Annotated in this window: 54 protein-coding genes (2 of these 54 only partly in view); 36 read left to right on the top strand and 18 right to left on the bottom strand. The window is 64.7% G+C overall.

Annotated features, from left to right (window positions below; genetic code table 11):
• The 10 genes in view from L0D16_RS00830 to L0D16_RS00785 are tightly spaced (at most 18 nt apart) and all read left to right on the top strand, a layout consistent with a single transcriptional unit that may run on beyond the window.
• Window positions 1-88, top strand: partial view of a 3-oxoacyl-ACP synthase gene (locus L0D16_RS00830; RefSeq protein ID WP_243029446.1) — the end only. It extends 920 nt beyond the left edge of the window; the window shows 88 of its 1008 coding nt (coding positions 921-1008); its start codon lies beyond the left edge, outside the window; the stop codon is at window positions 86-88.
• Entirely contained in the window at window positions 81-1559 is a 1479-nt protein-coding gene (locus L0D16_RS00825; RefSeq protein WP_243029445.1) for a class I adenylate-forming enzyme family protein, read from the top strand. The genes L0D16_RS00830 and L0D16_RS00825 overlap by 8 nt, the downstream gene beginning before the upstream one ends.
• The gene (locus L0D16_RS00820; protein ID WP_243029444.1) at window positions 1546-2319 is read left to right on the top strand and encodes an alpha/beta fold hydrolase; all 774 of its coding nucleotides are present in this window, start codon (window positions 1546-1548) and stop codon (window positions 2317-2319) included. Before L0D16_RS00825 ends, L0D16_RS00820 begins: the two co-directional genes overlap by 14 nt.
• Entirely contained in the window at window positions 2312-3061 is a 750-nt protein-coding gene (locus L0D16_RS00815) for an alpha/beta fold hydrolase (protein ID WP_243029443.1), read from the top strand. Before L0D16_RS00820 ends, L0D16_RS00815 begins: the two co-directional genes overlap by 8 nt.
• Window positions 3039-3464 carry a MaoC family dehydratase gene (locus tag L0D16_RS00810; protein WP_243029442.1) on the top strand — a complete coding sequence of 142 codons (426 nt, stop codon included), beginning with the start codon at window positions 3039-3041 and terminating at the stop codon, window positions 3462-3464. The genes L0D16_RS00815 and L0D16_RS00810 overlap by 23 nt, the downstream gene beginning before the upstream one ends.
• Before the next feature lie 15 nt (window positions 3465-3479).
• Window positions 3480-4655 (top strand): ABC transporter substrate-binding protein, encoded by a 1176-nt coding sequence (locus L0D16_RS00805; protein ID WP_243029441.1) that lies wholly within the window; start codon window positions 3480-3482, stop codon window positions 4653-4655.
• Window positions 4656-4673: 18 nt separating this feature from the next.
• Window positions 4674-5531 carry a branched-chain amino acid ABC transporter permease gene (locus tag L0D16_RS00800; RefSeq protein WP_243029440.1) on the top strand — a complete coding sequence of 286 codons (858 nt, stop codon included), beginning with the start codon at window positions 4674-4676 and terminating at the stop codon, window positions 5529-5531.
• Window positions 5528-6445: a branched-chain amino acid ABC transporter permease gene (locus tag L0D16_RS00795; protein ID WP_243029439.1), complete on the top strand. Its 918-nt coding sequence runs from the start codon at window positions 5528-5530 to the stop codon at window positions 6443-6445. Before L0D16_RS00800 ends, L0D16_RS00795 begins: the two co-directional genes overlap by 4 nt.
• Window positions 6438-7163, top strand: coding sequence for an ABC transporter ATP-binding protein (locus L0D16_RS00790; protein ID WP_243029438.1), 726 nt, complete (start codon window positions 6438-6440; stop codon window positions 7161-7163). The genes L0D16_RS00795 and L0D16_RS00790 overlap by 8 nt, the downstream gene beginning before the upstream one ends.
• A complete protein-coding gene (locus L0D16_RS00785; RefSeq protein ID WP_243029437.1) occupies window positions 7160-7864 on the top strand; it encodes an ABC transporter ATP-binding protein in 705 nt (234 codons plus the stop codon). The genes L0D16_RS00790 and L0D16_RS00785 overlap by 4 nt, the downstream gene beginning before the upstream one ends.
• Before the next feature lie 23 nt (window positions 7865-7887).
• Here L0D16_RS00785 and L0D16_RS00780 read toward each other — a convergent pair whose 3' ends face one another.
• Complete coding sequence (locus L0D16_RS00780; RefSeq protein ID WP_243029436.1) at window positions 7888-8832, bottom strand: PucR family transcriptional regulator; 945 nt, start codon at window positions 8830-8832, stop codon at window positions 7888-7890.
• Between the two features lie 202 nt (window positions 8833-9034).
• Here L0D16_RS00780 and L0D16_RS00775 point away from each other — a divergent pair, with 202 nt between their 5' ends.
• Genes L0D16_RS00775 through L0D16_RS00745 form a run of 7 tightly spaced genes read left to right on the top strand, consistent with a single transcriptional unit; the run spans window position 9035 to window position 17020 of the window.
• On the top strand, window positions 9035-10459 hold the full coding sequence (locus tag L0D16_RS00775; protein ID WP_243029435.1) for a CoA-acylating methylmalonate-semialdehyde dehydrogenase: 1425 nt from the start codon (window positions 9035-9037) through the stop codon (window positions 10457-10459).
• On the top strand, window positions 10459-11559 hold the full coding sequence (locus tag L0D16_RS00770) for a zinc-binding dehydrogenase (protein ID WP_243029434.1): 1101 nt from the start codon (window positions 10459-10461) through the stop codon (window positions 11557-11559). The genes L0D16_RS00775 and L0D16_RS00770 overlap by 1 nt, the downstream gene beginning before the upstream one ends.
• Window positions 11556-12698, top strand: a complete 1143-nt coding sequence (locus tag L0D16_RS00765; protein WP_243029433.1) for a TRAP transporter substrate-binding protein — start codon at window positions 11556-11558, stop codon at window positions 12696-12698. The genes L0D16_RS00770 and L0D16_RS00765 overlap by 4 nt, the downstream gene beginning before the upstream one ends.
• A 29-nt stretch (window positions 12699-12727) precedes the next feature.
• Window positions 12728-13234 (top strand): TRAP transporter small permease subunit, encoded by a 507-nt coding sequence (locus L0D16_RS00760; RefSeq protein ID WP_243029432.1) that lies wholly within the window; start codon window positions 12728-12730, stop codon window positions 13232-13234.
• Complete coding sequence (locus tag L0D16_RS00755; protein WP_243029431.1) at window positions 13231-14658, top strand: TRAP transporter large permease; 1428 nt, start codon at window positions 13231-13233, stop codon at window positions 14656-14658. Before L0D16_RS00760 ends, L0D16_RS00755 begins: the two co-directional genes overlap by 4 nt.
• Before the next feature lie 18 nt (window positions 14659-14676).
• On the top strand, window positions 14677-16284 hold the full coding sequence (locus tag L0D16_RS00750; RefSeq protein ID WP_243029430.1) for an AMP-binding protein: 1608 nt from the start codon (window positions 14677-14679) through the stop codon (window positions 16282-16284).
• Window positions 16265-17020: a 3-hydroxybutyrate dehydrogenase gene (locus L0D16_RS00745; RefSeq protein ID WP_243029429.1), complete on the top strand. Its 756-nt coding sequence runs from the start codon at window positions 16265-16267 to the stop codon at window positions 17018-17020. The genes L0D16_RS00750 and L0D16_RS00745 overlap by 20 nt, the downstream gene beginning before the upstream one ends.
• On the opposite strand, the gene L0D16_RS00740 is transcribed toward L0D16_RS00745, so the two are convergent.
• From L0D16_RS00740 to L0D16_RS00720, 5 genes are read right to left on the bottom strand one after another with little or no spacing between them, the layout of a single operon-like run.
• Window positions 17017-17850, bottom strand: a complete 834-nt coding sequence (locus L0D16_RS00740; protein ID WP_243029428.1) for a CoA transferase — start codon at window positions 17848-17850, stop codon at window positions 17017-17019. The two genes, L0D16_RS00745 and L0D16_RS00740, sit on opposite strands and share 4 nt — an antisense overlap.
• Entirely contained in the window at window positions 17822-18553 is a 732-nt protein-coding gene (locus L0D16_RS00735; RefSeq protein WP_243029427.1) for a 3-hydroxyacyl-CoA dehydrogenase, read from the bottom strand. The genes L0D16_RS00740 and L0D16_RS00735 overlap by 29 nt, the downstream gene beginning before the upstream one ends.
• Before the next feature lie 9 nt (window positions 18554-18562).
• Window positions 18563-19717: a thiolase family protein gene (locus tag L0D16_RS00730; protein ID WP_243029426.1), complete on the bottom strand. Its 1155-nt coding sequence runs from the start codon at window positions 19715-19717 to the stop codon at window positions 18563-18565.
• Entirely contained in the window at window positions 19702-20820 is a 1119-nt protein-coding gene (locus L0D16_RS00725; protein ID WP_243029425.1) for an acyl-CoA dehydrogenase family protein, read from the bottom strand. Before L0D16_RS00725 ends, L0D16_RS00730 begins: the two co-directional genes overlap by 16 nt.
• Before the next feature lie 39 nt (window positions 20821-20859).
• Window positions 20860-21741 carry a GGDEF domain-containing protein gene (locus tag L0D16_RS00720; protein WP_243029424.1) on the bottom strand — a complete coding sequence of 294 codons (882 nt, stop codon included), beginning with the start codon at window positions 21739-21741 and terminating at the stop codon, window positions 20860-20862.
• A 69-nt stretch (window positions 21742-21810) separates the two neighbouring features.
• Here L0D16_RS00720 and lepA point away from each other — a divergent pair, with 69 nt between their 5' ends.
• Window positions 21811-23637 (top strand): translation elongation factor 4, encoded by a 1827-nt coding sequence (gene lepA, locus L0D16_RS00715; protein WP_243029423.1) that lies wholly within the window; start codon window positions 21811-21813, stop codon window positions 23635-23637.
• Window positions 23627-24610, top strand: a complete 984-nt coding sequence (locus tag L0D16_RS00710; RefSeq protein WP_243029422.1) for a sensor histidine kinase — start codon at window positions 23627-23629, stop codon at window positions 24608-24610. Before lepA ends, L0D16_RS00710 begins: the two co-directional genes overlap by 11 nt.
• Here L0D16_RS00710 and sdaAB read toward each other — a convergent pair.
• Window positions 24607-25269 carry an L-serine ammonia-lyase, iron-sulfur-dependent subunit beta gene (gene sdaAB / locus L0D16_RS00705; RefSeq protein WP_243029421.1) on the bottom strand — a complete coding sequence of 221 codons (663 nt, stop codon included), beginning with the start codon at window positions 25267-25269 and terminating at the stop codon, window positions 24607-24609. The genes L0D16_RS00710 and sdaAB overlap by 4 nt on opposite strands.
• Window positions 25270-25286: 17 nt before the next feature.
• On the opposite strand from sdaAB, the gene L0D16_RS00700 reads away from it, so the two are divergent.
• The 3 genes from L0D16_RS00700 to L0D16_RS00690 are packed head-to-tail and all read left to right on the top strand — an operon-like array spanning window position 25287 to window position 28725.
• Window positions 25287-27218 (top strand): hypothetical protein, encoded by a 1932-nt coding sequence (locus L0D16_RS00700; RefSeq protein ID WP_243029420.1) that lies wholly within the window; start codon window positions 25287-25289, stop codon window positions 27216-27218.
• Window positions 27215-28066 (top strand): dihydrodipicolinate synthase family protein, encoded by an 852-nt coding sequence (locus tag L0D16_RS00695; RefSeq protein WP_243029419.1) that lies wholly within the window; start codon window positions 27215-27217, stop codon window positions 28064-28066. Before L0D16_RS00700 ends, L0D16_RS00695 begins: the two co-directional genes overlap by 4 nt.
• Window positions 28063-28725 (top strand): LEA/WHy family protein, encoded by a 663-nt coding sequence (locus tag L0D16_RS00690; RefSeq protein ID WP_243029418.1) that lies wholly within the window; start codon window positions 28063-28065, stop codon window positions 28723-28725. Before L0D16_RS00695 ends, L0D16_RS00690 begins: the two co-directional genes overlap by 4 nt.
• On the opposite strand, the gene cdd is transcribed toward L0D16_RS00690, so the two are convergent.
• Both cdd and L0D16_RS00680 read right to left on the bottom strand, forming a co-directional pair.
• On the bottom strand, window positions 28722-29090 hold the full coding sequence (cdd, locus tag L0D16_RS00685) for a cytidine deaminase (RefSeq protein ID WP_243029417.1): 369 nt from the start codon (window positions 29088-29090) through the stop codon (window positions 28722-28724). The genes L0D16_RS00690 and cdd overlap by 4 nt on opposite strands.
• Window positions 29077-30402, bottom strand: a complete 1326-nt coding sequence (locus L0D16_RS00680; protein ID WP_243029416.1) for a hemolysin family protein — start codon at window positions 30400-30402, stop codon at window positions 29077-29079. Before L0D16_RS00680 ends, cdd begins: the two co-directional genes overlap by 14 nt.
• Window positions 30403-30483: 81 nt before the next feature.
• Here L0D16_RS00680 and L0D16_RS00675 point away from each other — a divergent pair, with 81 nt between their 5' ends.
• From L0D16_RS00675 to acnA, 7 genes are all read left to right on the top strand, one after another.
• Entirely contained in the window at window positions 30484-30918 is a 435-nt protein-coding gene (locus L0D16_RS00675) for a MarR family winged helix-turn-helix transcriptional regulator (protein ID WP_243029415.1), read from the top strand.
• The gene (locus L0D16_RS00670; RefSeq protein WP_243029414.1) at window positions 30911-32176 is read left to right on the top strand and encodes a TolC family protein; all 1266 of its coding nucleotides are present in this window, start codon (window positions 30911-30913) and stop codon (window positions 32174-32176) included. The genes L0D16_RS00675 and L0D16_RS00670 overlap by 8 nt, the downstream gene beginning before the upstream one ends.
• A complete protein-coding gene (locus L0D16_RS00665; protein WP_243029413.1) occupies window positions 32173-33141 on the top strand; it encodes a TolC family protein in 969 nt (322 codons plus the stop codon). The genes L0D16_RS00670 and L0D16_RS00665 overlap by 4 nt, the downstream gene beginning before the upstream one ends.
• A 10-nt stretch (window positions 33142-33151) precedes the next feature.
• Window positions 33152-34348: an efflux RND transporter periplasmic adaptor subunit gene (locus L0D16_RS00660; protein ID WP_243029412.1), complete on the top strand. Its 1197-nt coding sequence runs from the start codon at window positions 33152-33154 to the stop codon at window positions 34346-34348.
• Window positions 34345-37644 carry an efflux RND transporter permease subunit gene (locus tag L0D16_RS00655; protein WP_243029411.1) on the top strand — a complete coding sequence of 1100 codons (3300 nt, stop codon included), beginning with the start codon at window positions 34345-34347 and terminating at the stop codon, window positions 37642-37644. Before L0D16_RS00660 ends, L0D16_RS00655 begins: the two co-directional genes overlap by 4 nt.
• Before the next feature lie 2 nt (window positions 37645-37646).
• A complete protein-coding gene (locus L0D16_RS00650) occupies window positions 37647-38402 on the top strand; it encodes an alpha/beta hydrolase (protein WP_243029410.1) in 756 nt (251 codons plus the stop codon).
• 132 nt (window positions 38403-38534) lie between these two features.
• Complete coding sequence (gene acnA / locus L0D16_RS00645; protein ID WP_243029409.1) at window positions 38535-41240, top strand: aconitate hydratase AcnA; 2706 nt, start codon at window positions 38535-38537, stop codon at window positions 41238-41240.
• Window positions 41241-41294: 54 nt separating this feature from the next.
• On the opposite strand, the gene atpD is transcribed toward acnA, so the two are convergent.
• Genes atpD through L0D16_RS00600 form a run of 9 tightly spaced genes read right to left on the bottom strand, consistent with a single transcriptional unit; the run spans window position 41295 to window position 49668 of the window.
• Window positions 41295-41966, bottom strand: coding sequence for a V-type ATP synthase subunit D (gene atpD, locus L0D16_RS00640; protein WP_243029408.1), 672 nt, complete (start codon window positions 41964-41966; stop codon window positions 41295-41297).
• 9 nt (window positions 41967-41975) lie between these two features.
• Window positions 41976-43412: a V-type ATP synthase subunit B gene (locus L0D16_RS00635; RefSeq protein WP_015716781.1), complete on the bottom strand. Its 1437-nt coding sequence runs from the start codon at window positions 43410-43412 to the stop codon at window positions 41976-41978.
• Window positions 43413-43423: 11 nt separating this feature from the next.
• On the bottom strand, window positions 43424-45160 hold the full coding sequence (locus L0D16_RS00630) for a V-type ATP synthase subunit A (protein ID WP_243029407.1): 1737 nt from the start codon (window positions 45158-45160) through the stop codon (window positions 43424-43426).
• A 12-nt stretch (window positions 45161-45172) separates the two neighbouring features.
• Window positions 45173-45487 (bottom strand): V-type ATP synthase subunit F, encoded by a 315-nt coding sequence (gene atpF, locus L0D16_RS00625; protein ID WP_243029503.1) that lies wholly within the window; start codon window positions 45485-45487, stop codon window positions 45173-45175.
• A gap of 2 nt (window positions 45488-45489) precedes the next feature.
• On the bottom strand, window positions 45490-46461 hold the full coding sequence (locus L0D16_RS00620) for a V-type ATPase subunit (RefSeq protein ID WP_243029406.1): 972 nt from the start codon (window positions 46459-46461) through the stop codon (window positions 45490-45492).
• Window positions 46462-46464: 3 nt separating this feature from the next.
• A complete protein-coding gene (locus tag L0D16_RS00615; RefSeq protein WP_243029405.1) occupies window positions 46465-47031 on the bottom strand; it encodes a V-type ATP synthase subunit E in 567 nt (188 codons plus the stop codon).
• Between the two features lie 55 nt (window positions 47032-47086).
• Entirely contained in the window at window positions 47087-47386 is a 300-nt protein-coding gene (locus L0D16_RS00610) for an ATP synthase subunit K (protein ID WP_038056386.1), read from the bottom strand.
• A gap of 12 nt (window positions 47387-47398) precedes the next feature.
• The gene (locus tag L0D16_RS00605) at window positions 47399-49357 is read right to left on the bottom strand and encodes a V-type ATP synthase subunit I (protein WP_243029404.1); all 1959 of its coding nucleotides are present in this window, start codon (window positions 49355-49357) and stop codon (window positions 47399-47401) included.
• Window positions 49354-49668, bottom strand: coding sequence for a V-type ATPase subunit subunit G family protein (locus L0D16_RS00600; RefSeq protein ID WP_243029403.1), 315 nt, complete (start codon window positions 49666-49668; stop codon window positions 49354-49356). The genes L0D16_RS00605 and L0D16_RS00600 overlap by 4 nt, the downstream gene beginning before the upstream one ends.
• A gap of 101 nt (window positions 49669-49769) precedes the next feature.
• Between L0D16_RS00600 and L0D16_RS00595 the strand changes: the two genes are divergently transcribed.
• The 7 genes from L0D16_RS00595 to L0D16_RS00565 form a co-directional block, all read left to right on the top strand.
• Window positions 49770-50915, top strand: coding sequence for a 23S rRNA (cytosine(1962)-C(5))-methyltransferase (locus tag L0D16_RS00595; protein WP_243029402.1), 1146 nt, complete (start codon window positions 49770-49772; stop codon window positions 50913-50915).
• A 298-nt stretch (window positions 50916-51213) separates the two neighbouring features.
• Window positions 51214-51423, top strand: a complete 210-nt coding sequence (locus L0D16_RS00590; RefSeq protein ID WP_015716772.1) for a DUF3248 domain-containing protein — start codon at window positions 51214-51216, stop codon at window positions 51421-51423.
• Window positions 51420-51791, top strand: coding sequence for a DUF3809 family protein (locus L0D16_RS00585; protein WP_243029401.1), 372 nt, complete (start codon window positions 51420-51422; stop codon window positions 51789-51791). The genes L0D16_RS00590 and L0D16_RS00585 overlap by 4 nt, the downstream gene beginning before the upstream one ends.
• A 21-nt stretch (window positions 51792-51812) precedes the next feature.
• Window positions 51813-52487: a metal-dependent hydrolase gene (locus tag L0D16_RS00580; protein WP_243029400.1), complete on the top strand. Its 675-nt coding sequence runs from the start codon at window positions 51813-51815 to the stop codon at window positions 52485-52487.
• The gene (locus L0D16_RS00575; RefSeq protein WP_243029399.1) at window positions 52480-53310 is read left to right on the top strand and encodes a serine/threonine-protein kinase; all 831 of its coding nucleotides are present in this window, start codon (window positions 52480-52482) and stop codon (window positions 53308-53310) included. Before L0D16_RS00580 ends, L0D16_RS00575 begins: the two co-directional genes overlap by 8 nt.
• Window positions 53311-55209, top strand: a complete 1899-nt coding sequence (locus L0D16_RS00570; protein ID WP_243029398.1) for an AMP-binding protein — start codon at window positions 53311-53313, stop codon at window positions 55207-55209.
• A gap of 3 nt (window positions 55210-55212) precedes the next feature.
• A protein-coding gene (locus L0D16_RS00565; protein WP_243029397.1) for a tetratricopeptide repeat protein crosses the window boundary here: on the top strand, window positions 55213-55792 show its 5' portion. It continues 1784 nt past the right edge of the window; 580 of the gene's 2364 nt are visible here — the first part of the coding sequence; it begins with the start codon at window positions 55213-55215; the stop codon falls past the right edge of the window.

Genomic DNA, 55792 nt, shown 5'->3' with positions numbered 1-55792 from the left:
TGGAAGCCTGGTGGCCTTGGCGGCGGCAGGGGTGGGTTACTTCTACGGGGCAGCGGTGCTCCGTCTGGAAGGAGGGCTTTATGCTTGAGCCCAACTGGCTAGGAAGGCTTGCCGTATACCACCCCAAGCGCCAGGCCCTCTGGTTTCGCGGTGATTGGCTGACCTATGGGGAACTGTACCAAAGGGCCCGGAGGGCGGCAGGGACCCTGCAGAAGCTGGGGGTAGGCCCAGGGGACCGGGTAGGCCTACTGGCTTGGAACCATCCCGCTTACCTGGACCTCCTTTTCACCGCCCCCCTCCTAGGCCACATCCTCACTCCCTTCAACCACCGCCTGAGCTTGCCCGAGTTGCAAGCCCTTTACGCTTACACCGAACCTCAGGTGCTCTTCTACGGGGAAGGGTTCCAGGAAATGGCCCGGGCCCTTGATCCAAGGGCCCTTCCCCTCGAGGTCCTCCTCGAGGGAGCGGAAATAGAGGAGGCTACCAGGGTAGACCTGGAAGACCCTGCCCTCCTCCTCTTCACCGGGGGCACCACCGGCCTGCCCAAAGGCGCCCTGATCCCCTACCGTCAGCTTCTGATCAACGCCATCCAGACCGCCTTTTCCTGGGGGCTTACCCGGGAGGACCGCTACATCCTGGCCACCCCCATGTTCCACGCCGCCCTGAACGCCCTAGCCACCCCTCTCCTTTACCTGGGGGGGAGCGTGGTGATCCAAGAGCGCTTCCGCCCTGACGAGTACCTAGCCCTGGCCCAGGCCCACCGCCCCACCATCCTCTTCCTGGTACCTACCATGTTCCAGATGCTCCTGGAAACCCCTGGCTTCGCCGAAGCCGACCTTTCCTTTGTCCGCTTCGCCATCTCTGGGGGAGCCCCCTGCCCTAGCCCGGTGCGGGAAGCCTTCCGCAGGAAAGGGGTGCGCTTCAAGCAGGGCTACGGCCTCACGGAGTGCGGCGTGAACTGCTTCACCCTGGAGCTGGAAGAGGCCGAGGCCTACCCCGAGAGCGTGGGCCGGCCCATGCCCCACTTGAAGGCCCGCCTGGTGCGGGAGGATGGAAGAGAAGCCCAGGTGGGGGAAGCCGGGGAGCTTTGGCTTTCGGGAAGCGTGGTCATGAAGGGGTATTTCCGCCGCCCCGAGGAGAACGCCAAGGCCTTCGTCTATGACGGGGAAAGGCTCTGGCTTAGGACCGGGGACCTGGCCTTCCAAGATGAGGGAGGCCGCTTCTACATCGCAGGGCGCAGGAAGGACATGTTCATCTCGGGGGGGGAGAACGTCTACCCCGGGGAGGTGGAGCGAGCCCTTTACGACCACCCAGCGGTACGGGAGGCCGCCGTGGTGGGGGTAGCGGACCCCAAGTGGGGTGAGGTGGGGGTAGCCTTCGTGGTCCTAAGGGAACCGCTAGAGTCAGAGGCCCTTCGCGCCTTCCTGCGGGAGCGCCTGGCGGGGTACAAGGTCCCCAAGCACATCGTCTTCATGGAGGAACTCCCCAAGTCCGGCCCAGGAAAGGTGCATAAGGAAGCGTTGAAGAGAATGTGGGAGGCGGAGCATGGCCAGGCTTAGGTACCGCATAGAAGGTAGGGGTCCTAAGGTAGTGCTTCTCAACGGGATCTTTCAACGCCTGGAGAGCTGGGATCCCGTGCTGCCCCACCTCGAGGGCTACACCGTCCTCCGCTACGACATGCGGGGCCAAGGGGAAAGCGAAGCCCCAGAGGGTTTCTACACCCCAGAGGTCCACGCCCAGGACCTCCTCGGGCTCCTCGAGGAGCAGGGCTGGGAAGACGCCGCCTTAGTGGGCCTTTCCAATGGGGGGATCGTGGCCTTAAAGGCCGCCCTCCTGGCCCCTCATCGCTTCCGGGGGCTGGTTCTGGTCTGCACCACCCCCTACCTGGACCCCGCCTTAAGGGCCAAGGTGGAGAGCTGGCTTTACGCCCTTAGAGCTGGGGGCACCCCCTTGCGCCTTAGGGTAGCCCTACCCTGGGTATTTGGGGCCCACTTCCTCAACACCCACCCCGACCTTTTAGAGGAAGAAGGCCTTGCTTCCCTGATGGCCCAGTCTCCGAATGAGAAAGCTCAGGAAAGGCTTCTTTTAGGTTTTCTTGCCCTACAGGACCTCAGGCCTGAGCTTCCGCGCCTTGCCTTACCCGCCTTGGTCCTTTATGGGGAGGAAGATCTGCTTTTCCCCAAGCCCTATGCGCAAGCCTTGGCTGAGGCCCTTAGGGCAGAGCTTCAAGCCTTGCCTACGGGCCATGCGGCGTCCCTGGAGGACCCCCCTGCCTTCGCCCGTGCCGTGAGGCAGTTCCTGGAGGTAGTCCATGCTTAGCTACTTGGAAAGCGGTACCGGAACCCCGGTGGTTTTAGTCCACGGCAACTTTGCCTGCAAGGAATGGTGGCGGGAACTCTTGCAAGATCCCCCAGAAGGGGCCTGGCTCCTGGCCCCTGACCTGCCGGGCTTTGGTGAAAGCCCGGTTCCTGAGGATTTCTTCCCTTCCGTCCCCGCCTACGCAAAAGCCCTTACAGACTTTCTGCGGGAAAAGGAGGTAGAGGAAGCCATCCTGGTGGGTCACTCCCTAGGGGGTGCGGTGGTTATGGAAGCGGCGGACGAGAAGACACGGGGGCTGGTGCTCATCAACTCCGCCCCACCCTCGGGGTTGAAAACCCCAGAAGCCTATTACCCTATCCTGGAAAGCTACCAGTACAACCGGGAAGCCCTGGCCCAGGCCCTAGCTGCCATGGCCCCCACCCGTAGACCCCCCTGGTTCCCCGAGCTGGTGGAGAAAGCCCAAAGGATGCACCCCGCCCACTTCCAAGGCAATGCCCGGGCCCTGGCGGCGTGGCGGCTGGAAAGGGCGTACCCGGGGCCGGTTCTGGTGATCCACGGGGCCATGGACCCCCTCGTGACCCGGGCCCTGGCCGAGGAAACGGCGGCTTTCTTCCCCAGGGGTAGGCTTTTGCTTCTAGAAAACATAGGCCACTCAGTGAATCTGGAAAATCCCGGGTTGCTAAAAGGCATCTTAGAGGACTTCCTCAAGGAGGTGCACGGTGAAATTCAAGGTGGGAGATAAAGCCAGCTACACCCAAACCATCTCCGAGACCCACGTGGCCCTTTTTGTGGGAGCAGTAGGGGATACCAATCCCTTACATGTGGACGAAGCCTATGCCCAAGGAAGCCGCTTTGGCCGGCGCATCGCCCAGGGGATCCTGGTGGCAGGCCTCATCTCCACGGTGATCGGCACCAAGCTCCCGGGCACCGGGGCTGTATACCTCTCCCAGACCTTGCGCTTCCTAAAGCCTACCTACCTGGGGGATACCATCACCGCCACCGCAACGGTGAAGGGAGTGCGCGAAAGGGAAAAGGGGGGATTCGTCCTCACCCTTGACACCGTGTGCACAAACCAGCGCGGAGAAACGGTTATAGAAGGCGAGGCCGTGGTGCTTTACGAGGAGCCTACGGGCGCAAAGCCCTAGGGAAAGGAGGCGCGTATGGGAAAAGTAGTGGGATTTTTGGTTCTGTTGGCCGGGCTCGCATGGGCCCAGGTTCCCCTGAAGGTGGGGGTCATCCTCCCCCTCTCCGGGGCCTCTGCGGTTTCGGGTAAGGCAGCGCTGAACGGCATCCAGCTGGCCGCCGATGAGGCCAACGCCGCCGGTAAGGTGAGGCTGGAGCTGGTGGTGGTAGACGACGGCACCGACCCTGCCAAGGCGGTTCCTGCCTTCACCAAGCTTATGACCGTGGACAAGGTGGACATCGTGATCGGCGGCCTAGCCAGCGGTGTCACCTTCGCCCTCTCCGGCCCCGTGAAGCAGTACGGCCCCCTTTTCCTGGTTATCGGAGCCGCCAGCTCTGTAGTAGAGCAGGCTTTTGAGGGATATCCCCTATTTTTCCACTATCACCCCTGGGACTACCACAATGTGGCCGCCGCCCTGCAGTTCTTCCAGTATTTGAACCGGGAACACGGAGCTAAGAAGGTGGCCATCCTCTACGAAGACGGGCCCTTCGGCTCCGCAGGCATCGGGGTTTACAAACAGCAACTGGAAAAACTGGGCTACCAGGTACAGGCGGAACCCTTCAAGGCAGGGAGTGGGCAGTTTACCGCCATCCTGACCCGCTTCCGGGCCTTTGCTCCCGACATCCTTTACTGGATTGGATACGATGTCGACGCCTTGCCCATCGCCACCCAGGCCAGGCAGGTGGGGCTCAGGCCCAAGCTCATCTATGGCGCTCCCCCCTCCTGGCCCATCGGTTTTGAGAAAAACCCCCTTTCCAATGACATCGCTGGCATGACCGCCTGGTTACCCACGGTGGCCAACGCCGAGTCCCGGCGCTTCGTGGAAGCCTACCGCAAGAAGTACGGGGAAGTCACCGAGGAATACATGGCCCCCATGGGCTACACCATCCTCAAAAGCCTAGCCCTGGCGGCGGAAAAGACAGGCAGTGCCGACAAAAACCGCATTGCCGAGGCCTTGGCTGGCCTCAAAATGCCCACGCCCTTTGGCCTTCTGTCCTTCAAACCCTCGGACACGGGCCGCACCAAGTACCAAGGGTTTGGCTCGGAGATCTGGTTCCAGTTCCAGTACCTCCAGGGAAGCCGTCGCCCCGTTTTCCCCAAAGAAGTAGCCACAAGGCCCTTGCGCTACCCCGGGGAGTACTACCTAAGATAGGGAGCCTCTAGGAAGACCATGGAGCTCCTGTTGCAAACCCTCCTAAACGGCATTCTCATGAGCGGCATCTACGCCCTGGTGGCCACGGGTCTGGCCCTTTCCCTAGGGGTGGTGGGGATCGTCAACTTCGCCCACGGGGAGTTTTTGATGATGGGGGCCTTCCTCTCCTACCTGCTCTTCGCCTTCCGGGGGATGGACCCCCTCCTCTCCCTGGGCCTGGCCTTCCTCGCCGCCTTCGTGGTGGGTGCCCTTACCTACCAGGGCTTGATCCGACCAGTGTTGCGGGCCGCCGAGCTCAACCAGATGCTCCTCACCTTCGGCCTGTCCATCCTCCTGCAAAACCTCGCCCTTCTCCTGTTCGGGGCCGATACCCGGGTGGTGGCCCCGCCTTACCAGGCCACCACCCTCTCCTTAGGACCCTTCTTCCTAGGAGTTGTGCCCTTTGGGGCCTTCTTGCTTTCCCTTGCCATCCTCCTAATGCTCCAGGTCTTCCTTACCCGAAGCCGATTCGGCCTCGCCATGCGGGCCGTGTCCCAAAACCGTCTAGCTCCTGGCCTTTTGGGCATCGAAGCGGACAAGGTTTATCTCCTGGCCTTTGGCCTTGCCGCTGCCCTAGCCGGCGTAGCCGGGGTCATGTTATCGGTGATGCTTTACGCCAGCCCCACCGTGGGTTTCGTCTTCACCCTGAAGTCCTTTGCCATCGTGGCCCTGGCCGGGCTTGGCAACCTGAAGGGGGTGGTGCCCGCCGCCTTGGTGCTCGCCATGGCGGAGGCTCTGGTGAGTACCTATCTACCGGGAGGGGGCGGGCTTGTGGAGGCGGTCTTCTTTCTGGTTCTGTTTTTGGCCCTGGTAGGCCGGGCCTGGAGGAAGGCATGAAGGGTTTCGGCCACTTCCCCTTGATTCTCCTCTCCCTCGTCCTCTTTGCCCTGCTACCTTTTCTTCCCTTCGGGGTTTGGCAGGCCTTTCTCCTGGACGTGGGCTTTTTCGTCCTCCTCTTCACCGCTCTAGCCCTTTCTTGGGACTTGGTGGCCCGGACAGGGCAGCTCTCCCTAGCCCACGGAGCGTTCTTTGGCTTGGGGGCGTACAGCGCCGGGCTTCTGGCTCCGCAACTGGGTACCCTTCCCGCCCTCCTCTTGGGGGCCCTGACAGCGGGAGCCGGTGCCCTCGTCCTAGGGTCGGTGACCCTTCGCCTCCACGGCCTGTACTTCGCCATCGCCAGCCTGGCCTTCAGCGAGGTGTTGCGCACCCTGGCTTTGAAGCTACCCTTTACAGGGGGACCCATCGGTCTGCCTGTGCCCCCTCCTTTTGCCGGAGCCTGGCCTTTGGCAACGTACTACCTGAGCTTTGGCGTTCTCCTTCTGGCAACGGCTCTAAGCCTTTGGGCGGAAAGGAGCCCCTTCCGCCTCGCCCAGGCCGCCACCCGGCAATCGGAGGCCGTGGCCCGGGTCTTAGGCGTGCGGGTGGTTCAGGTGAAGCTTTGGTCCTTGCTCCTGGGGAGTTTGGTTGCCGGACTTGCCGGTGGCGTCTACGGGATGAAGACCTTGTTTCTCTCCCCTTACGATGCCTTCAGCTTGGGAAGGGCTGTGGAAGCCCTGGTCATCCCCATTTTTGGTGGCCTCTACACCACCTTGGGGCCCTTGGTGGGCGGAGTGGTGTTGGTAAGCCTCGAGCAGGCCCTCAGGCTTTGGATCAAAGAGGGTTACCTGGTGGTCTACGGAGCCATCCTCATCTTGGTCATTCTCTTCCTCCCCCGCGGACTGGTGGGGATACTGGGGAGGCGCCGTGGGTAAGGTCTTGGAAGCGGCAGGGGTAAGCAAGCGCTTCCTGGGGCTCCAGGCCCTAAAGGAGGTAACCCTCCATCTGGAGGAGGGGGAGATTTTAGCGGTGATCGGCCCCAATGGGGCTGGCAAAAGCACCCTCTTGAACCTTCTTTCAGGTCTAATAAAGCCCGACCAGGGCCGGATCCTCTTCCTGGGGCAAGACATCACCCACCTCCCTCCGGAAGCCCGCACCCACCTGGGCCTAGGGCGGGCCTTCCAGATCGTGCAGCCTTTTCCCGAGCTAACCGTGCGGGAGAACCTTCTGGTAGGGGCCCTCTTTGGCAAGCCAGGAACGTCCCGGAAGGAAGGGGAAGCCTGGGTGGAGGAGGTGTTGCGCCTCACGGGGTTGCAATCTCGGTCCGAAGCCTTAGCGGGGGATCTCACCCTTTTGGAGGACAAGCGCCTGGAGCTGGCCCGGGCCCTGGCCACCCGGCCCAAGGTTCTCCTCCTGGACGAGGTGATGGCCGGTCTCCGCCCCAAGGAGGCGGAGGAGGCGGTGGCCCTGGTTAAGCAGATCCGTGAAACCGGGGTTTCCATCCTTTTCATTGAGCACGTGATGCCGGTGGTGCGGACCTTGGCCGACCGGGTGGTGGTCTTGGATTACGGCGAGGTGATCGCCGAAGGCACCTACCAGGAGGTGGCGCAGGACCCAAGGGTGCGGGAGGCTTACCTGGGGAGGAGGGCATGAGGCTCGAGGTGCAGAATCTGGAAACGGGGTACGGCAAAGCCCAGGTGCTCTTCGGCCTAGACCTGGTGGTGGGCGAAGGGGAACTGGTGGCCCTTCTGGGAGCCAATGGGGCCGGCAAAACCACCTTGCTTCGGACCATCTCCGGGCTGATCCCGCCCTGGCGGGGAAAGGTCCTTTGGGATGGGGAGGACCTCCGGAGGTTTTCCCCGGCCCGACGGGCCCGGCTTGGTCTCGGCCATGTACCGGAAGGCCGGCAACTCTTTCCCCTGATGACCGTGGAGGAAAACCTCCGTCTAGGGGCTGCTTTTCTGGCCCCGGAAAGGGAGAGGGAGGGTTTTGAACGGGTCTTTGCCCTCTTCCCCCGTCTATACGAAAGGAAGAGGCAACTGGCAGGTACCCTCTCCGGGGGGGAACAGCAGATGCTGGCCATCGCCCGGGCCCTCATGGGCTTCCCCAAAATCCTCCTGGTGGATGAGCCTTCCCTAGGACTCGCCCCCCGCCTAGCCGAGGAGGTGCTCCTTTCCCTGAAGCGGGTGGTGGAAGAAGGGGTGGGGGTGTTGCTGGTGGAGCAGAACGTGGCCCTTTCCCTCGAGGTGGCGGCCAGGGCCTATGTGGTGGAACACGGCCGCATTGTGCTGCAGGGCCTGGCCCATGCGGTGCTGGAAGACCCTCGCGTTCGGGAGGCTTACCTGAGCCTGTAAAAGCCCAGAAAATCCTAGACTGGCTAAAGAGTGGCCCCCACCGCGCGATACAGGTACAGGGCCATACTCACCAGGCACAAATCCTCCACCCGGCTAAGGCAAAGACCCGCCAGGTTCTCGGCCCGATGGAGCCTGTAAAGAACCGTGTTGGGGTGGAGGTCCAATCGGCGGGCCGTTTGCTTTAGGGAGAGCCCGGACTGCAAGTACACCTCTAGAGTAGCCAATAGCTCAGGGTAGGCTTTGAGAGGAGCCAGTAGCCCGAGGAGCCGCTCCCTTCCCTTGGGGGAATCTAAGGCAATGGCCAGAGGCCACAAGAAGCGGGTGGGATACAGGCCCGGAGGTAGCTGCAGACGACCACCCAAGGCCAAGGCCTCTTCTAGACCCGCCCTTATTTTGAGGGCATCTGTCCCTTCCTCTCTCCAAAGCACAGCTCGACACTTGCGTGCCAGGCCCTTAAGCTCCTCTTCCACATCGCAAAGCGGTGCAGCCAAAAAAAGGAGTACACCAAAAGGACTCTGTTCGTAGAGCACTGCTTCAGGGGAGAGGCTTATATGGCGAGGGGCCAAGGCAACAACTCCCGCATCGGCAAGCCTAACCCCGATTCCCACAACCGGTCCCCGGGAGAGCTTCCCCTCAAAGGCCAGCTCGTAGCCCTGAGCCGAGGCCTCGCTAACCCGGTCCAAGAGCTCCAGCACACGAGGAGCGAGCTCCATCAAACAGCCTGGCGCAGAGGCCTTTAAAGCTTCCAGGGCATCTTTAGCCCATAGGCGGTAGGCTCGGAGCAGAGCCGGGAGGGATACGCCTTGGCTCCGCCGACGTTGGCCCACCGCAATAGCCAGGTTCTCCACCTCATCGCCCCCCTCGAGGGCTTTCAAACACTCATACGAAACCACCGCCACATCCCCCTCGAGGATGCGTGTATCCAGCCGAGCATAATCGGGGATCTCCCGGGCATAGTGCCAGGCCATGGTTTTAGCCCAAGACCAAAACGTCCGCTGAAGGGCACCCATGCTTCTCCCTCCTTGGCGTTCTCTCAGTATAGCAGCCGTTACCTTGAGATATAGCACAAAGTTTGTCGGCCTGGCTTAGGGGGGTACCACAGTGTACAACCACCCACCGTACACCTAAGCTTAAGGGCGAAAGGAGCTAGCCAAAGCCCAGGAGGAGGTGATGGTCAAGAACCTCATCGGAGCCCATTGGCAGGAGGTCTCCCGTCCCACCCTCCCCGTGTACAACCCCGCCACGGGGGAGGTCATCGAGGAAGTCCCCCTCTGCGGGAAGGAGGAGGTGGACCAGGCGGTGGCCGCGGCCAGCAGGGCTTTCCAGACCTGGAGCCGCACCCCTCTCATGGAGCGGGTCCGCCTCATGTTCCGCTTCAAGGAGCTCTTGGAGCAGCACTTCGAGGACCTGGCGCGCTTGGTCACCCTCCACCATGGCAAGACCCTGGAGGAGGCCCGGGGGGAGGTGCGCCGGGGTATTGAGGTGGTGGACTTCGCCTGCGGCGCCCCCACCCTGCTCCAGGGCCGGACCCTGCGGGAGGTCACCGGCGGGGTGGACCAGAACCTCTTCCACTACCCCCTGGGGGTGGTGGCCGGCATCCCCCCATTCAACTTCCCCGTGATGATCCCCCTGTGGATGTTCCCCATCGCGGTGGTGGCGGGGAACACCTTTGTCCTCAAGCCCTCCGAGCGGACCCCTTTGGGCGCGGTGCGCCTGGCCGAGCTCTTCCTAGAAGCCGGCTTCCCCGAAGGGGTCCTCAACCTGGTCCATGGAGCCCAGGAGGCGGTGGAGGCCCTGGTGGGCCACCCGGAGGTCAAGGCGGTCCAGTTCGTGGGCTCCGAGCCCGTAGCCCGCAAGGTCTACCAGCTGGCCGCCCAGCACGGCAAGCGGGTTTCGGCGGCGGGCGGGGCCAAGAACCACCTGGTGGTCATGCCGGACGCCGATCTGGACCAGGCCGTGCCCGCCATCCTCAACTCCGCCTTCGGCAACGCCGGGGAAAGGTGCCTGGCGGGAAGCGTGGCCGTGGGGGTGGGGAGCATCGGTCCCGAGCTTTTGCAGAGGATTGTGGAAAGCGCCCGCCGGTTAAAGGTGGGGCCGGGATGGGAGGAGGGGGTACAGGTGGGCCCCCTGATCCGGGAGGAGCATCGGCGAAAGGTGGTGGGGTACATCCACAAAGGCCTGGAGGAGGGGGCCAGACTGGCCCTGGATGGCAGGGGCATCGAGGGGAAGGGCTTCTTCCTGGGGCCCACGGTGCTGGACCGGGTCTCCCCGCGCATGGTGGTGGGGCGGGAGGAGATCTTTGGACCCGTGCTCTCCGTTTCCTACGCACCAAGCCTGGAGGAGGCCATTGCCCAGGCCAACGCCGTCCCCTACGGCAACATGGCCACCCTCTTCACCCAAAGCGGCCGGGCCGCCCGGGAGTTCAGGGAACGGGTCCAGGCAGGGATGGTGGGGATCAATGTAGGGGTGGCCCAGCCCTTCGCCTTCTACCCCTTCTCTGGCTGGCGGAACTCCTTCTTCGGCGACCTGCACCCCCATGGCCCAGATGCCTTCCTCTTCTACACCCAACGGAAGGTGGTGGTGGAACGGTGGTAATGCGGGCAGCGGTCTTGGAGCGGGTGGGAGAACCCTTGAGGGTAAAGGAAGTGCCCATCCCCGAGCCTAAGACCGGGGAGGTCCTGGTCCGAGTGGCCGCCTGTGGGGTTTGCCATACCGACCTCCACGTAATCAAAGGGGAGGTGGCCTTCCCCACTCCGTGCGTGCTGGGGCACGAGATCTCTGGCAGCATAGTCGCTTTAGGCCCTGGGGTGGAAAGCCTGAAGATAGGCGAAAAAGTAGTTTCCAGTTTCATCATACCCTGCGGCGGCTGCTACTACTGCCTGCGCGGGGAAGAGGACCTCTGCGAAAGATTTTTCAGCTACAACCGTCTTAGAGGCGTCCTCTACGACGGAGCTACCCGGCTGTTCGATAAAGATGGGAATCCCATATGGATGTACTCCATGGGGGGCCTGGCGGAGTACGCGGTAATTCCCGCCACAGACGTCTTCCCCCTACCAGAGGGCATCCCTTTGGAGGAAGGATCCATCCTCGGGTGTGCCCTTTTCACCGCTTACGGCGCGGTGAAGACCGCGGGCCTGGAGGGTGGGGAGTCTGTTGCCGTGGTGGCCACCGGTGGGGTTGGCCTAGGCATCGTCCAGATCGCCAGAGCCTTTGGTGCCTACCCCGTGGTAGCCATAGACGTCCGGCCAGAAAAGTTGGCCAAGGCAAGGGACCTGGGAGCAACCCACGCCCTCACCCCAGGGGAGGCCCTGCAAGCCGTACGGGACTTGACCGGAGGCCGGGGAGTGGACGTGGCTTTCGAAGCTTTGGGCAAACCGGAAACCTTCCGCCTGGCCCTGGATCTCCTCAGGGATGGGGGAAGAATGGTGCCCGTGGGCATCGCCCCTCAAGGTATGGAAGCCGGGGTGGAGATCACCCGTGTGGTAAGGCGCAAGCTCAGGATTCTAGGCTCTTACGGGGCCAAGCCCCGTAAGGATATGCCCACCCTTCTCCGGCTGGCCCAAGCCGGGATTGTTAGGGTGGGCACGGAGGTCACCGATCGCTTCCATTTGGAGGAGGCCGACCTGGCCTACCGTCGGCTGGACAAGGGAGAAATCATAGGCCGGGCGGTGGTGGTGATGGGAGGTGAAACATGAAAAAGCAGGCGGCAACCAAGAAAACGGCAAAGCGGGTTCTGGCGGATCGGCGGACCTTTCTGAAGGCAGGAATCGCCCTGGGCGCCGCCACCTTTAGCAGGCCCGCCCTGGCCCAAAGGCGCCCTGAGGTGCGCTGGACCATGGCTACCTCCTGGCCAGCCACTATTCACCTCCACCACATGGCCCAGTATTGGGCCAAGAAGGTGGAGGAGATGAGCAACGGCCGAATGGTGGTGGATGTCCAACCAAGTGGCGCTATTGTGGGAGCCTTTGAAGTCCTGGATGCTGCCCACTCCGGCGTCGTTCAAGCCATGCACAGCTGGAGCGCTTACTGGATAGGGCGCAATCCCGCCGCCGCTTTCTTCGCCTCTGTCCCCTTCCTCTTTAGCCCCCTCTCCCACCTGGCCTGGGTTTACGAAGGAGGTGGCCTCCAGTTCTGGCAGAAGATCTACGATGACTTAAGGCTGAATGTAAAAGTCCTTCCCTGCGGCATTACCCATGCGGAGCTTGTGGCCTGGTCCCACAAACCCCTGCGCCGGTTGGAAGACTGGCGGGGTCTGAAGTATCGAGCGCCCGGGATCTGGGGTGAAATCCTGCGCGGATTAGGGGTGGCGGTGGTAACCCTGCCGGCGGCAGAACTCTACACCTCCATGGAGCGTCGCGTCATAGACGCCACCGAGTTCAACACCCCCTATACCGACTATCTACTCCGCTTCCACGAAGTGGCCCGCTATTTCACGGGACCAGGTATGCATCAACCCACGGTACTCTTTGAGCTGGTCATCAACAAGACCGCATGGGACCGGTTGCCGGGAGACCTCAAAGCGATAGTAGAGGAAGCCGCCAAGGCGACCACCCTCTGGGGCTTGATCTATGACCTGCACAAAAGCATGGAATACATAGACCTCTTCAAGCGGCGTGGCAACCAACAGGTGTCCGTAGAGCGGCAAACCCAGTGGGAGATTTACAAAGTCGCCATGGATTACCTTAAGAAACAGGCCGACGCTAACCCCTTCTTCAAGCAGGTGCTGGATTCGGCCTTGAGCTACCATCGCCGCTACGCTGCTTACGACGAATTGATGACCCCGATCCCTGTTCGGGAAGCCCACCGGGTGCCCCAACCCTATCGGGTGATCTAGCCCTCAGCAAGGACGGGGAAGAGGTGACCATGATTGCGCTTCTCAAGGCCGTGGATCAGATCAACGCCAGCCTTAGCCGTTTCTCTTCCATCTTCATGGTACTCCTCGTGCTCACCCTGACCTATGAGGTGGGAATGCGCTACCTCTTCAAAAGCCCCACCCTCTGGAGCTACGACATGAGCTACATGCTCACAAGCCTTTTCCTGGTCCTCTCTATGGGGCATGTTTTGCAACGCAATGAACACGTACGGGTGGATTTGCTCTACCGCTTCCTGCCCCCGCGATGGGCTGCGGCCCTCGAGGCCTTCCTTTACCTGGTCCTCCTCTTCCCCTTCCTCTATGTGCTTCTTTCCCCTATGCCGGAGCATGTGCTCAACTCCTGGCGAACCGGCGAGCGCTACACCGCCGGAACCTGGCTTCCCCCCATCTATCCCTTTAAAACCTGGGTCATGGTGGGCATGCTCCTTCTGACCCTCCAGTCCCTTGCCCAGTTCCTTCGGGCCATAATCCTGGCCTTCCGGGGAGAACAAGCATGAGCCCTGCCCGAGAAAAATCCCTGGCCTTACCCCTTGGGCTGACTCTTGGCCTCGTAGTCCTGGTGTTGTTGGGCCCCGCCATCGCTTGGCTCCGAGGGCCCGACCTGTCCACAGAGGCCTTGGTAGGGCTTATGCTCCTTTCCGTGATTGGGGCCATAGTTCTTGGCTTTCCCATCGCCTTTGCCCTGGCGGGGGTGGCTACCCTCTACGGAACGGCTCTAATCGGGCCTTTTGTGGGCAACATCTTCATGCTGAGGCTATTCCAAGTACTCCAGGACTACATTCTCATCGCTATTCCGTTATTCGTGTTCATGGGAGTGGTGATCGAGCAAACGGGACTTGCCAGCCAACTGTACCGGACCGTCCTCGAGTGGGTGGGACACATACGAGGGGGCCTAGCCGTCGCCACGGTCCTTGCCGCCACCATCTTCGCCGCCGCCACCGGGGTGGTGGGCGCCTCGGTGGTGGCCATCGGTATCCTGGCCCTACCGCAGATGCTGAAATACGGCTATAGCAAACCCCTGACCACAGGGGTTATCTGCGCTGGGGGAGCCCTCGGCATTCTCATCCCTCCTAGCATCATGCTGGTGGTCTACGGCCCCACCGCCGGGGTCTCCATTGGAGCTTTGTTCCTGGCAGCCATACCTGCAGGCCTCCTCCTGTCTGCCCTATACGTGCTTTACGTTTCCCTCCTGTGCCATCTCCGCCCCGAGGAGGGACCGGCTTATAAGGGCGAGCCCATTCCCTGGAAGAAAAAGATAACGGATACCGCCGTCTCCATACTCCCCGTGGGCCTTCTGATCCTTGCCGTTCTAGGCTCTATCTTCTTCGGGCTCGCCGCCCCCACGGAGGCGGCAGCCCTTGGCGCCTTTGGATCCCTGCTTCTAGCTCTAGTTTACAAAAAACTCACCATGAGAAGCCTATTTGAAGCAGCCTACCGCGCGGTGCGAATCAGCGCCATGGTCTATATGGTCCTGATCGGAGCGGGGTTTTTGAGCGCCATCTTCGTGCGCCTTCGGGGAGGCGAGGCGGTAGCCGACATGGTGGCGGGCCTGGACCTCCCTTTGTGGGCCGTAATCCTTGTGATGATGGCCATCGTTTTCGTCCTGGGAATGTTCGTGGACTGGATTGGCATCGTCATGATCACCGTACCCCTGTTTATACCCATCGCCAAGACCCTAGGCCTAGATCTCCTCTGGTTCTCAATGCTCCTCATCGTCACCATGCAAACCTCGTTCCTAACGCCTCCTTTCGCCTATACCATCTTCTACCTAAAGGGCATCGCCCCCCCGGAGGTTACCACCTGGGATATCTACCGGGGCGTGGTCCCCTTTATTCTCCTCCAGCTTATCGGGGTTATCCTCATCGGCCTTTTCCCCCAGATCGTCCTCTGGTTACCCAAGGCCTTGGGGTTGTGGGGATAGCCGCCGGGGAGGTCCAAGATGGAACGGCTCCGGCTTAAGAGGGAAAACAGAAGCCAACTCCTGGCAAGGTTTCGCTGGCCTACCCCCCGCCGCTTCAACCTGGCCGCGGACACAGTGGACCGCTGGGCCAGGGCTAACCCCAGGGGCACCGCCTTGCTGGAACCCGGGGGACGGAAGGCCACCTATGCCCAGTTGAGCCTCCTCTCCGCGAAGTGGGCTATGGTCCTTAAGGCTTATGGGGTCGCTCCCGGGGACCGGGTGGCCATCCTACTCCCCCAGAGCCTAGAGGCCGCCTTGGCCTACCTGGCCACCTACCGGATCGGGGCCATCGCCCTCCCCCTTTCGGTCCTTTTTGGTAGCGAAGCCATCCGTTATCGGCTGGAGCACGGGATGGCCAAGGTGGTCTTGGCGGATATGGAGGTCCTGGAAGCGCTGGAGAATGCGATTCCCGAAGGCGTCAAGGTCGTCCCTAAGGAGGCCCTCTGGGCCATGGCCGAGAGGGTGACGCCGGACCCCAAGCCCCACCCCACCCGGCCCAATGACCCCGCCCTTCTGATCTACACCTCGGGCACCACGGGCAAGCCCAAAGGGGCTTTGCTACCCCATGGCACCTTGATCGGCCACTTACCCGGTTTCTATCTTTACTCCAACTTCCCTCGGCGTCCTGCCGTCTACTGGTCCCCAGCTGACTGGGCCTGGATGGGCGGCCTCATGGACGTTCTCTTCCCAGCCCTGTATTACGGCTTCATGGTGATCGCCTACAGGGCCAGGCGCTTTGACCCAGAGGAAGCCCTGTGGATCATGGAACGCTTTGGGGTCACCCACACCTTCCTCTTCCCTACGGCCCTGAAAATCTTGCGGAGCCTAGGCCCCCTCAAGAAAAAGCGGCTACGTCTGAAGAGCGTGCATTCCGGGGGTGAACCCCTTGGGGAGGAGCTCCAAACTTGGGCACAGGAGAACCTTGGGTTGCCTGTGAATGAGTTCTACGGCCAGACTGAAGCCAACCTATTGGTGGGCAACTCCTTCCTCATCTACCCCATCCGCCCCGGGTCCATGGGTTTGCCCTATCCTGGCCATGAGGTGGTGGTCTTACGGGAGGACGGAAGCCAAGCGGAACCCGGAGAGGTGGGGGAAATCGGGCTAAAAACCCCAGACCCCGTAGCCTTTCTCGGCTATTGGCAAAACCCTGAGGCCACCCAGGCGAAGTTCCTGGGCCCTTACCTTCTCACGGGAGACCTGGCCGCCAAGGACGAGGAGGGATACCTGTGGTTTAAGGGCCGCAAGGACGACCTCATCAAGTCGGCGGGGTACCGGATAAGCCCCTTTGAGGTGGAGGAGGTGCTCTTAACCCACCCAGCGGTGGCCATGGTGGGGGTCGTGGGGTTACCTGATCCAGAAAGGGGAGAAAGGGTGGCGGCCTTCGTAAAGTTACGCCCAGGCTACTCACCTAGGCCAGTCCTCGCTGAGGAGCTCAAGGCCCTGGTCAGAACCAGGTTGGGCCACCACGCCTACCCCCGGGAAGTTCGCTTTGTGGAGGAACTTCCCCTTACTCCCACGGGCAAGATTCAGCGCTTCCGTTTACGGGCCCTGGCCCAGGAGGAAAAAGATGGAGGGGTTTCGGGGTAAGAGGATTCTGATCACCGGTGCCGGAAGCGGCATCGGCCTAGCCATCGCCAGGACCTTCGCCCGGGAAGGGGCCTTGGTATTGGTACACGACCTAAAGGACGCCTCCGCCTTGGCGGAGGAGCTAGGCGGGATATTCCTTCAGGCAGATCTAGCCAACCCTCACGCGGTAGAGGAGCTAGGGAGGGAAGCCGCCCGCCATGGGGTGGACATCCTGGTCAACAACGCGGGCTTCCAGCACATTGACCCCGTGGAAGACTTCCCTTTGGAAATCTGGCAAAAGATGCTCCAGGTGATGCTCACCGCCCCCTTCCAGCTCATCAAGGCTTTGCTTCCGGGGATGAAGGCCAAGGGCTGGGGGCGGATCCTCAACATCGCCAGCGTCCACGGCCTGGTGGCAAGCCCCTACAAGTCCGCCTACATCTCCGCCAAGCACGGGCTTTTGGGCCTCACCAAGACCGTGGCCCTCGAGGCGGGTCCTTTTGGCATCACCGTGAACGCCATCGCCCCCGCTTACGTGCGCACCCCCTTGGTGGAGAACCAGATCGCCGACCAGGCCCGCACCCTGGCCATCCCCGAAAGCGAGGTGGTGGAAAAGGTCTTCCTGGCCCAGGCGGCCATCAAACGCCTCATTGAACCGGAAGAGATAGCCGAACTGGCCCTTTTCCTAGCCTCGGAAAAGGCCTCCGCTATCACCGGCGCCGTCTTCCCCATCGACTTGGGATGGACCGCCCGCTAGCCCCGCACCGCCCTTAAGGGAAGCCCCTTCTCCCTGGCCCAGGCCTCCCACTCCCAGGCGGCCTTCCCCTGGAAGAAGGCCTGTAGCCGCTGGTAACCCGGATTGCCCGGTTCCGCCGGGCTAAAGGCCAAGGGAAGGAGCTCAGGCAATCCCGCTGCCTCGCAAAACCGGGCCCAGAAATGGGGCTCCAAGGCTGCCAGGGCCACCTTTCCCTCCCGGGCAGGGTAGACCCCATAGCAGAGGGCGGAACCGTCCAAAAAGGGAATGGGGGGATAGGCCATGGCCTTGGCCGCCTCAGAAAGGGCCACCTCGTATACCCCGCCCCCTAGGAGGAGCCCCTTGAGCGCCGCCAAGGCCAGAGCGTAGGCACCGGCCAGGTCGGCAAACTGGAAGGACTGCCAGGGAAAGCGTCCCAGAAGCCCCGCCTCCGCCAGGTAAGTAAGGTCGTGGCCCGGGTCCGGGGAATCGGGGTAGCCCCGAAGCCGGACGTAGGCCAGGCGGGGATGGATCCCAAGGACCACCTCTGGCCCCAGGCCCAAGCCCTCCATAACCCCGGGGCGGTTGGACTCCAGGAGGATAACGGCCCCCGGCAGCAAAGAGAGAAATCTTTCCCGGCCTTCCTTACCCTTCAGGTCCAGGGTCACAACCTCTTTGTTTCCGTTAAGGAAGGCGTAGGTTCCCGGGGCCCAGTCCCTTAGGGGATCCCCTTGCGGGGGCTCTACCTTGAGGACGGGAAACCCCAAATCTGTAAGAAGCTTCCCCGCCAAGGGCCCGGGGAGAAGCCGGGTAAGGTCCAGAACCTTACCTGGGGGCCATGCGCAAGGCGCCATCCAGGCGGATCACCTCCCCGTTAAGCATGGGGTTTTCCAAGATGTGTAGGACCAAGGCCGCGTACTCCTCCGGACGTCCCAAGCGCCTGGGAAAAGGCACCTGCTCCGCCAAGGAAGCCTTGGCCTTTTCCGGAAGACCCTGGAGGAGGGGGGTGTCGAAGAGGCCAGGGGCCACCGTCACCACCCGGATCCCCCAGTCCGCCAGCTCCCGGGCCGCGGGGAGGGTCAGGCCCACCACACCCCCCTTGCTGGCCGCGTAGGCCACCTGGCCCACCTGGCCTTCAAAAGCGGCCACGCTGGCGGTGTTCACCACCACACCCCTCTGCCCCTGGGAATCGGGCGGGTTCTCCCGCATAGCCCAAGCCACCAAGCGCAGGACGTTAAACGTACCGATAAGGTTCACCTCCACCACCTTGCGGAAGGCTTCTAGATCGTGAGGGCCTTCGCGCCCCAATACCTTGCGGGCCAAACCGATTCCCGCCGCATTCACCACGGCGAAGAGGGGGGCCTGGGCGGCGGCGCATTCCACCGCTTGCCTAGCCTCTTCCTCCCGGGTTACATCCCCCTCCAGGTAGACAAGGCCCGGATCCTCCCCCCGCCTGAGGTCCAGCACCACCACCTTGTAGCCCCTATCCCTTAGGGCTAGGGCCGCCGCCCTTCCGAGACCCGAGGTCCCACCCGTCACCAAGGCGCTTCTTTCCACACCCACCCCCTAGATCCTCTGGATTACGGTAGCCGTGGCCTGCCCATGGCCGATGCACATCACCTGCAGGCCAAACTCCCCCCCGGTGCGCTCCAGCTCGTAAAGGAGCTTGGTCATAAGGATGGCCCCCGTGGCCCCTAAGGGATGGCCATGGGCGATGGCCCCGCCGTTGGGGTTCACCTTGTCAGGGTCAGGACCGAGCTCCCGCAAGAAGGCCAAGACCACGCTGGCAAAGGCCTCGTTGATCTCTATGACGTCCAGGTCCCTAGGGGAAAGTCCCGCTTTCTCCAGGGCCCTTTTTGTGGCGGGGATCACCTCCAGGAGCTGCAGGGTGGGATCCCCGGCCACCACCACCCGGGCCAGGAAACGGGCCCTTGGGCGAAGGCCCAGGGCCAAGGCCTTTTCCCGATCCCCTAGGAGAAGGGCAGCAGCCCCGTCAGAGATTTGGCTGGAGTTCCCGGCGGTTACCACCCCATCCTCTCGAAAGGCGGGTTTTAATGCCAGCATCTTCTCGTAGTCCACGTCAAAGCGGACCCCCTCGTCCCGGTCCAGGAGGAAGGGCCTTCCCTCCCCATCCACCCCCTCCAAGGGGAGGATCTGGGTCCGGAAGCGGCCCTCCTGGATGGCCCGGGCTGCCCGTTTGTGGGAAAGGTAGCCCCATTCGTCCAGTTCCTCCCGGCAAAGGCCATACTTCTTGGCGATGCGCTCGGCGCTCTCCCCCTGGTGGACGAGCTCGTAACGCTGGAAAAGGGCCGGGTTTAAGGTGTGGAAGCCTCCCCCAATGTCGGAGAACATAGGGGCCCGGGTCATGCTCTCTACCCCACCAGCGATGGCGAAGTCCAGGTCGCCAGCGGCGATGGCTTGGGCAGCAAAATGCACCGCCTGTTGGCCCGAACCGCACATGCGGTTTAGGGAGACCGCCGGAACCTCTTTGGGGAGGCGGGAAAGGAGAACGGCAAGCCGCCCTACGTTGGCCCCTTGCTCCCCTGCCTGGGTCACACAGCCCGTGACCACATCCCCGATGAGGCCGGGGTCGATCCCCGTCCGATCAAGAAGGCCATTCAAGACCTGGGCATAAAGGGCATCGGGCCGCCAATCCCTTAGGGCTCCATTCCTCTTACCGATGGGGGTGCGCACCGCCTCGAGGATCACCGGTTCTCCCATATCCGCCTCCTTGCCAGCTCCCGTAGGATGATGAGCCTCTGGATCTCGGAGGTTCCCTCGTAGATCTGGAGCACCTTGGCGTCACGGTACAGCTTGGCCAAGGGGTACTCCTCGCTGTAGCCGTTGCCGCCAAAGACCTGGAGGGCCTCGGACACCCCTCGCACCGCAGCGTCAGCGGCAAAGGACTTGGCCGTGGCCGCTTCTAAGGCGTTCTCCTCCCCCTCTTCCGCCCGCTCGGCGGCCTTTAGGGTAAGGAGGCGGGCGGCCTCCAAGTCCATGTACATCTCCGCCAGCTTAAATCCCACCCCCTCATGCTCCAAAAGGGGTTTGCCAAAGGCCTCCCGAATGGCGGCGTAGGCCAAGGCTTCCTCCAGGGCCCTGCGCAAAAGCCCCACCGCCAGGGCCGCCACCATGGGCCGGGAGCGGTTGAAGACCCGCATGGCCAGGGCAAACCCTTCCCGGGCTATCAGGCCCTCCTCGGGTACGAAAGCTCCATCCAGATACACCTCCGCCGCCGGGGAAGCCTTCTGCCCCAGCTTGGGCAAAGGGGGCCCCACCTCCACTCCCACCCCCCGCTCCACCAGGAAAGCGGCCATCCCCTCCCGGCCTTCCGCCACCTTGGCGAAGACCACGAAAAAGGCCGCCTCCGGGGCGTGGCTGATCCAGGTTTTACGCCCGTAAAGGCGGTACCCTCCCCCCACCTTTTCCGCCCGGGTGCCGATAGCGGCCACATCCGAGCCCGCATGCGGCTCGGTAAGGGCGTAGGAGGCCACCTCCTCCCGAAGCCGGGGAAGGAAGCCTCGGGCGTAGGGACTTCCCGAAAGGAGGAGGGCGTCCGCCACCAGGTTGTTGAGGAGCAAGGCCGCCGCTACCCCAGTGCAGGCATAGGCCAGCTCCTCCGCCACCAGGACCAAGGCCCTCGGCCCAAGCCCGGTCCCGCCCAACTCCTCTGGAACCAGCAACACCGGAAAGCCCAGCCTCGCCGCCTCCCGAAAAAGGGGCCAGGGGAAACGGGCCTCTTGGTCCCAGGACCTGGCCTGGGGCAGGATGCGCTCCCGGGCAAAGCGCCGGGCCAGTTCCCGTATGGATCTCTCCAGGTCCAAGGGAACCTCCAGGAAAAGTTTACCCGGTCCAAAACCCCGCTACAAGGGACCCTTATCGCCCTTTTTGCGGTACATAAGCCCATCGGCCGCCTCGAGGACCTGCAAAAGCTCCCGCCCCCCCGCCGGGCTAAAGCCCACGGAAACCGAAGGGAACCGGGCGTGAACCCGGGCCTCCAAGGAGGCACCATCCCTTAGGCCCAGGTGCAGGCCCACAAACTCGTCCCCACCTACCCGGTACAGGGCATCCCCGGCCTGGTGCCCCTCCCGGTCGTTTACGGCCTTGAGGTTATCCAGGTCCCAAAGGGAAAGCACCAGGGAAAGCCCTTCCCGGGCCGCCAGGGCTTGGAGCCTGGAGAAGTCACGCTCCAAGGAACGCCGGTTGGCCAGGCCCGTAAAGGAATCGGTGAGGGCCTCATTCTGGATGAGGCTTTGCAGGGCCTGAAGGCGCTGGATCATGGCCGCCACGCTCAAACCCCCTATGCCCGCCAAAAGCCCCCCCGCGGCCACCAGGAAGCGGGTTTCCTCCTGGGGCCAAGGGGCTAGGAGCACATAGGCCAGGCCCAATCCAAGCCCGGGCCAGCCGGCAAAGGCGGCAAAGGCATAGGCCCCCACGGTGTAGAAGGCCATCACCCCAAGGCGCCAGTCCTCCCCGGAAAGCCCCTGCACCACCCTCTCCGGCGGCGCCACCAGGCTCATGAGGGAGGTCAATAAGGCCACCCCCAGGTGCAGGGCCACCGCCAGGCGGTCCTTACAGGTAAGCTTACCCAAGGTATAGGCGAAAACAAGGCTCCCCCAGTAGAGCGCCGTGGCCCAGTACATCACCCGGTCCCCGTAGAGGGCCACCACGGGGATCCATGCCGCAGGAACCAGGGCCAGACGCCAGTAGAGGCGAACCAACCCCGGCCAGATCTCGGGAGACATGCCGCATTCTAACCACCCCCCTAAACCGCAGGTAAAGCCAGCTTGACTTTGCCCCTCCTACCCTGGACGATGGGAAGGATGGATGGCAGGCGCATCCGCAACTTCTCCATCATCGCCCACGTGGACCACGGGAAGTCCACCTTGGCGGACCGCATCCTGCAGCTGACCCATGCGGTGAGCGAACGGGAGATGCGGGAGCAGTTTTTGGACTCCCTGGAACTGGAACGGGAGAGGGGCATCACCATCAAGGCCAGCGCCGTGCGGGTGGAGTACCGGGCCAAGGACGGGGAAACCTACATCTTCAACCTGATCGACACCCCCGGCCACGTGGACTTCACCTACGAGGTCTCCCGGGCCTTGGCGGCGGTGGAAGGGGTTCTTTTGGTGGTGGATGCCAGCCAGGGGGTGGAGGCCGAGACCTTGGCCAAGTTTTACATGGCCCTGGAGCACGGCCACGTGATGATCCCCGTCATCAACAAGATTGACCTTCCCAACGCCAGGCCCCTGGAGGTGGCCCTGGAGGTGGAGGAGGTCTTGGGCCTTCCCGCCGACGAGGCCATCTTCGCCTCGGGCAAGACGGGGGAAGGGGTGGAGGAGATCCTCGAGGCCATCGTGAAGCGCATCCCTCCCCCCAAGGGGGATCCCGAGGCCCCCTTGAAGGCCCTTATCTTTGACTCCCTTTACGACGCCTACCAAGGGGTGATCCCCTACCTCCGCCTCTTTGAGGGCCGGGTGCGCCCGGGGGACCGGATCCGCATCTACTCCACCGGCAAGGAGTTCACCGTGGATAAGGTGGGGATCTTCACCCCCCAAGGGCTCATCCCCGTGGAGGAGCTCACCGCCGGGGAGGTGGGTTGGCTTGTCGCCGCCATCCGGGATATCCACGACGTCCAGGTGGGGGATACCATCACCCACGCCCATAGGCCCACGGACGCCCCTTACCCGGGCTTCCGCCCCGCCAAACCCGTGGTCTTCGCGGGACTCTACCCCGTGGATTCTGGGGACTATAACAAGCTACGGGACGCCCTGGAAAAGCTGAAGCTAAATGACGCCGCCCTTTCCTTTGAGCCGGAGACCTCCACCGCCTTGGGCTTTGGCTTCCGCTGTGGATTCCTGGGGCTTCTCCATGCGGAGATCGTGCAGGAGAGGTTGGAGCGGGAGTTCGGCCTGGAGCTGATCGCCACCGCCCCCAGCGTGGTCTACAAGGTGCGCCTGAAGGACGGGGAGGAGATGGAGGTGCTAAACCCCGCCGACCTCCCCGACCCCACGAAGATAGAGGAGATCCTCGAGCCCTACGTGAAGCTCACCGTCTTTACCCCCGAGGAGTACGTGGGAGCCATCATGCAGCTGGTGCAGGAAAAGCGGGGACGCCTGGTGAACATGACCTATCTTCCCGGAGAAACCAAGCGGGTGGAACTGGTCTACCAGGTGCCCTTTGCCGAGATCCTCTACGACTTCCACGACCGCCTGAAGAGCCTTTCCCGGGGCTATGCTTCCATGGATTACGAGCAGATCGGCTACCAACCGGGGGACCTGGTCAAGGTCAACGTGCTGGTGCACGGGGAACCCGTGGATGCCCTCACCTTTATCGCCCACCGGGACAAGGCCTACGCCCTGGCCCGGGCCATGGTGGACAAGCTGGCGGAGGTCATCCCCCGTCAGCTCTTTGAGGTGCCCATCCAGGCGGCCATTGGGGGGAAGATCATCGCCCGGGCCACGGTGAAAGCCCTGAGGAAGGACGTGCTGGCCAAATGCTACGGTGGGGACGTAACCCGGAAGAAGAAGCTCTTGGAAAAACAAAAGGAAGGGAAGAAGCGGCTCAAGGCCATCGGCAAGGTGGAGGTTCCCCAGGAGGCCTTCCTGGCGGTGCTTTCGGCGGGGAGGAATGAGCCTTAGGGCAAGGCTGGCCCTGGTCATCGCCTTTCTAGCCTTTCTGCCCAACCTGGTCCTAGCCCTCACCCTGGGCCTCATGGGGAATGGTCCATGGCTCCCCTTGGTGCTCTGGCTTCTCCTCATCGCCCTGGTTTCCGGAGCCGTGGGGTATCTCCTGGCCCGGAGCCTGCTCCGGCCCCTGGAGGAGCTCACCCGCACCCTGGCCTACCTCTCCCTGAAGGAGGGCCCGGTAAGCGAGCTGAGGCTTCCTGCTCCCAAGGAACCTCCGCCCAGGGAGATCGCCCTCCTCCGCACCCGCTTCGGAGAGCTTCTTCAACGCCTGCAACGCCTGATGGAGGCCAGGGAGGCCTTTTACGGGGCCCTGGCCCATGACCTTAAGACCCCCCTTCTCTCCGCCATCCGCGCCCTGGAGTACCTGGAAAGGGCCGACCACCTGGGCCGCGAAAAGCGGGTGGAGCTCCTTTTAGCCCTGAGGCGAGAGTTGACCCAGGCCCACCTCCTGGTGGAAAACCTCCTGGCCCTCTCCCGCCTCGAGGCCCGGACCCCCCAGCGGGAAACCCTAAACCTCAGGGCCTTGGCCGAGGATCTCCTGTTGCGGTACGGGGAAGAGGCCAAGAGGCGGGGAATCGCCTTGAGGGTGGAGGGGGCGGGCGTGGCCCGGGGGGAGAGGCTCCTTGTGGAACGGGCCCTGGCCAACCTCCTGGGCAATGCCCTGCGCCACGCCAAGACCCAGGTGCGCATCTGGGTGGAAGAGGGCGCCATACAGGTGGAGGACGACGGGAAAGGGCTTCCCCTGCCCCTCGAGGCCCTGGCCCAGCCCTTCCGCCAAGGGCAGGGCCTACGGGGAAGCTCAGGGCTCGGCCTCTACACCGCCAAGCGGGTGGCCGAGGCCCACGGGGGGAGGCTCTTAGCCTGCAAAAGCCCCTTGGGCGGAGCGTGTTTGCGCTTGGAACTCCCCTCCGCCAGGGAGCTTTAGTCCATCACCGGAGGAATCTGCCGCACCCAGAGGATGTAGGAAAGGTGCTCCAGGTACCTCAGGGGAACCTCGGAAAGGGGCCGGTCCACCTCCAGGCTCATCATGGCCTCCCCACCCCGCTTCTTGCGGCTTACCGTGAGGTAGGCAATGTTGACCTCGTCATCGGCCAGGATCCGGGCCACCCGGGCCACCACGCCCGGGGTATCCACGTTGCGGATGACCAAGGTGGGAGCGGCCCCAGTGATACGCACCTCAAAGCCATCCAGGTCAAAGATGCGCACCAACCCCCCTCCCAGGGAGCTACCCGTAACGGTGATGCGCTCCTTCTCCCCCTCCAGGACCATGCGCACGGTGTTGGGGTGCACATCCCCTAGCTCCACCGTCTTGAAGACCACTTCCACCCCTTCCCCTTCCGCCAGGCGCAGGCTTTCCTTAAGCCTTTCGTCGTCGGGCTTGAAGCCCAAAATCCCTGCCACCAAGGCCAGGTGGGTACCGTGGCCCTTTCCCGTTTTGGCAAAGGAACCGTGCAGGCCAAACTCCACCCGCCTGGGCCTTTCCCCCAAGAGATGCCGGGCCAAAAGGGCCAGGCGGCAGGCCCCGGCGGTGTGGCTGGAGGAAGGCCCCACCATCACCGGGCCGATCATGTCTAAAAGACCCATGCTTGTAGAATAACCCCATGCGCACGTTCCTGACCCGGGCCATCGGCCTCCTCTTGGCCGTGGGACTCCCGGTTCTGGGCCAAAGCCTCGTGGCCCCGAAAGAAGTCCAGGTGGGCAAGCCCGTGGTCCTGGAGGGTAGGGACCTGCCCGAGGGGCGCTTCCCCCTGGTGCTGGAGGGACCAGAAGGGCAGCAGACCCTGGAGGTGGAGGTCCAGAAGGGAAGGTTCCAGCTGGAGCTAAGCCCCAAGGCCCCCGGGGAATACCGCGTCCGACTTTCCCTTCCCGCCGGTGCCTTGGAAGCCCGCTTCGCCGCCCTTGCCCCCACCACCCCCGAGCTGACGCAGGAAGGCCTTAAGCTCCCCTGGGGCCTCCTAGCCCTGCCCCCGGGGGACTGGTTGGGCCCTTTGGTCCAGGGGGATAAGGTGTTCGTGGCCCAGGGGCTTTTGGTGGTGGAAACCAGCCTCAAGGGGGAAACCCTGTCCTTCCACTTCGCCCCGGCCCGCATCCTGGCCCTCCGCCCAGGCCCCGAGGTCCTCCTACAGGGAGACTGGGTCCTGCCCATCCCCTTCCCGCGGCTGCCCTTTGAGGGCCATGGGGAGGACCTACAAACCCTAGGCTCCCTCCTCCAGGCCCTCAACCCGCCTAAGCCTTGGCCTTACTTCGCCTACTGGACCCAAGACCCCGCCACCCTCACCCCGGAGGACCTGGAGGCCTACGGCCAGGACCTCCTGGCCCGGGGCCACAGGCCGGAACTCCTCTTCGGCCAGGCGGAAGTGGCCCGCATGGCCGAGACCTCCCGCTCTTTACGGCAGAAGGATCCCGAAAAGGCCCTTCTCCTGGCCCAGACCCTTCTCCGCTACACTCCCCTTTTCCCCGGCTCGTTGGCCTTTTTTAGGGAAACGGCCCTGTACCTCGAGGCCCAGGGGTACCCTGCCCAGGCCTTGCGCTTCCGCGAAGCAGAGAAACTCCTAAGAGCCTGGCTTCCCCCGCAGCTTACCCTGCTTCCCCCTGCCCTTTGGACCCTGGGCCTGGCATACCTGGCCCTCATGCTCTACCTCTTCCTCTTCTACCTACCTGCCCAGTTAAAGGACCTGAAGCCCCTTGGCGGCTACCTGGGCGGGTTCTGGAAGCACCCACTCCTACGCTTCAGGCACCTCCACCTGGCCTACGCCAGCCTGGGGGAACGGGTGCTGGCCCTGGCCCTCTTCCTAGCCCTTGGCCTGGGCTTCCTCCTGCAGGGACTGGACGCCCGGGTGCGGGGGGAGCTTTTCGCCCCCCCCTTGGACCAGGGGACCCTCCGCACCCAAAAAGCCCAGGACTGGCTGCGCACCCTGCCCCCCACCCCTGAGGCCAAGGCCCTTCTGGGCTACGCCCTTCTGGCGGAGACCCCCAAGGAGGCCCTGGGCCTCCTGAAGGAAGCCTCCTTGCCCTTCGCCTTGGCCCTCAGGGGGGACGAGGCCTCCTTGGCCCAAGCCTTCCGCCAGGCTCCCCTCGAGGGCCCCATCCGCACCGCCTTGCACCTGGGCCAGGACCCCTGGGGAGCCAGGGAACCAGGCCCCACCTTCCGGACCCTTTACCTGGCCCTCCTCCAGGTGGAGCTTAGGCGCCTGCAAGAGGATCCGCTCCGGGGGTTTTTGCGCCTGGGCATCCCCCTTCCCGAAAGGACGAAGCCCTGGATCTTCGCTGGCTTTGGCCTCCTCCTCCTCTACCACCTCCTCACCTTCCTGCTGCCCCGGCGCAGGGCCCCGGTCCCCCCCTCCTGGGCCCTGGGGGTGCGCCTTCTGGTGCCGGGGAGTCTGGGGTTCTCCTCCGGGCTGGGCCTTGTCCTCCTCCTCCTGGCCGCCTACGGGCTTTTTGCCGTGCTGGAGGGCCAGACACCCACCTTCCTGATCCTGGCCTATGGGCTCCACCTCCTGGCGCTGGTCCTTAGCCTAAGGAGGCCCGCATGATCCTTCCCCCCATCCCCACCCCCTTTGACCGGGAGGGCCGCCTGGATGCGGAGGCCTTTCGCCAACTGGCGGAAGCCCTAGAACCCTTGGTGGACGGGTTCCTCATCTACGGCTCCAACGGGGAAGGCGTCCACCTGACCCCGGAGGAAAGGGCCAGGGGGCTTCGGGCCCTAAAGCCCCGGAAACCCTTCCTGGTGGGCCTCATGGAGGAAACCCTACCCCAGGCGGAGCGGGCCCTCCTCGAGGCCCAGGAAGCGGGGGCCATGGCCCTCTTAGCCACCCCACCCCGGTACTACCACGCCAGCCTGGGCCAGGGGCTGGTGGCCTACTACCAGGCCCTGGCGGAGAGGATGCCCGTGTTCCTTTACCACGTGCCCCAGAACACCAAGGTGGACCTCCCCCTTGCCGCAGTGGAGAGCCTGGCCCAGCACCCCCGGATCCTTGGGATCAAGGACTCCAGCGGGGACCTCTCCCGTCTGGCCTTTTACCAGGCCCATCTGAGGGATTTCCGGGTCTTCACCGGCCACGCCCCCACCTTCCTGGGGGCTTTGGCCCTGGGAGCCGAAGGGGGCATCCTGGCCGCGGCCAACCTGGCCCCTAGGGCCTACCGGGCCCTCGTGGAAGCCTTCCGCAGCGGACAGTTGGCGAAGGCCCAGGCCCTGCAAAAAGGGCTCTTCCCCTTAGGGAACCTCCTCTCCCAGGGAGGGGTACCCCTCCTCAAGCAGGCCCTACGCCACCTGGGCCTGCCTGCAGGGTACCCCAGGCCCCCCTATCCCACGGAAAGCCCCCTTTGGCCCAGATTCCTTCCGGTTCTGGATAGGCTAAAGGAAGAGGGGTGGATCCTATGAGAAAGGCTTCCCTGCTAGTCCTGGCGCTAAGCTTTCTGGCTGCTTGCGCACCCCAAGCCCTTACCCCGGAAGCCCGTTTCCTAGGAGCCGAGATCCGGGGTTTTGAGCTTAGCCCGGAACCCGCCCTCCTCCTGGGGGTAAGGGTGGAGTTCCAAAACCCCAATCCCTTCCCCCTGCCCCTTGCCACCTTCGGCACCCGGCTCCGGGTGGGGGAGGTGACGGTGCCCCTGGACCTCAGCCTACCCCCTGGAAGGAAAGAGGAGGTCCTCCCCGTTCGGCTTACCCCCAAGGGGGCCTTGTCCACGGCCCAGGCCCTCCTTTCCCGGGAGGGGGTGGAGGTGGCCCTGGAGGGCCGCACCCTAGGCCAAACCCTCACCTTCTTCCGCACCCGGCTGGCCTTTCCCTTGGAACCCCTTAGGGTGCGCCGGGCAGGGGTGAACTTCTTCTTGGAAAACCCCAATCCCCTTCCCCTCAAGGTGGAAGGGAATCTGGTCCTCCTGGGGCAAAGCTTCCGGGTCCAGGTAGACCTGCCAGCGAAAGGGGAAGGGAGGCTCCAGGTGGTGGGCTTCAGGCCGGGTCTGGAAAGGGGCGCGGGAAGACTGGAGCTTACCCTCGAGGTCCCAGGTTTCTTCCGCCAGCAGCTGGTCCTGCCCCTTTAGAACTTGAAGCCCAAGGGCAGAAGCTCCCCCAGGGTCTTCACCACATAGCCCTCGGGCCCGTGCATCACCACCTCGGTCCCGGGGGTACCAAACTCCAAGAGCACCTGGCGGCACCCCCCGCACGGGGGGATGGGCCCTTTGGGGCTATAGATGTGCACCCGGTCTATGCGCCTTTTCCCCGCCAGGACCATGGCGGCCACCGCATTCCTTTCCGCACACTGGGAGAGGGGGAAGGAGGCGTTTTCCACGTTGACCCCAAGAAAGCTCTCCCCTTCCGCCTCCACCAAGGCCACCACGGGAAAGCGGGAGTAGGGAGCGTAGGCCCTTTCCAGGTGGGCCACGAGAACCTGCCTAACCCTCTCCATGCTCCACCAGCCTTTCCACCCGTACCCGTTCTATGCGGCGCTGGTCGGCGCTCTCCACCACGAAGCGGAACCCCTGCCACTCCACGCTCTCCCCCACGCTGGGGATGCGGCCAAACTGCTCGTAGAGGAAGCCGGAAAGGGTGTCGTACTCCCCTTCGGGAAGCTCCACCCCCAGGGCCTCGGAAACCTCGTCCACGGGGGTTTGGGCCTGGATGGAAAGGGAGCCGTCGGGAAGGCGGCGGATGGCCGCATCCTCCGGCTCGTCGGTTTCGTCGTAGATCTCCCCCACGATCTCCTCCATCACGTCCTCCATGGTGACCAGGCCTGCCGTACCCCCGAACTCGTCCACCACGATGGCCATGTGCACCTTGCGCCGGCGAAGCTCCCGGAGAAGCGTCCAGGCATCCATGTTCTCGGGAACGAAATAGGGAGGGTGGGCAATGGAGGCCACGGTACGCCCCCTAAGGTCCTCCTCACAGTAGTAGTCCAGGAGGTCCTTGGCGTAGGCCACCCCCACGATGTGGTCCACGCTTTCCTTATAGACGGGGACCCGGCTGTAGCGGTGCTCGCGGAAGAGATGGAGGAACTCCTCCAGGCTGGCCTCGGCCTCAATGGCCACCATCTCCACCCGGGGAGTCATGATCTCCCGCACCGGGGTTTCCTCCAGCTCCAGGATGGAGTGGATCATCTCCTCCTCCTGGGCCTCAATGGTTCCCGATTCCTCCGCCCCCGCCAGGATGAGCTTAAGCTCGTGCTCGGAAACCAAAGGCGTATCCCGGGGCTCGAGGCCCAACACCCTGAGGACAAAACCCGAAACCAGGCTGAAGAACCGGCCCACCGGGTAGAGGAGGATGGAGAAGAAATAGATGGGCCAGGCGGCCACCCGGGCCAAGGGCACGGCATGGTGGACGGCGATGGACTTGGGGGTGATCTCCCCAAAGAACAGGATGAGGAAGGTCATGGCCCCGGTGGCCACCCCCACCCCCAGGGAACCGAAGGCCCGGGTGGCCAGGTCCGTCACCAAGGCGGTGGCGGCGATGTTCACCAGGTTGTTGCCCACCAAAATGGTGGTGAGGAAACGGGTGATGTCCTGGGAAAGGAGCCGGAAAGGCCCCCCCTGGGTTTCCGCAAGCTCCCTTACCTTCCAGGGGTAAAGGGTGGTGAAGGCGGTTTCGCTGGCGGAGAAGAAGGCGGAAAGGCCCAGGAGAAGGACCAAAAGAAAAAGGTCCCCAGGGTTTGGGGCTTGGGATTGGGCCAGGGCTAGGGAACCGAAGGGCAGGAAGAAGAGCCACCGACTGGGAGGTCTGTCCATATCACCTTCCGCCATTGTACACCATGGGAAAGTGTGGGGCAGGCCCAGGTTTTTATTGATCTCCGTGTATAGTTGAAAGGTATGAACGGTCCTCCTGCCCCCCTGGTGGAAGAGCTTTCCCGGCTGGGCTACGCCTTGATGCGCCTTCTCCTTGCCCGCGCCAAGGAAACCTTCACCCAAGAAGGCCTCTCCCTCCTCCAGGCAGAGGTGCTCCGTTTGGTGAAGGAGGGAATCCAGGTGCCTTCCCGGATAGCGGAGCACCTCGAGGTCCTTCCCTCCCAGGTCTCCCACCTCCTGGCCTCCATGGAAGAAGCCGGCCTCCTCAAGCGCCAGCCCGACCCCGAGGACCGCCGTAGGGTGCTCCTGCGCCTCACCCCCAAGGGGGAGGCGGTGCAAAAGCGCCTGCAAGAGGCCTGGCTAAGGGCCTATGGCCAGCACCTGGCCCGCCTTTCCCCGGAGGAACTGAACCTCTTCCGCAACCTGCTGCGCAAACTCACGGAGGTGGAAGGTGCCTAGGCTCCTCAGCCTATTCCTCCTCTTCCTTCCCGCCTTGGCCCAAGGCGCCCTAGCCCCCTTGCGAAACCACCCCCTAGCCCTCCAGGCCCAGGCGCTTCTGGACGCTGCCGCCAAGGGCTTGGAGGCCCAATCCTCCCCCCTGGCCCTGAACCTCCAGGGGAACTACGCCCGGCTGGGCTACGAGTGCACCCCTTCCTCCCTGTGCTCCAGCCTGCCCGGCACCGCCGGGAGCCTCACCCTGGCCCTGGTCCTCACCCCCTTCCCCTTTGGCGACACCCAAGACGCCCAAAGGCGGGCTAGGATCGCCTACCGGCGGGCGGAACTCGCGTACCGCAAGGCCCTCACCGCCCTGCAGGCCCAGGCGGTGGCCGCATACGGCCGTTACCAGCTGGCCCTCTTGGGGGAAAAACTGGCGCAAAAAGGGTGGGAGCTGGCCCAGGCGGCCCTCGAGGCGGCCAGGAAGCGCCAGGCCAACCCCAAGGAACTCCGGGAGGCGGAACTGGCCCTGAAGGAAGCCGAAAACCGCCTCCTGGACGCCCAAAGGAGCGTGGAGCTGGCCAGAAAGGGGGCAGAGGGCCTGGTGGACCTCACCAAGCCCCTCCCCGAGATCCCCCCGCCCCAGGGCACCACCCCCCTGGCCCTGGAAGAAGCCCGCCTGAGCCTCGAGGAGGCCAGAATCGCCTACTCCGCCTCCTTTCGCGCCCTCTTCCCCGAGGTCAAGGCCAGCTACCTCCTCTACCCAAGTGGAAACGACACCCTGACCCTAAGCCTTTCCAGCCGGACCCTGCAACCCACCCTGGCCTACACCCGGCAGGACCCGGGGCAACGGCCCACCAGCCTGCCCGGCGGCAGCTACCGCATCGCCGAGGAGCTTCGGCTTTCCCTTTCCCTAACCCTCACCCCTGGCCTTTTCGCGGCCCTGGAGGCGGCCGAGGCCCAGGTGCGGGGAGCCGAGGAAGCCCTGAAAGGGGCCGAGATGCAGGCCCGGCTCCAGGGGGAAACCCTGGAGAACTCCCTTAAGGCCAAGAGGATGGCCCTGGAACTGGCCCGCCTCCGCCACGGTGCCCAGGAAAGGGCCTTGGCGGAAACGAAAAGGCGCCTGGAACTGGGCCTAGAGAGTCCCCTGGCCCTGCTGCAGGCGGAGTTTGCCCTTCTGCAAGCGGAGCTGGCCCTGGCCCAGGCGGAAAGCGATCTGCGAAGCAAGTGGATGGACCTCTACCAGTTTTACGGCGAACTCTTACCGGAGGTAATCCCATGAAAAAGATTGCCCTAGCCCTCCTTTTTCTCCTGGCCCCTAGCCTAGCCCAACCCCTCCCCGAGGCCCTGAAGAAGGCCCCGGAGGTGGCGGCGGTGGTCACAGCCCGGCTGGAATCCGCAACCCGGCAGAAAGACCTGGAGCGCACCCTCCAGGACCCCTTGCGCACCGCCCTGGCCGAACTGCAAGCACGCCAGGCCAGGGATTTGGCCGAGGCCCGGCGCAAACGAGCCCTGGCCCAGGCGGAAAGCGAGATCGTTTCCGCCTATACCCAGGCCTTTGAGGCCCTCCTGCAGGTGGGCCTGGCGGAAAAAGCGGTGGAGGTGGCCGAGCTGGGGCTTAAGGCCACGGAGATCCGCCTCAAAGGGGGTGGCGCCACCAGCCTGGACCTCCTGGAGGCGCAAAACCGCCTCCTGGAAGCTAGGAAGAACCTGGAACTGGCCCAAAGGGGGCGGGATAGCGCCTTGGCCGCCCTGGCCAACCTGGTGGGGGAATGGAAACCCCAAAGCGTGGGCGAACTGCCTTCCCTTCCAGGAAAGGAGGTGGTGGAGGCCCTTTTGCAGGAACACGTGGACCTCCTCCAACTAAGCCAGTCCCTGGAGCTTTTGCGCTTCCAAAGGGGGCTCATGGACGAAAGCTTCGTGGCCAGGAGGGAGATAGAGGCCCTCGAGGACCAGATCCGAACCCTGGAGACCAACCTGGCCAACCTGGAACGCACCCTCAGACTGGGCCTGGAGGCCAGGTACCGCCAGCTCTCCCCCCTCCTGCAGGGGGTAAAGGCGGCGGAGGAGGCTTACCGGGCAGCCCAGGAGCGCTACCGAGCCGAGGAAAAGCGTTTCCAGGCCGGGCTCACCAGCCGGCTTGGCCTGTTGCAGCAGGAGCTTTCCCTAAGGCAAGCCCAACTGTCCTGGGAACAGGCCAAGCACGCCTACCTCAAGGCCTACTACGGCCTTCTGGCCAGCCGTTAAGGAGGACGGAATGCCCAAAGCCCCTATCTTGCCCCTCACCCTAGGCCTCACCCTCTTCCTCCTGGGCGCCTGCGCCCCCAAGAAGGAGGCCCCGTCCCAGGCCCCAGGGAAACCCCAGGCCCTGGAGGTTCGCACGGTCCCCGCCCAAAGGGGCCTTCTGGAGCGGGAGGTCCGGGCCTCCGCCACCTTGCAGGCGGAAAAGGATAGCCTGGTGGCGGCAGGCGCCTCGGGGAGGGTCCTAAGAACCCTTCCCCCCGGCACCCGGGTACAGGCGGGGGAGGGGGTGGTCTTTTTGGACCCCGCCCCCTTCCAGGAGGCCCTGGAGGCCGCAAGGCTGAACCTAAAGCAAGCCGAGGCCAACCTGGAGCGCGGCCGAAACCAGCTCTCAGGGAACCAGGCCGCCCTCAAGGCCCAGCTCCAGGCGGCGGAGGCCCAGCTCCAGGCGGCCAAAAGGCGCTATGAGGAGGGCCAGGCCCTGCTTGCGGTGGGGGCCTTGGCCCCCTTGGACCTCAAGGTCCTCGAGGCCCAGTACCGCCAGGCGGAAAGCGCCTACCAAAACGCCAAGGAGGCCCTTTCCCGCCTGGAGCGGGCCGAGGACATCCGCCTTCTTGAGCTCCAGGTGGAGGCCGCCAGGCTCCAGGTGCGCCAGGCGGAGAGGAATCTCCGGGAAAGCGTGGTCCGGGCTCCCTTCGCCGGGGAAGTGGTGGAGGTCCTCGTTAAGGAGGGGGAGTTCCTGGGAGCGGGAAGCCGGGCCTTCCGCCTGGCCACCACGGAGCGCCTCCTGGCCAAGCTGTACCTTCCCCCAGACCAGGCCGCCTCCCTTACGCCCGAAACCCCCTTCCTCCTTAGGCAAAACGGCCAGGAGGTGGCGGCCCGCCTCTTGCGCAAAACCGATCTGCCGGGCCAGACCCGGCTGGTGGAGGTGGTCCTGAAGCCGGAGGGCACGCTTCTCCCAGGCCCCGCCGAGGTGCGCTACCGCCTAAGGCTGGCCGAGGGCATCCTCCTTCCCTTAGCCAGCATCCAGATCCGGAATGGGGAGGCCCGGGTCTTTGTGGTCAAGGAGGGCAAAGCCCAAAGCCTTCCCGTGCGCCTCCTGGCCCAGGAGGCCGGCCAGGCGGCGGTGGAGGGCGTGGAACCCAATAGCCGGGTGATCCATCCTGTCCCCGAAGGCCTTAAGGACAACGACCCCGTGGAGGTGGTCCGGTGAGGGAAAACCCTCTGGTGGCCTTTTTCGTGGAGCGCTTCGTCTTCGCCACCGCCATCTTCGTGGGCTTGGTGCTGGTGGGCTTAATCCTGGGGCTTGGGCTCGGGGTGGAACTCCTTCCCCGTTTCAGCGTGCCGGTGGTGGCGGTTTCCACGGGCTACCCAGGGGCTGGCCCCGAGGAGGTGGCGGAGCAGGTATCCAAGCCCCTGGAGGACGCCCTTTCCACCCTAAGCGGGGTGGATACCATCGGCAGTAGCTCCACGGAAGGCTTCAGCCTGGTCTTCGTGCAGTTCCAGCAGGGGGTGGATGTGGACAAGGTGGCGGTGGAGGTGAGCCAGAAGGTGGCCGCCGCCCGGGCCCAGCTTCCCAAGGACGCCTCGCCCCCTGTGGTGCAGAAGTTTGACCCCTCGGCGACCCCTATCCTCTACATCGCCCTCGAGGCTCCCGGGGAAGAGCTTTCCCAGGTGCTCCGCTACGCGGAGCGCACCCTAAAGCCCAGGCTCCAGCTGGTCCCCGGGGTGGCGGACATCCGCCTCACCGGGGCGCCCAGGCGGGCCATCCGGGTCTACTTGGACCCCGACCGCCTGCAGGCCCTGGGCGTGGCCCCTGGCCAGGTGGTGCAGGCCCTTTCCAGCTCCGCCCTGAACCTACCCGTGGGAAGCCTCACGGAAGGGGAAAAGCGCCTGGTCTACACCCTGCGCAACACCCCGGCCACCGCCCAGGAGGTGGCCGCCATCCTTTTGGATCCCTCCCGTGGCCTACGGGTGGGGGATGTGGCCCGGGTGGAGGAAAGGGCGGAGGAGGCCAGCACCCTGAACCGGGTAAACGGCCGCCCCGCCGTGCTCCTGGCGGTGGTCAAAACCCCGGACTCCAACGCCGTGGCCGTGGCCGATGGGGTCAAGAAGGCCCTAGGGGAGGTCCAGCTTCCCCGGGGCTACCAGACGGAAATCGCCCTGGACAGCACCCGCTTTATCCGGGCCGCGGTTTTGGACACGGTACGGGAGGCCTTCTTGGCGGCCGTGGCGGTTTCCGTGGTGGTCCTGGTATTCCTGGGCAAGCTGAACTCGGTGTTTTCCGTGATCCTGGCCATCCCCATCACCCTTTCCGGGGCCATACTCCTTTTTGGCCTTCTGGGCTTCACCTACAACCTCATCAGCCTCCTGGCCCTTACCGTGGCGGTGGGCATCGTGGTGGACGACTCCATCGTGGTGGCGGAGAACATTGACCGCTACCGCCGCCTGGGCTATAGCCCCAAGGAAGCGGTGCTAAAGGGGGCCAGCGAGGTTTCCGTGGCCGTGGCCGCCGCCACCTTGAGCCTCCTGGCCGTCTTCCTACCCATCAGCTTCCTCCCCGGCATCATCGGCCAGATCTTCCAGCAGTTCGGCCTGGGCATGGCCGCGGCCATCGCCGTGAGCTGGCTGGAAGCCCTCCTCTTCCTCACCGTGCGCCTGGCCTACTTCCCCGACCCCGAGCCCCCAAGCCCTCGGGAAGCCCTCTTGGCCCTTCGCCTCCTGCCCGAGGACCTGCGCTGGGCCTACCGCCGGGGCTTTAGGACGCCCTGGGGCCTAGCCTTGGGCCTGGGCCTGGCCCTTTTCCTGTACCGCTTGGGGCCCCTTTTCCTCCTGCTCCTTCCCCTCTACCCTACCTTTCTGGGCCTACTCCGCTACCTGGGCCGCTTCCTTTGGGACCTGGCCGGGGCCCTCACCCACCTCCTCCACGGCAGCGCCGAAGGCGGTATGCGCCGCCTCACCGAGGCCTACGCCCGAAGCCTGGGCCTAGTCCTAAGGCGGCCTGGGGGGGTCTTGGTCCTGGCCGCCTTGGCCTTCCTCTCCATCCTGCCCATCCTGCCCCTGATCCCCTTCAACTTCACCCCCCGCTCCGACACCGGAGTCCTCACCGCCACCCTGCTCCTGCCCAAGGACACCCCCTTGGCGGTCTCCGACCGGGCGGCCAGGGTCCTCGAGGCCTACTTCCTCTCCCACCCCGCGGTGAAGCGGGTGGTGACCACCGTGGGGGCCAGCGCCACCGGGGGGGCCCAGGTGGGGGATCCCAGCCGGGTCCAGCTGCAGATCGTCCTCAAGCCCAAAGGGGAACGGCAGGATATCTTCTCCCTCACCGAGGCCTTCAACCGGGAGGGGAAGGCCCTTCTGAAGGACTTTCCCGGGGCCGACCTCCGGGTCCTGGCCCAAACCGGCCCCGAGGCTGGGGATGCGGACCTGCAGTTCTTCGTGACCAGCCCTGACCGGGGCCTCCTGGAAAAGCGGGTGATGGAGATCACCGAGGTGATTGCCGAGAAACCCTATGTGCTCAACGTGAAGAACACCCTCGAGGCCACCCAGCGGGAACGGGTCTTCCTCCCGGACCCCTCCCGCCTTTCCGGCACCGGCCTCACCCCTTTGGACGTGGCCCAGACCCTACGCCTCTACCTCTCGGGCTCCCAGGCGGCCACCGCCAGGAGGAGCGGCGAGGAGCTGGCCGTCGTGGTCCAAGCCGATCCCCTGCGCCTGGGCCGGGAAACCGATCTCCTCTCCCTTCCCATCTATGCCCCGGCCCTGGGAGGCTTCCTGCCCTTAGGGAGCCTAGGACGGCTTGAGGAGCGGCCGGGACCCACCTTGATCTCGAGGCGCAACCAGGCCTATGCCGCGGGCATCAACATCAACCTGAAGCCCGATGCCCCGGGCAGCTTCCAAATCCAACGGGAGCTGGAGGCCGAGCTCAAGGAGAAGGGGCTTCTGGGCGATGGGGTGGAGCTCCTGGCCACGGGGCTGGGGAGCTTCACCGGGGAACTGGCCCGCCTGGCCCCCCTGGCCTTCGCCCTGGCCCTGGTCCTCAACTACCTGGTCATCGCCAGCCAGTTCAACGCTTGGCGCTACCCCCTTTACCTCCTTCTCCCCGTGCCCTTGGCCTTGGTGGGCGCCTTTTGGCTCACCTACCTTCTGGGCACGGGCCTGGACGTGATCAGCGTCCTGGGGGTAGTGATGCTGATCGGCCTGGTGACCAAAAACGCCATTTTGCTTCTGGACTTCGCCGTGCGGCGCATGCGGGAAAAACCCCTAAAGGAAGCCCTGGTGGAGGCCGCCCGGCTCCGTCTACGGCCTATCCTCATGACCAGCCTAACCGTGCTTATCATTAGCCTGCCTTTGCTTCTAGGCACCGGGGAAGGAGCGGAGTACCGTAGACCCTTGGGGGTGATCATCCTGGGAGGGCTCCTTTCCTCCACCCTCCTCACCCTCTTCGTGGTACCCGCGGCTTTCTACGCCTTTGAGCGCCGAAGCAAGGAGGAACCGGTCCTGCGGTAACCATGGTTGCCAGAAAGATCCTGATCCTAATCGGCCTGGGGGCCTTGCTCCTGGCCTTGGCCGTGGTGGGGGTGGCCTACTACTTCCTTAGGCCTTTGAAGGCCGAGCCCCTGGCCCAGGAGGCCCTCCAAGGGGGAGGCCTTAAGGTGCAGGAGGCGCCGTATGGCCTGGCCCTCATTCCCAAGACCCCCAAGGCCCTCCTGGCCTTTTACCCTGGGGCCCGGGTGGAACCCTTGGCCTACGCCCCGGTCCTGGCCCCCGTGGCCCAGGCGGGGTACCTGGTGGTCCTCCTCAAGGTCCCCTCCGGCATCGCCCTCTTGGGCAAGGAAAGGGCCTTGGAGGCCCACAGGGCCCATCCCCATCTTCCCCTGGTGGTAGGGGGGCATAGCCTAGGGGGCGTGGCCGCCGCCGAGCTGGCTGTCCGGGAGAAGCTCCCCCTTATCCTCTTCGCCAGCTACCCCGAGGAGGACCTCAGCCGGGAAACCCTCCCCACCCTAGCCCTCTACGGCACCGAGGATGGCCTTCTGCCCCTCGAGGAAGCCCGACAAAAGGCCCGGCGCTTACCCAAGAATGCCCGGGTGGTCTTCATAGAAGGCCTGAACCACGCGGGCTTCGGGGCCTATGGCCCCCAGAAGGGGGACCGGCCCGCCACAAGGCCCCGGGAGGCCCTTTGGCCGGAGATTGCGGAAGAGGTGCTCCTTTTCCTGGAAGGCTTGGACCTTACCGCACCACCCCCACCCCAGACACTCATCCGGTGATATAGTGGGAAAAGCCGGGGCGGGCGCCCCCCCTCGGAACACTTCCCCCTAAAACCCACCCCTAGCCCAGCCCTGCCCACATCAGGGTGGCCTTGCCCTCTAGGGAAAGGGGGGGAAGGGAAAGGAGCACGCATGAAGGATAGCCTGCAAACGCTTAAGAGCCTTCACACCCCAAGCGGCACCTACGGGTACTTTGACCTTACGGAACTGGAGAGGAAGGGCCTTGCCGAGGTAAGCCGGCTCCCCTTCTCCATCCGCATCATGCTGGAAAGCCTCCTAAGAAACGAGGACGGCTACCAGGTAACCAAGGAGGATATTGAGGCCCTGGCCCGCTGGACTCCGGAGCCCGGGGAGATCAATGTGCCCCTGAAGCTAGCCCGGGTCATCCTTCAGGACTTCACCGGGGTGCCGGCGGTGGTGGACCTGGCGGCCATGCGGGACGCCGTGGCCGAGCGGGGCGGGGACCCCAGACGCATCAACCCCGTGGTGCCCGCCGATTTGGTCATTGACCACTCGGTGCAGGTGGACGCCTTCGGCACCGCCTACGCCTTCTTTTACAACGTGGAAAAGGAGTACGAAAGGAACCGGGAGCGCTACCTCCTCCTCAAGTGGGCCCAAGGGGCCCTGGAGAACTTCCGGGTGGTGCCCCCCGGCACCGGCATCGTTCACCAGGTGAACCTGGAGTACCTGGCCAAGGTGGTGATGACCCAGGAGGTGGAGGGCCTTACCCTGGCCTTCCCCGATAGCCTGGTGGGCACCGACAGCCACACCACCATGGTGAACGGCCTGGGCGTTTTGGGCTGGGGCGTGGGGGGCATAGAGGCCGAGGCGGTGATGCTGGGGCAGCCCTACTACATGCTGGCCCCCAAGGTGGTGGGATTCAAGCTCTATGGGGAGCTTCCCGAAGGGGCCACAGCCACGGACCTGGTCCTCACCATCACCGAGATCCTGCGCAAACACGGGGTGGTGGGCAAGTTCGTGGAGTTCTTTGGCCCCGGGGTGGCCAAGCTCTCCCTGGCGGACCGGGCCACCATCGCCAACATGGCCCCCGAGTACGGGGCCACCATGGGCTTCTTCCCCGTGGACGAGGAGACCTTGAACTACCTGAGGCTCACGGGCCGCCCTGAGGAGCTCGTCGCCCTGGTGGAGGCCTACACCAAGGCGGTGGGGCTTTTCCGCACCCCCGAGGCTGAGGAAAAGGTGCGCTACTCGGAAACCCTGGAGCTGGACCTCTCCACGGTGGAGCCCTCCCTGGCCGGCCCCAAGAGGCCCCAGGACCGGGTGGCCCTTAGGGAGGTGAAGGGAAGCTTCCTCGCCCACCTCACCAAGCCGGTGAAGGAACGGGGGTTTGGCCTTGGGCCGGACCAGCTTGGCCAGAAGGTCCTGGTCAAGCGGCACCAGGAGGAGTTTGAGCTCGCCCACGGCTCGGTGGTCATCGCCGCCATCACCAGCTGCACCAACACCTCCAACCCCACGGTGATGCTGGGAGCAGGGCTTTTGGCCAAGAAAGCGGTGGAGGCGGGGCTGGACACCAAGCCCTGGGTGAAAAGCTCCCTGGCCCCAGGTTCCAAGGTGGTGACGGACTACCTGGAGGCCAGCGGGCTTTTGCCCTTCCTCGAGGCCCTGCGCTTCCACGTGGTGGGCTACGGGTGCACCACCTGCATCGGCAACTCCGGTCCCCTGCCCGAGGACATCGCCAAGGCGGTGGAGGAGGGGAACCTGGTGGTGGCCGCGGTGCTCTCCGGGAACCGCAACTTTGAGGGGCGCATCAACCCCCACGTGAAGGCCAACTACCTGGCAAGCCCCATGCTGGTGGTGGCCTACGCCCTGGCGGGCCGCATGGACGTGGACTTCACCACGGAGCCCCTGGGCTACGACCCCAACGGCAAGCCCGTCTACCTCAAGGACATCTGGCCCTCCATGGAGGAGATCCGCCAGGCCATGGCCAAGACCCTGGACCCCGAGCTCTTCAAGAAGGAGTACGCCAAGGTCTTTGAGGGGGACGAGCGCTGGCAGGCCCTCCCCGCCCCCACCGGGGAGCTTTTCGCCTGGGACCCCGGGAGCACCTACATCCAAAAGCCCCCCTTCTTCCAGAACCTGGGCCAGCACCGGGTGGGGGATATCCGGGGGGCCAGGGTGCTTCTGGTCCTGGGGGATTCCGTGACCACCGACCACATCTCCCCCGCCGGGGCCATCCCCGTGAAGAGCCCCGCGGGCCAGTACCTGATCTCCAAGGGGGTCAAGCCGGAGGACTTCAACTCCTACGGCTCCCGGCGCGGCAACCACCAGGTGATGATGCGGGGCACCTTCGCCAACATCCGCATCAAGAACCTGATGCTGGATGGGGTGGAAGGGGGCTACGCCAAGAAGCTTCCCGAGGGCGATGTTGACTTTGTGTACAACGTGGCCCTGCGCTACCAAGAGGAGGGCACACCCCTTCTGGTGATCGCCGGGAAGGAGTACGGCACGGGCAGTAGCCGCGACTGGGCCGCCAAGGGTACCTTCCTCCTGGGCATCAAGGCGGTGCTGGCGGAAAGCTTTGAGAGGATCCACCGCTCCAACCTGGTGGGGATGGGGGTGTTGCCCCTGGAGTTCCTGCCCGGGGAGAACCGGGAAACCCTGGGCCTCACGGGCTACGAGGTCTACGACATCCTGGGGCTTGAGGACCTAACCCCCCGCAAAAAGGTGGAGGTGGTGGCGCGAAGGGAAGACGGCACGGAGGTTCGCTTCCAGGCCACCGCCCGCCTGGACACCCCGGTGGAGGTGGACTACTACAGGAACGGGGGCATCCTGCAAACGGTGCTCCTCAACATGCTGAAGGAGGCCAAGGCCCAGTAGCGAAGGGCAAAGAGGCCCCGGGGCTGTGCCCCGGGGCCTCCTTTTAGGAGAGCGCTAAAGCCCTGCGCCGATCTCCAGGTGGGGGTTGGGGCGGCCCCCCTCCTCCTCCGCCTCCCGGGCCTCAATCTTGCCCTTGATGCGCTTCAGGCGGAAGGTATCCTCCCTTTCCCGTTGCTCCAGAACCTGCTGGATGAAGCGGATCTGGCCCCGGATTCCGGGAATCACCACCTGCTCCAGGGCGTTCACCCGGCGGGTGGTCTTCTTGATCTCCTCCCCGATCTTTTTGAGGCGGGTTTCCGTGTTGGCCACCTGGAACAGGGCCTCGGCGTAACGGCGGAAGGCCCGGGCGGCCTCCAGGGTGTAGGCGGGGGTGCCCACCGGGGAAAGAAGGGCCCCATCGGAAAAGGTGACCCTAAGCCTGGGCACCTTGCTCCCCCAGACGTTTTCCACCTCCGCCTCCACCTTTTCCAAGGGACGCACCCCCAGGGCCGCCGCGGCCACCGCCTCCGGCCCGTCAAAGGCCTGGGCCAGGAGCAAAGCCCCGTAAGCTTCCTGGGCCGCCTGGTTCAGGGCCTTGCGAGCCTCGAGGGCCTCCCGCACCAGGCCGAAGAACTCCGCCACCAGGGCATCCCGCTTCTTTTTGAGGAGGTCCACCCCCTTCTGCGCCAGGCGCATCTGGCCGCGCCGCTGCAGAAGGTTCATGCGGGTGGGGCTGACCTGGCTCATAGGACCTCCTTAGTCCAGGGCCTGGGGAGCGCCCCAGATCTCCTCCAGCTTCTGCCCGTAGTACTTGCCGATGTGGTCGCGGGAAATCCGCTTAAGCTCGCCCTGGGGCAGCATGGAAAGCAGGGCCCAGGCGATCTGCAGGCTCTCCTCAATGGAGCGGTTCTGCTGCCCCTGGTTGATGAAGTGCTTCTCAAAGGCGTCGGCGAACTGCAGGTAGCGCCGGTCGTTCTCCGTGAGGGCATCCTCGCCGATGATGGCCACCAGCTTACGGATGTCCACCCCGTTGGCGTAGGCGGAGTACAGCTGGTCGGAAACCTGCTTGTGGTCCTCCCGGGTCTTGCCCTTGCCCACGCCGTTGTTCATGAGCCGGGAAAGGGAGGGCAAGGGGTCAATGGGCGGGTAGATACCCTTGCGGTGGAGCTCCCGGGAAAGCTGGATCTGACCCTCGGTGATGTAGCCGGTGAGGTCGGGGATGGGGTGGGTGCGGTCGTCGTCGGGCATGGAGAGGATGGGGATCTGGGTCACGGACCCCTTCTTCCCCACCACCACCCCGGCCCGCTCGTAGATGGTGGCCAGGTCGGTGTACATGTAGCCGGGGTAGCCCCGCCGCCCTGGGATCTCCTCGCGGCTGGCCCCAATCTCCCGCAGGGCCTCGCAGTAGTTGGTCATGTCGGTGAGGATGACCAGCACGTGGTAGTCGTGCTCAAAGGCCAGGTACTCGGCCACGGTGAGGGCCATGCGGGGGGTGAGGATGCGCTCAATGGTGGGGTCGTCCGCCTTGTTGAGGAAGAGCACGGAACGGCTTAAGGCCCCGGTGCGCTCAAACTCCTGGATGAAGTAGGAAAGCTCCCGCTGGGTGATGCCCATGGCGGCGAAGACCACGGCGAAGGGCTCCTCCTTCTCCCCCTCCCCCGAGAGGTCCGGGCGCACCGTGGCCTGGCGGGCGATCTGGGCGGCGATCTCGTTGGCGGGAAGACCCGAGCCCGAGAAGATGGGCAGCTTCTGCCCCCTAACCAGGGTGTTCATCACGTCAATGGTGGAAATACCCGTCTGGATGAACTCCTCGGGCTTCCTGCGGGCCACGGGGTTCAGAGGCAGGCCCACGATGGGCAGCCGCTTCTCCGGGGTAATGGGGGGCAGGCCGTCAATGGGCTTGCCGATCCCGTTGAAGCGCCGGCCCAGCATCTCCTTGGAAACCCCAAGCCGGGCCACGTCCTCCACCAGGCTCACGCTGGTGGTGGCCAGGTCCAGGCCCGTGGTCTCCTCAAACACCTGGATGACCGCATACTCCTCGGAAACCTCGATCACCTGGCCGCCGCGCACCCGGCCCGTGCCGTCCTTGATGTCCACGATGGCGCCATAGGCCAGGTCCTTGGCGTTTTCCACGAAGAGGAGCGGCCCCGAGATATAGGTGATGCCCGTGTATTCCTTCTTAAGAAGATCCATCCATCCCTCCTCTAGGCCAGGGCCTTGAAGGCCCCCTCGATCTCCTTCATGGCCTCCTCAAAGTAGCGGGGGAAGTCCTCCTCGCTTTGGTAGCGGGCCCGACCGATACGCTCAATGACGGGAAGCCCCAGGATCTCGTCGATGCTCACCCCCCGCCGGATGGCCGCCTCCGCCTCCTTGTAGAAGCTGAGGATCATCTTCATGATGCCGTAGGCCTTGGGCATGGAGCAGTAGGCGTCGATCTCGTGGAAGGCGTTTTGTTGCAGGAAGTCCTCGCGGATGATCCGCCCCACCTCAATGACCAGGCGCTCGGCATCCTGGAGGGCATCGGGACCCACCAGCTGCACGATCTCCTGCAGGCCAGCCTCCCGCTGGAGAAGCTCGGAGATGGCGTCGCGAAGCTCGGGGTAGTCGGGGGCCACGTTCTCGCGGTACCAGGGGTCCAGGGCCGGGGTGAAAAGGGAGTAGGAACCGTTCCAGTTAATCGCTGGGAAGTGGCGCCGGAAGGCTAAGGAGGCATCCAGCCGCCAGAAGGCCCCCACGATGCGCAGGGTGGACTGGGTCACGGGCTCGGACATGTCGCCGCCCGGTGGGGAAACCGCCCCCACGATGGTGATGGCCCCCTCCTCCCCCGCCAGGGTGATCACCTTACCGGAGCGCTCGTAGAAGGCGGCCAGACGGGCGGCCAGGTAAGGGGGGTAACCCTCTTCCGCGGGCATCTCCTCCAAGCGGCTGGAGATCTCCCGCAAGGCCTCGGCCCAGCGGCTGGTGGAGTCGGCCATGAGGGCCACGGCGAACCCCTGGTCGCGGAAGTACTCGGCGATGGTCACCCCCACGTAGATGCTGGCCTCCCGGGCGGCCACGGGCATGTTGGAGGTGTTGGCGATGAGCACCGTGCGGTGCATGAGGGGCCCACCCGTCTTGGGGTCGGTGAGCTCGGGGAACTCCACCAAGACGTCGGTCATCTCGTTGCCCCGCTCCCCACAGCCCACGTAGACCACCACGTCCGCGTTGGACCACTTGGCCAGGGCCTGCTGGGTCACGGTCTTACCGCTGCCAAAGGGCCCGGGGATGGCCGCCGTGCCCCCCATGGCCACGGGGAAGAGCACGTCCAGGATGCGCATCCCCGTGAGGAAGGGGGTGTTGGGGTCCAGCTTGCGCTGCACGGGGCGGGCCCGGCGCACGGGCCAGGTGTGGTAGAGCTTGAGCTGGGTGCCGTCCTCCAGGACCACCACCGGCTCCTCCACCGTGTACTCCCCAGCGGGCTTCACCTCCTTCACCCGGCCCTTCACATCCGGGGGCACCAGGATCTTGTGGGTGAAGTTGAACTCCGGCACCGTGCCCAGGACCATCCCCCCTCTGACCTCGTCCCCGGGCTTGACCCTGGGGGTCCAGGCCCACTTCTTCTCCCGGTCCAGGGGGTGGACCACCACCCCCCGGGTGATGTAGATCCCGGTTCTCTCCTGGATGCGCTCCAGGGGACGCTGGATGCCGTCGTAGATCCCGTTCAGCATCCCTGGGCCCAGCTCCACCGCCAGGGGAAGCCCCGTGGAGACCACCGGCTCCCCCACCTTAAGCCCCGAGGTGTCCTCATAGACCTGGACGAAGGCGGTGTCCCCATCCAGGCGGATGATCTCCCCCACCAGGCCCTCTTGGCCCACCTTGCAAATGTCGTACATGCGAGCCCCGGTCATGCCCTTGGCAATCACCGCCGGGCCCGCAATCTTCTGGATCACGCCCTGGATCATCTTCCCTCCATTCTACAGCTTGATGTCAAAGCCTATGGTCCTTCGCACCAACTCCCGCATGTACCCCTCCACATCGGGGTTTTGGAAGGCATCCCTCAAGCCCGCAAAGGGAAGGAGCACGGGGAGGTCCTTGCCCCGCATGAGCCTCTCCACCGCCTTTTCCGGCTCGGGAAGAAGCCCGCTGTCCACGGCCACCAGGGCATACCCCCCGGCCTGGACCAGTTCCTCCAACCGGGCCCGGGCCTCCTCGGCGCTGGAGGCGGGATACGCCTCGAGGCCCGCCAGGCGGAAGCCCTGGGCCGATTCGGGATCGGCGATCACCGCCACCTTCATTCGCAGACCACCTCCTCCTCCACCTGGGCCCGGGGAAGCCCGAAGTAGGCCCGCCGAGCCAGCAGCCTAAGCCGCATGGCCTCCCACTCCCTTTCCCTCACGTAGGCCAGGACCAGGCCCACCCCTAGGGGATCCGAAGCCCCCTTCCTGGCCTCCTTAAGGAGGACGCACCTTAGCCGCCTTTCCAGCTCCTTTAGGTCCCGCACGCCGGACAAAGGAGCAAAGGGCGTGCCCGCCAGCTCGTCCAAGACGGCGTAATCCCCCTCCAGGAGCCGGGTGAAGCGCACCCGGTCCACGAAGCGCCCACCCCGGATAAAGACGCTTTCCACCGGCACGTCCTGCCCCTGGAGCTTAAAGGCGGTGCGCAGGTTCTCCGCGTCCACCTCGAGGGCCAGGTGGTCCCGCAAGGCCGGCTCCTCCAGGGCCTTGGAGGCCTTGGCCACATCCTCAAAGAAGCGCTTGGCCAAAAGGGCCTCCACCCGGGAAAGGTCCTGGGTTTCCCGCAAAACCGCCCTCAGGGCCCGGGCCAAGGGATGGCCCGGTACCGACAAAACCTGGGCCATCCCCGCCGCATCCTGGGCCTCGTAAGCCTGCCGCCAGAGGGTTTCCTTGAGGGTGCCGGGCAAGAGGGCTATCTCCTCAAAGGGCTTGCCCGTGGCCTTGGCCCGGAGGAGGGCCTGCAGGTTGGTAAGGTCATTCCTTAGGAGGAGAAGCCGGACCGCCTCCCGGGCCTCCCCCGTGACCAAGCCCGCCAGATCCCCCACCAACCGGGCCTGGGTAAGGGCTACCGCCCGGTCCACATCCGGGAGGCCCTGGCCGGCCAGGTCCTGGCCGTAGACGCTCTCGGAAAGAAGGCGCAGGAAATCCGGGTAGGAAAGGTCCAGGGCCTCCTGGAAAAAGCTCTCCTTGAGAAGGGTACTCCTCCTGGCCCGCACCCGGGCGTTTAGGTAGCCGAAGTCGTCCGCCATGTTCTAGCCCCACACCATCTGGGCCACCTTGGAGGAAAGGGCATCCCAGGCCCGTTGCAAACGGCTTAGCAGGGCGTTTTCCACCTGGGTCCTGCCCCCCTGGCCGATGGCCCTTACCCCAAGGCGCAAGGCGGGATCCTCCCGGAGTTCCAGGCCCCGCTCCCGCGCCAGATCCTCGAGGTGGGGAAGGTTTTCGGGATGGGAAGCCAAGGCCTCGGGCTCGCCCAAGGCCGCAAGGGCCTCCTCCGCCAGTTTCCGCAAAACCCCTGGCCAATCGGGGCTACCCGGTAGGGCCATGAGGGCCTCCTGCGCCTTTTCCCTCACCCGGGCCAGTACCTCCCCCTTGGCCTCGGTACGGGCTGTGGCCAGGAGGAGCTCCCCGGCGCTTTCGGCCCGGCGAAGGGCGGCTTGCAGGCTGGCCTCGAGGGCCCGCTTCTTGGTGGAAAGCAAGCCTTCGGCCTTGGCCCTGGCCTCGGAGACCAGGCTCTCCGCCTTGGCCCTGGCCTCCGCCAGCACGGCCTGGATCTCCGCCTCCACCTCCTGGCTCAATATGGCTTCCAGTTTGGACATCTGCCCTCCTTGGAAAAAAGGCCCCACCCCACAAGGGGCAGGGCCCCAAAACCCCTTACAGCTTGCCGTTAAGGATAAAGGCGATGAGAAGGCCGAAGATCACCAAGGTTTCCGGCAGAAGGAGGAAGATCAGGGCGGTACCGAAGTTGCTCCGGTCCTCGGCGATGGCCCCCACGCCCGCGGCACCGATGCGGGCCTGGGCCACGCCGGTGCCCAAAGCCGCCAAGCCCACCGCCAGGCCCATGCCCACGGCGATAAGGCCTCGGTCCAAACCGCCGGAAGCCGCCGCCTCCTCCGCCGCCAAAGCCAAAGCACCGAAAACCGCTACCAGAACCGTAACCAGAAGCTTCTTCATCTCTTTCCCTCCCTAAAGCGTCTCGCGGACGCTCTTGAACGGCCGGTAAGGCCTGCCGTTCTCCTCATAGAAACCGAACTTGGTGAAGAACTCCACCCAGATAAGACGGATGGGCTGGAGCATGTGGCCTAAGGTGGTGAGAAGAAGGATAAGAAGGTGCAACACCGCCGCCACCAGGATCCCCAAAAGCACCCCCAGAAGCCCTATCCGCTCCGCCAGGGCGAAGCCCACATCCGTAAGAAGGCCCGCCAGAATGCCCCCGGCAGCCCCCACCGCATAGATACGGATGTGGGAGAGGATGTGCCCGGCCTGGGTGAAGATCTCCGGAACCATGAGCCACATCCGGCTCGCGATAACCGAAAGCAGGAAGACGCCAAAACCCAGGTACATCAGCCAGGAGAGCCACCCCGCCTGCAGGTTCCCCAGGTACCCCGCCGCCAGGGCCAGGATGCCCACCAAGCCCCCCAGGTAGCCCACGCCCTCCCAGAAGTGGGCCATATGGCGGTGCTTCAAGCCCAGGTAAGCCCGTAGGGCCAGGCCCCAGAAGACCATGACCACCCCGAAGGCCACGGAAAGCAGGATGAGGAGGTTGGCGGTCTTGGCGGTGTCTATGCGGGGGATGAGGATGGGGATGAGGCCAGGATGCTCGGGGGTACCAAACACCCCCAGGTGCTCCAAAAAGGTGCCGAAGAACTCCCCGTAGATGAAGCCCCAAACCACCGTCCAGAAAACCATCCAGTTAAGGATATAGACCAGCTTCCCGATGACCGCAGGTTTGAGCCTGAGGGCGAAAAGATGGATGACCAAAGGCTCGTTCCGCTTCACGAACCCGGAAAGCCAGCGCCCGAGGAGCAGGAAAAGAAGGGCATACCCTATGTCCCCCACGATCATGCCAAACCAGAAGGGGAAGAAGATGGGCACCACCGGGGTAGGGTCCAAGGAGCCGTACTTGGGGGTGTTGAGGAAGCTCACCAAAAGCTCAAAGGGCTTGACCCAAGGGGGGTTGTCCAGGGCCACGGGTACCCTATCGGCCTCGTGGTGCTCGTCCACCGGCTCAAAGGCGTAGATCACCTGGTCCTTGTGCCGGGCCAAGGCCTCCTCCACCCGGACCTTGGCCTTCACCGGAACGTAGCCCAAAAGGGCGAAGCCAAACCAGCCGGAGGCTAGCTCCTCTAAGGCTTTCAACCGAGCCGCCTCGTCCTTGGCCCGCGTCCAGAGGCTTTGCAGGGTGGAACTAGCCTCCTGGGCCAGCTTGTAAAGGGCCTGCCGCACCTCGGAAAGCTCCTTGGGGGCCGCCTCGGCCCGCTCCTTCAACCGGCGGGTGGCCTCGCTTAGGGAAAGGTCGCCGTAAGCACCAGGAAGGCGCAGCTCCGCCACCCCCGCCCGGGAAAGGGCCGCCTTGGCCGCCTCGAGGTCCTTCCGGTGCACCACCAAAAGCCCAGCCACCCCTTTGGAATAGGGCTCGCTGGCCAGGATAAACTGGTCCTCCAGGGCCTTCTTCAGGGCCTCCTCCACCAGGGGAAGCTCCTTCTCCGTAACCAAAAAGGGCACCACCCGGAAGAAGGGGCTTCGGTCCAAGCCCTGGGCCATGGCGGCCAGCTTCTCCAAGGGCTCCAGGTAGGCCTGGGCCAGGGAAAGCTCCTCCTCCAGCTCCTGCCTCTGCCGGGCCAGGCCCTCGGCATGGGCCTGGATGGGAGCCAGGGCCTTTTCGGCCGCCTCCAGGCCATCGGGGAATGGCCTAGAGGCCTCCACCTCCCGGCCCAGAAGGGCCAGGGTGTGTTCGGCCCCCGCCGCCACCCCTTCCCAGCGCCTCAGCTCCTCCCGCTCCTCCGGGGAAAGCTTGTACTCGGCAAGCTCCTCCACCCGGAGGGTTTCCAGGTGGACCACCCCCGCCTGCTGCAGGCTTTGGAGAAGCTCCTGGGCCTTGGCCTTGGGACCGGCCAGGACCAGCTTCTCCATGGGGGCGATCACGGCAAAACCTCCTTCAGGACCAGGGCCACAGCCTCCTCCAACCGGCCCTCTGCCTTTTCCTTGACCGCCTTGGCCTCAGCCTCCGCCTGGGCCCGGTAGCGGGCCAGAATGGCCTCGGTTTCCTTGGCCTCCCGTTCCCGGTATTCGGCCTCCAGGGCTTTGGCCTCGGCCTCCGCCTTCTGCAAAAGGGCCCTGGCCTCCGCCTCAGCCTGCTGCACCAGGGCCTCAGCCTCCTTCTTCGCAGCCTCGAGGCGGGCCAGTAGCTCCCTTTCCTTTTCCGCCAGGCTCTTGATAAGTCCCAGGCCTCCCATCGCCCCTCCCTTCGTGAAAAGATGCGCAAACTGCGCCTGCCGGGTATGATACCGGCCTTTGGGGCCTACGTCAACCAACCCCGCTTAAGTATACTTAAGCGGTGCGGATTCTCGTCAACGAAAGGGGGGCCCAGCGCCTCTTATCCCGGCACCTATGGGTTTTTCGCAGGGACGTGCTCTCGGGCCCGGAAGAGCCGGGGCTTTACCCCGTTTACTGGGGCAAAAGGTTCCTCGCCCTGGCCCTATTCCATCCCGAAAGCGACCTCAGCGTCCGGGCCTACCGCTTCCGGCCGGCCAAAGACCTCGAGGAAGCCCTCCTGGAGAACCTTAACCGGGCCTTAGCCCGCCGGCTTCCCGCCCTGGAGAGGGAACCCGAGGGCGGGTTCCGCCTAGCCCATGCCGAGGGGGATTTTCTTCCGGGTTTGGTGGTGGACTACTACGCCGGCCACCTGGTCCTCCAGGCCACGGCCCACGCCTGGGAGGGCCTCCTGCCCCAGGTGGCAGAAGGCCTTAAACCCTTAGGCCAAAGCCTCCTGGCCAAAAACGACGCCAAGGCCCGGGAGCTGGAGGGCCTACCCCTCTACGTGCGGCCCCTTTTTGGCCAGGTGCCTCCGGCGGCCACGGTGAAGGAAGGCCAGATCCGCTACCGGGTGGACCTCACCGGGGGCCAGAAGACGGGGGCCTACCTGGACCAACGGGACAACCGGATTCTAATGGAAAGGTTCCGTGGGGAAAGGGCCTTGGACGTGTTCAGCTATGCGGGAGGCTTTGGCCTGCACCTGGCCCTGGGCTTCCAGGAGGTGATCAGCGTGGACAGTTCCCGCGAGGCCCTAAGGCAAGCGGAGGAGAACGTCAGGCTGAATGAGCTCTCCCTCAAGACGGTGGAGGCCAACGCCTTTGACTACCTAAGGGCTTTGGAAAAGGCGGGGGAACGGTTTGACCTAATCGTGCTGGATCCACCCGCCTTCGCCAAGGGGAAAAAGGATCGGGAAAGGGCCTACCGGGCTTACAAGGAGGTGAACCTCCGGGCCATCAAGCTCCTTAAGGAAGGGGGCCTCCTGGCCACCAGCAGCTGCAGCCACCACCTCACCGAGCCCCTCTTCTACCAAATGCTCACCGAGGCGGCCCAAGACGCCCACCGCAGCCTAAGGGTCGTAGAGAAACGCGGGCAGGGGTGGGACCATCCCATCCTCCTCAACCATCCCGAAACCCACTACCTGAAGTTCGCCCTCCTAGAAGTTCTTTGATCCGGGCCGCCAGGCCCTCAGGATCGGGCACGGGAAGGGATAGCCCCTCCCCGTCCTCCAGGCGGAGGACCAGGGCCCGCCTTCCCCGGGCGAGGGGCCTCCCACCCCCACCTCCCGCACCTCCTCCCAGGGAATCCGGCGCCCAGGCCCCAAGGGAGGATGGAGGCTGAGGTGGTCGGGAAAAAGCCGTAACCGCCACCCCCGCCCAGAAGACCCAGGGGGAGAGGCCAGCAAAGCCCACCTCGTGGAGCATCCCCCTCCATTATCCCCCAAGGCCACCCCGGGATAGACTGAAAGGGTGGAGAAGGACCTGTTGGAAGCCCTGGGCCAGCACCTGGTCTGGCGCATCGGCCGGGCGGAGGAAGAGGAGGTCCTGGTGGTGCGGGTGGGCCTAGCCTCGGCCACGCCCCGCTTTCGCGAACTGCCCAGGCTCTTGAACATCCCGGACGCCGAGGTGGCCCGCCTGGCCAAGGAGGGCCGGGTACGGGTGGAGTGGGTGGAAGGATGAAGGCCAGGCTCCGGTTTGCCCTGAACGGCCACCTTCCCGAGGGCCTGCCCCTGGAGCTCCGCCTTGAAGGGGAGGAGCTACGGGGGGTCTTGCGGCAGGAAAACCCCGTTTTGGGGGAGGTGGTCCTGCCCTTCGCCTCGAGGCTCGAGGGGGAGTACCTAAAGGCCCTTCCCCTCCCTCCGCCCTCCCTGAGGATCGAGGGGCGGATGCGCCCCCAGGGGCCCGCGGTGGAGCTGGAGCTTGAGCTGGAACTTATCCTACCTGAGGGCCACAGCTGGGGCGAACGGGCATTTGCCAGGATCCTGGAACTCCTCTTCTTCAAAGGCCTGGAGCGCTCTCTTCCCCAGGCGGCCCTTTCTCCGGTATAGTGCCCTATAAAGGAGGTGCCTATGCTGGAGATCCGGTATCTGGGCCACTCGGCAGTGTGGCTTTCCGATGGCAAGACCAAGATGGTCATCGATCCCTTCCTCACCGGGAACCCCCTGGCCCCGGTGGGGGTGGGGGAGGTCCAGGCGGACCTGATCCTGGTCACCCACGCCCACGGGGACCATTTTGGCGACGCCGTGGCCCTCTCTAAGAAAGGGGGTACGGTGGTTTCCACCTTTGAGATCGCCACCTATGCGGAGAAGCACGGGGCCAAGAGCCTGCCCATGAACATCGGGGGCACCTACCATTTCCCCGGAGGGTGGCTGAAATGGTTCCCCGCCTGGCACTCCAGCAGCTTCCCCGACGGCACCTACGGGGGGATGCCCATGGGGGTGGTGGTCGAACTTGCCGGCAAGCGCATCTACCACGCCGGGGACACCGCCCTCTTCTCCGACATGCGCCTCATCGGAGAGCTGGGCTTGGATCTGGCCCTCCTGCCCATCGGGGATCACTTCACCATGGGGCCGGAAGACGCCCTGAAGGCCCTGGAGCTTCTCAAACCCAAGCGGGTGGTGCCCATCCACTACAACACCTTCCCCCCCATCAAACAGGACGGGGAGGCCTTTGCGGCCCGGGCTAAGGAGAAGGGCGTGGAAGGCCACGCCTTGAAGCCGGGAGGGGTGTTGGTCCTTGACTAGCCTGAAGCGCAAGGATTTCCGCCTAAGGATGCTTTTGGGCCTGGGCCAGACCGCCCAGGTCTACCTGGCGGAGGCTCCCGACGGGCAGAAGGTGGCCCTGAAGCTTCCCCGCAAGGAGGTGCGCCAGGACCCCAAGCTGGCGGAACGCTTCGCCCGGGAGGTTTCCCTTAGCCTCTCCCTGAAGCACCCCCACCTGGTCCAGGGACTTTACGGGGTACCCTTCGGCGAGGAGGCCTTTTTGGCCCTGGAGTACCTGGAGAAGGGGACCCTCGAGGACCTCCTCCTGCAACAGCCCCTTCCCCGGGAAGAGGCCACCAAGGCCCTCCTCCAGGTGGGGGAGGCCCTTCTCTTCCTGCACCAAAAAGGCCTGGTCCATCAGGACGTGAAGCCCTCCAACGTGTTCGTGGGCCACGGGGTGTACAAGCTTGGGGACCTGGGCACCGTGCGCCCCCAGGAGGAGGCCAGTCTGGAATATGCGGGAAGCCCCCATTACCTGGCCCCCGAGCTTTTCCTGGGGGCCAAGCCCAGCCCCAAGAGCGACGCCTATAGCTTCGGGGTGATGGCCTACGAGCTCCTTGTGGGGAAGCGCCCGTTTCGCGGGGAGACCCTGGAGGAGCTTAGGAACGCCCACCTCCTTCTCCCTCCCCCTCCCACCTCCTTGCCTTCCCGGGTGGATAAGGCCTTAAGGCGCCTTCTGGCCAAGAACCCCGAGGAACGGCTGGAGCTCAAGGCCTTCCTGGAGGTCCTGAAAAACCCGGAGGGCCCCAAGACCGAGGAAACCCCGCCCAAGCGCAAGCGGTTTCCCTTCTTCTGGAGGAAGTAGATGGAACCGGTCTGGTACCCCAAGCCCGAGGAAACCCGGGCCACGAGGCTTTTTCAGTTCATGGAGGCCCTGGGTTTTGAAGACTACGAGGCCTTTTACCGCTACAGCGTGGAGGAGCTCGAGGACTTCTACCGGCAGTTTTTCACCCACCTCGGCATACCTTGGCGCAAACCCTATGAGCGGGCGATCTCCGGCGGCTTCCCCCTCCCCCACTTCTTCCCGGGGGGCCGGCTCAACCTGGTGGAGGCCGCCCTCCGCCATGAGCCCACCGCCTTAGCCCTCATCCACGAAACCGAGGAAGGGGGGGTGCGCACCCTCACCTATGGGGAGCTTTTGCCGGAGGTGGAAAGGGTGGCGGCAGGGCTGCGAGCCCTGGGCGTGGAGCGGGGCGACCGGGTGGGCCTTTGGTTCCCCATGGGCCTCGAGGCGGCCATCCTCCTCCTGGCCGTAAGCTGGCTTGGCGCCATCGCCATCCCCATCTTCTCCGGCTACGCCGCCGAGGCGGCGGCGGTGCGGCTTAAAGACGCCAAGGCCAAGCTTCTAGCGGTGCAGGACGCCTTCTTTAGGCGGGGAAGAAGGGTAGACCTCCTTCCGGAGGCCCGCAGGGCCCAGGGCCTGGCGGAAACCCCTCACCTTCTGGTGGTGCGAAGGCTGGGCCTCCCCCTGGAAGCCGGGGAGGTGGACTACGCCACCCTGCAAGGGGAGCCCTTCCCCCCGGAGGAGATGGAGAGCATGGACCCCTTCATGCTCATCTACACCTCGGGCACCACCGGCCGCCCCAAGGGCACCGTGCACTACCATGCGGGCTTTCCCCTCAAGGCGGCTTTGGACCTGGCCCTTCTCTTTGACCTTAGGGAGGGGGACCGGCTTTTCTGGTTCACCGACCTGGGCTGGATGATGGGCCCCTGGGCCATCCTGGGGGGCCTTATCCTGGGGGCCAGCGTGTTCCTCTATGACGGGGCCCCCGACTATCCGGGTCCCGAGCGCCTTTGGCGGATGGTGGAGGACTTCCGCCTCACCCACCTGGGCCTCTCCCCTACCCTGGTGCGGGCCCTGATTCCCCTAGGGGAGGAACCCATAAGGGCCCATGACCTTTCGTCCTTGCGGGTCCTAGGCTCCACGGGGGAACCCTGGAACCTCGAGCCCTACCTTTGGTTCTTCCGGGTGGTGGGGGAGGAAAGGAGGCCTATCGTGAACTACTCGGGGGGAACCGAGGTTTCCGGGGGCATCCTGGGAAACGTCCTCCTCAAGCCCATCAAGCCCATGGGCTTCAACACCCCGGTGCCGGGGATGGCCGCAGCGGTGCTGGACGAGGAAGGAAAGCCCGCCGTGGGCAAGGTGGGGGAACTGGCCGTGCTCAAGCCCTGGCCCGGCATGACCAAGGGCTTCTGGCAGGACGAGGCCCGCTACCTGGACACCTACTTCGCCCGCATCCCCGGGGTCTGGGTCCACGGGGACCTGGCCCTTCTGGACGAGGAAGGCCACTTCTTCATCCTGGGCCGGAGCGACGACACCTTGAAGGTGGCGGGGAAGCGGGTGGGCCCCGCCGAGGTGGAAACCGCCGCCATCGCCCACCCCGCCCTCAAGGAGTGCGCCGCCATCGGGGTGCCCCACCCGGTGAAGGGAGAGGCCATCGTGCTCTTCGCGGTGCTGAAGCCCGGCTACACCCCAGACCCAGAGCTGGCCCAAGGGGTAGCCGACCGGGTGGCCCAGGCCCTGGGCAAACCCTTGAGGCCGGAGAAGGTCCTCTTCGTGCCCGACCTGCCCAAGACCCGCAACGCCAAGGTGATGCGCCGGGTGGTGCGGGCCGCCTACCTGGGCCAAGACCCCGGGGACCTTTCCGCCTTGGAAAACCCCGAGGCGGTGGAGGCCATCCGCCAAGCAGCCCAAAGGGAATAGACCGTGCGCCTCTGGGGCCTTCTTATCGCCCTGGGCCTGGCCTGGGCCTCGCCCCTGGAGGAGGCCCGTACCCTTTACCGCAAGGGGGAGATGGCCGGGGTGCTGGCCCGGCTGGACCCCCTCCTAAAGGGCTATGACCCCCCAGAGGAAGCCCTGATCCTTGCCGGCTTTGCCCAGTACCGCCTGGGGAGGCTGGAGGAGGCCCTTTTCACCTTCAGCCGTCTGGTGGGTACCTTAAAGGGAGGCGGGGAAGCCCTTTACGGCCTTGGCCTCACCCTCAGGGCCCTGGGGGATCCGGAAGGGGCCAGGGCCGCCCTGGACTGGGCCCTGCGGCAAGGCTACCGGGAAGCAGAGGGTATTCTCACAAGCCTTCCCCCATCCCCGCCCCCGGCCCCCAAGGCCCGCAAGACCCCGCCCCCCTTCCGGGCAGAAAAGGGGCGGTTCTGGGTTGGGGATAAACCCCTCCAGGTGCGGGGGGTCAACCTAGGGGCGGCCCTTCCCGGCCGCTTTCCCGCCGAGTTCCCGGAGGAGGAGGCCCTTTACCGAGCCTGGCTGGAGCTCCTTTCCGCCATGGGGGCCAACG

Source organism: Thermus altitudinis, from assembly GCF_022760835.1.
In the GTDB taxonomy this organism is placed as follows: Bacteria; Deinococcota; Deinococci; order Deinococcales; family Thermaceae; genus Thermus; species Thermus altitudinis.
The sequence above is the reverse complement of the archived record's forward strand: the minus strand, read 5'-3'. Positions and strand labels throughout refer to the sequence as shown.

Excerpts from the sequence above, each read along its gene's own strand:
- L0D16_RS00760 (WP_243029432.1), top strand. The coding sequence starts at position 12,728 with ATGATTGCGCTTCTCAAGGCCGTGGATCAGATCAACGCCAGCCTTAGC.
- L0D16_RS00795 (WP_243029439.1), top strand. The coding sequence starts at position 5,528 with ATGAAGGGTTTCGGCCACTTCCCCTTGATTCTCCTCTCCCTCGTCCTC.
- L0D16_RS00740 (WP_243029428.1), bottom strand. The coding sequence starts at position 17,850 with ATGGCGCCTTGCGCATGGCCCCCAGGTAAGGTTCTGGACCTTACCCGG.
- L0D16_RS00815 (WP_243029443.1), top strand. The coding sequence starts at position 2,312 with ATGCTTAGCTACTTGGAAAGCGGTACCGGAACCCCGGTGGTTTTAGTC.
- atpD (WP_243029408.1), bottom strand. The coding sequence starts at position 41,966 with ATGAGCCAGGTCAGCCCCACCCGCATGAACCTTCTGCAGCGGCGCGGC.
- acnA (WP_243029409.1), top strand. The coding sequence starts at position 38,535 with ATGAAGGATAGCCTGCAAACGCTTAAGAGCCTTCACACCCCAAGCGGC.
- L0D16_RS00580 (WP_243029400.1), top strand. The coding sequence starts at position 51,813 with ATGCTGGAGATCCGGTATCTGGGCCACTCGGCAGTGTGGCTTTCCGAT.
- L0D16_RS00680 (WP_243029416.1), bottom strand. The coding sequence starts at position 30,402 with ATGGACAGACCTCCCAGTCGGTGGCTCTTCTTCCTGCCCTTCGGTTCC.
- cdd (WP_243029417.1), bottom strand. The coding sequence starts at position 29,090 with ATGGAGAGGGTTAGGCAGGTTCTCGTGGCCCACCTGGAAAGGGCCTAC.
- L0D16_RS00755 (WP_243029431.1), top strand. The coding sequence starts at position 13,231 with ATGAGCCCTGCCCGAGAAAAATCCCTGGCCTTACCCCTTGGGCTGACT.
- L0D16_RS00700 (WP_243029420.1), top strand. The coding sequence starts at position 25,287 with ATGCGCACGTTCCTGACCCGGGCCATCGGCCTCCTCTTGGCCGTGGGA.
- L0D16_RS00600 (WP_243029403.1), bottom strand. The coding sequence starts at position 49,668 with ATGGGAGGCCTGGGACTTATCAAGAGCCTGGCGGAAAAGGAAAGGGAG.
- L0D16_RS00570 (WP_243029398.1), top strand. The coding sequence starts at position 53,311 with ATGGAACCGGTCTGGTACCCCAAGCCCGAGGAAACCCGGGCCACGAGG.
- L0D16_RS00610 (WP_038056386.1), bottom strand. The coding sequence starts at position 47,386 with ATGAAGAAGCTTCTGGTTACGGTTCTGGTAGCGGTTTTCGGTGCTTTG.
- L0D16_RS00745 (WP_243029429.1), top strand. The coding sequence starts at position 16,265 with ATGGAGGGGTTTCGGGGTAAGAGGATTCTGATCACCGGTGCCGGAAGC.
- L0D16_RS00775 (WP_243029435.1), top strand. The coding sequence starts at position 9,035 with ATGGTCAAGAACCTCATCGGAGCCCATTGGCAGGAGGTCTCCCGTCCC.
- L0D16_RS00780 (WP_243029436.1), bottom strand. The coding sequence starts at position 8,832 with ATGGCCTGGCACTATGCCCGGGAGATCCCCGATTATGCTCGGCTGGAT.
- L0D16_RS00820 (WP_243029444.1), top strand. The coding sequence starts at position 1,546 with ATGGCCAGGCTTAGGTACCGCATAGAAGGTAGGGGTCCTAAGGTAGTG.
- sdaAB (WP_243029421.1), bottom strand. The coding sequence starts at position 25,269 with ATGGGTCTTTTAGACATGATCGGCCCGGTGATGGTGGGGCCTTCCTCC.
- L0D16_RS00695 (WP_243029419.1), top strand. The coding sequence starts at position 27,215 with ATGATCCTTCCCCCCATCCCCACCCCCTTTGACCGGGAGGGCCGCCTG.
- L0D16_RS00650 (WP_243029410.1), top strand. The coding sequence starts at position 37,647 with ATGGTTGCCAGAAAGATCCTGATCCTAATCGGCCTGGGGGCCTTGCTC.
- L0D16_RS00585 (WP_243029401.1), top strand. The coding sequence starts at position 51,420 with ATGAAGGCCAGGCTCCGGTTTGCCCTGAACGGCCACCTTCCCGAGGGC.
- L0D16_RS00785 (WP_243029437.1), top strand. The coding sequence starts at position 7,160 with ATGAGGCTCGAGGTGCAGAATCTGGAAACGGGGTACGGCAAAGCCCAG.
- L0D16_RS00825 (WP_243029445.1), top strand. The coding sequence starts at position 81 with ATGCTTGAGCCCAACTGGCTAGGAAGGCTTGCCGTATACCACCCCAAG.
- L0D16_RS00805 (WP_243029441.1), top strand. The coding sequence starts at position 3,480 with ATGGGAAAAGTAGTGGGATTTTTGGTTCTGTTGGCCGGGCTCGCATGG.
- L0D16_RS00710 (WP_243029422.1), top strand. The coding sequence starts at position 23,627 with ATGAGCCTTAGGGCAAGGCTGGCCCTGGTCATCGCCTTTCTAGCCTTT.
- L0D16_RS00620 (WP_243029406.1), bottom strand. The coding sequence starts at position 46,461 with ATGGCGGACGACTTCGGCTACCTAAACGCCCGGGTGCGGGCCAGGAGG.
- lepA (WP_243029423.1), top strand. The coding sequence starts at position 21,811 with ATGGGAAGGATGGATGGCAGGCGCATCCGCAACTTCTCCATCATCGCC.
- L0D16_RS00730 (WP_243029426.1), bottom strand. The coding sequence starts at position 19,717 with ATGGGAGAACCGGTGATCCTCGAGGCGGTGCGCACCCCCATCGGTAAG.
- L0D16_RS00720 (WP_243029424.1), bottom strand. The coding sequence starts at position 21,741 with ATGTCTCCCGAGATCTGGCCGGGGTTGGTTCGCCTCTACTGGCGTCTG.
- L0D16_RS00765 (WP_243029433.1), top strand. The coding sequence starts at position 11,556 with ATGAAAAAGCAGGCGGCAACCAAGAAAACGGCAAAGCGGGTTCTGGCG.
- L0D16_RS00750 (WP_243029430.1), top strand. The coding sequence starts at position 14,677 with ATGGAACGGCTCCGGCTTAAGAGGGAAAACAGAAGCCAACTCCTGGCA.
- L0D16_RS00630 (WP_243029407.1), bottom strand. The coding sequence starts at position 45,160 with ATGATCCAGGGCGTGATCCAGAAGATTGCGGGCCCGGCGGTGATTGCC.
- L0D16_RS00675 (WP_243029415.1), top strand. The coding sequence starts at position 30,484 with ATGAACGGTCCTCCTGCCCCCCTGGTGGAAGAGCTTTCCCGGCTGGGC.
- L0D16_RS00635 (WP_015716781.1), bottom strand. The coding sequence starts at position 43,412 with ATGGATCTTCTTAAGAAGGAATACACGGGCATCACCTATATCTCGGGG.
- L0D16_RS00690 (WP_243029418.1), top strand. The coding sequence starts at position 28,063 with ATGAGAAAGGCTTCCCTGCTAGTCCTGGCGCTAAGCTTTCTGGCTGCT.
- L0D16_RS00660 (WP_243029412.1), top strand. The coding sequence starts at position 33,152 with ATGCCCAAAGCCCCTATCTTGCCCCTCACCCTAGGCCTCACCCTCTTC.
- L0D16_RS00770 (WP_243029434.1), top strand. The coding sequence starts at position 10,459 with ATGCGGGCAGCGGTCTTGGAGCGGGTGGGAGAACCCTTGAGGGTAAAG.
- L0D16_RS00615 (WP_243029405.1), bottom strand. The coding sequence starts at position 47,031 with ATGTCCAAACTGGAAGCCATATTGAGCCAGGAGGTGGAGGCGGAGATC.
- L0D16_RS00665 (WP_243029413.1), top strand. The coding sequence starts at position 32,173 with ATGAAAAAGATTGCCCTAGCCCTCCTTTTTCTCCTGGCCCCTAGCCTA.
- L0D16_RS00800 (WP_243029440.1), top strand. The coding sequence starts at position 4,674 with ATGGAGCTCCTGTTGCAAACCCTCCTAAACGGCATTCTCATGAGCGGC.